Here is a 56,425-nt window from a genome sequence, read left to right as displayed (position 1 = left end):
CGCACGCACGGCGTCCAGGATCTCGCGTCCCTGCCGGGGACCGCCGCCGGTGTCGATCACCATGGCCCGTTCGGTACCGACCACCAAGCCGGTATTGAGCAGGAATCCTTGAGTGGTCAGGACATAGTTGTCCGGGCCGACCTCGAGCCATCGTGACATTAAATCTCCGTGTTCCGGCACTTTCACGCCGTCGTTGGTGCGATGTTCTGCCCACGATTCTACCCACCTGGGCTGGCCGGGAGCTGGACCGCGACTCTTCGCGCTCAAAGGCCCAAAGATAAGGCTCGGCTCGGGCTCAGAGGTCGGCCAGCACGGAGCCCGGGTTCTCGATCGCATCGGCCACGAAGCGCAGGAAACCGCCTGCGGTGCCGCCGTCGCAGACGCGGTGGTCGAAGGTGAGAGTCAGCTCGGTGACCTTGCGGACGGCCAGTTCGCCGTTCACCACCCAGGGCTTGTCGATGATCCGCCCGACGCCGAGGATCCCCGCCTCCGGGTGGTTGATGATCGCGGCAGAGCCATCCACCCCGAAGACGCCGTAGTTGTTCAGCGTGAAGGTGCCGCTGCCCAGTTCGGCGGGGCTCGCCTTGCCATCGCGGACGACGGCGGTGAGCCGGCGGATCTCGGCGTCCAGCTCGCGGGCGCTGAGTTTGTCAGCGTTGCGCACGGAGGGGACCATGAGGCCGCGGTCCGTCTGCGCCGCGAAGCCGAGGTTGACGCCGTCGAAGGCCACGATCTCCTGCGTCGCCCCGCCGGTGGTGTCCTCGGTGGTGACGATCCGGGTGTTCAGCTCCGGGAACTTCTTCAGCCCGGCAGTCACGAAACGGGCGATGAAAGCGAGCAGCCCCGGCGTCTGGTCCGGGTCGGTCTTCTTCAGCGCGGCACGCAATTCCACCAGGGCTGTGGCGTCCACGTCCACCCACACGGTCGCCTCCGGGATTTCCGAGCGGCTGCGCGTCATGTTCGCGGCAACGGCCTTGCGCACGCCCCGGACCGGGGTACGCCCGGCAATGCCAAGCCCTGTTCGGGCATCGGTATCATCGGTGGCCGCAACTGGAGCTGGCGGAGAAGTTTGAACCGCTTCAGCAGCCGGACGCTCAACCACCGGAGCCGGCTTAATCACTGCCTCGACATCGCGGCGCATAATGAGTCCGCTGGCCCCGGACCCCTGCAGCTCCCCCAAATCGACCCCGTGGTCCCGCGCCAGCCGCCGGACCAGCGGAGAAATAACAGCCCCCAGCTTCCCGGGAACCCGGGTCCGCAGGAGCACCAGATCATCGGCAGCCTTCTCAGCGGCAGCGACCTGGACCGACCCCCGCTTAGGCGCCCGGGTCCGCCGGGCAACCCCATGTCCACCAGGAGTCCCATACCCAATCAGGACATTCCCGGACCCAGCCTTCTCCTCCTCGCGGTAGGTCTCAGCAGCAACAGCGGCAGCGGCAGGCGAGTCAGAAGCAGACCCCGCGGGCGCAGGCAATGCCGCCCCGGGAGTGGCATCGGGCCTGTCGGAGCCGGCAGCATCGTCCGCAGGACGAATGCTGTCCGGCGAAGGGGCGGGGGCGGCATTGCCTGTGGCGGCGCCAACGGCGCCACCCGCAACCGAGACACCAACCGGAGTAACCGAAATCAACGGCTTCCCGACGTCGAGCGTCTGCCCGGGCTCGCCATGCAGCACAGCCACGGTCCCGGCGTAAGGAGAGGGCACCTCCACCATGGACTTTGCGGTCTCCACCTCGGCGATCGGCTGGTCGACGCGGATCTCGTCGCCAACGGCAACAAGCCAGCTGACGAGCTCGGCTTCGGTGAGGCCCTCGCCGAGGTCCGGGAGGAGGAATACTTTCGGTTCGCTCATGGTCAGTTCTCCCACTGGAGGTCGTCAACGGCGTCGAGGATGCGGTCCACGCCGGGCAGGTAGTAGTGCTCGAGCTTGGGCGCCGGGTACGGCACGTCGAAGCCCGTGACGCGGCGGATCGGCGCGGCGAGGTAGTGGAAGCAGCGCTCCTGGACCCGGGCGACGATCTCGGAGGAGACGGACGCAAAGCCGTGCGCCTCGGCGATGACGACGGCCCGGCCGGTCTTGCGGACCGAGGCGCAGACCGTTTCGTCGTCGAACGGCACGATCGAGCGGACGTCGATCACTTCCAGCGAGCGGCCTTCCTCGGCGGCCGCCGCGGCGGCGGCGAGCGCGGTCGGGACGGACGGCCCGTAGGCGATCAGGGTCGCGTCAGTGCCCGGGCGGGCGACGGCGGCCCGGCCTTCGGAGGACGTGCCGCGCTCGGTGTTCGCGGCGTGATCGGCGCGCAGTGCGCCCAGGTCCACCTGGTCCTTGGACCAGTAGAGCTTCTTGGGCTCCATGAACATGACCGGATCATCGGAATCGATAGCCTCGCGGAGCATCCGGTAGCCGTCGGCGACGGTGGCCGGGGTGAAGACCTTGAGCCCGGCGGTGTGCGCGTAGTAGGCCTCGGAGGAGTCGCAGTGGTGCTCCACTCCCCCGATGCCGCCGGCGTACGGGACGCGGATGACCATCGGCAGTTTCACGGCGCCCTTGGTGCGGTTGTGCATCTTGGCCACGTGGCTGACGATCTGCTCGAAGGCTGGGTAGGCGAAGGCGTCGAACTGCATCTCGATGACCGGGCGCATGCCGTTCATCGCCATGCCGACGGCCATGCCGACGATGCCGGACTCGGCGAGCGGGGTGTCGAAGCAGCGGCTCTTCCCAAAGGTCCTGGTGAGCCCGTCCGTAATCCGGAAGACGCCGCCGAGCATGCCGACATCCTCGCCGAAGACCAGGACTGAGGGGTCCGCGTGCATGGCGTCGGCCATGGCGGTGTTCAGGGCCTTGGCCAGGGTAATGGTTTGCGCCCCCGTCTGCGCCGCCTTCTGCTCGGCGGCGGCAGCAGCCGTGGCGGCCGCACGGGCGGTGGCCGCGCTGACGTTGCCGTTGGCCTCGGACGAGGTGGTGATGGTGGGGCTCATTTCGCGGCCTCTTCCCGGGCGAGTTCGTCGGCGAGCATGGCGGACTGTTCCTTCAGCTGCGCAGTAGGGGTGGAGAAGACGTATTTGAAGAGGTCCTGCGGATCGACGGGGACGTCCTCGCTCAGACCGTCGCGCAGCTGTGCGGCCACGGCCTCGGCTTTTTCGGCAATCGCGGCGGCGCGGCCGTCGTCGAGCAGTCCGCGGCCCGCCAGGTAGGTGTTCATCCGGCTCAGCGGGTCCTTGGCCACCCATTCGGCGACCTCGCTGTCCTGGCGGTAGCGGGTGGCGTCGTCGGCGTTGGTGTGGGCCTGCATCCGGTACGTGTGCGCCTCCACGAGCAGAGGCCCGGAGCCTTCGCGGGCCAGCTTAACGGCACGTCCCAGCACGGCGAGCAGGGCGACGACGTCGTTGCCGTCCACGCGCTCGCCGGCCATCCCGTAGCCGACAGCCTTGTGGGCGAGCGATGGCGCCACGGACTGGTGCGCCAGGGGGACCGAGATCGCGTACTGGTTGTTCTGGACGAAGAAGACCACGGGCAGGTGAAAGACGGCGGCGAAGTTCAGGGCCTCGTGGAAGTCGCCTTCGCTCGTGGCGCCGTCGCCGCACATGGCCAGGACGACGGTGTCCTCGCCGCGCAGCTTGGCGGCATGGGCGACGCCGACGCCGTGCAGGAGCTGGGTGGTCAGCGGGGTGCACTGGATGCCGACTTTATGCTCGGCCGGGTTGTAGCCGCCGTGCCAGTCGCCGCGGAACAGCGTCATGGTCTGGACAGGATCCACACCGCGGGCCATTACGGCTACGGAGTCGCGGTAGGTGGGGAACATCCAGTCGCCCTGGGACAGGCAGAGCGCGGCGGCAACCTGGCAGGCCTCCTGGCCGTGGCTGGAGGGGTAGACGGCCATCCGGCCCTGCCGGACCAGGGCGGAGTTCTGGTCGTTGACGCGGCGTCCGATGACGAGCTGCTCGTAGGCGGCCACCAGGTCCTCGTCGCCGGGGAGCGTGTATTCGTGGCCGGGCTGGGCGCCCTGTTCGGTGTGGGGGTTCAGGGTGCCGTCCGGGCCCACTATCTGGATCTGGTGGCGGGCCGGCAACATGTAGTCCTCTACCGTGATGCCGAATTTACGCACGGCCTCGCTGGCGGCGTCTTCTGTCGAATGGCTCTGCGTTGGCGCGCCCGACGCCGGGTCATTCGTTGCCGGGTCCTGCGCAGTGTGGTCTGCGGAGATCGTCATTGGTCCGTCCTTCTGTAGCCACTATTCACCCCAAGTATGGTCCCGGACGATGTTTCGTATCCACCCCTTGCGAAAATCTTGGAGAAGTCCAGAATTCTGGCCTATTCTAGAAGACAAAACGTAAGTGTGAGCTGGATTACCGGCGGGGGGCGTGGACAAATGGCAGAAACCGAAGCGGACCAGACGGCGGTTCCCCTGGATGATGTGGACCGGAACATCATTGCCGAGCTGACGCGGGACGGCCGGATGTCCGTCACCCAGGTTGCGGAAAACGTCCACATCTCCCGCGCACACGCCTATACCCGCATTGCCCGCCTGACCGGCGAGGGCGTCCTGACCAAGTTCACGGCGCTTGTGGACCCCATCAAGGCCGGCCTCAAGTCCTCGGCCTATGTGACCCTCAAGGTGCGTCAGCATTCCTGGCGGGAGCTGCGGGAACTGCTGCGCGCCATTCCGGAGGTGCATCACGTCGCCCTGGTCGGCGGGGACTTCGACGTCATCCTGCTGGTCCGCGCCGTGGACAACGTGGATCTGCGGCGGGTGATCTTCGACCAGCTGCAGTCCATGCCCGGCGTGCTGGACACCCAGACGTTCCTCGTTTTTGAGGACGTGGATACCCGCTAGCACTTGGAATGGAGCGGCCTAACCACTTGGATTCCCGCCCCGCAACTACTGTGGACGCGGGTGGTCCTGTCCCCTAGGCTGGCGCTAAGGCGGCAACGGCTCAAGCAGGGGGGCCACTCCGGCCGCCAGCCTCGCCGATGCCCGCGGACCGTGATTCCCGGTCTGGTCAAACGGCGGCGGCGGCGCGAGCGGCAGCATGGTTGAGGGGGATCGGCATGTCAGTAGACGATGCGCCGCGCAAGGTGAAACTTCAGTGGGTCGATTTCTCCAAGGGCCTCTGCATGGTACTGGTGGTGCTCTTCCACTCGGCGCTCTTCATGGAAACCCAGGTCAACGATGACTACGAAGGCTTCTGGTGGCCGTTCAGCGAGGCCTTGAGTCCGCTCCGTATGCCGCTGTTTTTCTTCATCTCCGGTCTCCTGAGTGTCAGCGCCCTGGGCAAGGGCCTGGGCGCCTCCAAGCGACGGACGATCGGGCTTTACTACGTCTACGCCATCTGGACGTTTCTCTTCCTGATCAGGTTATGGTTGCCGCTCTCGCGCAACGGAGCGCCGGCCCCGACGGCCGGAGAGGTGGTCCTGAGCCTGGTGCTGCCGACGTCGTTCTGGTATCTCTATGCCCTGCCGGTCTTCTTCCTGGCGACCTGGGTGATGATCAGGGTCCTGGGCCGCTACAGTGTCTATGCCCTGATCCCGCTGGGGATCCTCAGCGCGCTCTCCCCGGTGCTGCGCGAGAGTGCGGCCACCCTGCTGACGGCACCAATGGACAACGCCAAGTTCGCCTCGCTGGCGGCCAACTTTGTCTGGTTCTACCTGGGCGTGCATGGCCGCGGCCTGTGGGACCGGACCATGGCCTCGGCGTCGTACTCGAAGCTGGCGCTGGCGGGAGCCGCGTACGTCATGGTGTGCCTGCCGATGATGATGTTCGATCTGGAAATTGAGCTGAAGGTGCTGTTGTCCTGCCTGGCGCTCTACGCGATGGCGCAGCTTGTGGGCTTGGTCCGGATGGAGGGGACCGTTCCCCGCATGCTGCAGCGGCTGGGCAGCCAGACACTGCCCGTCTACATCTTCCACATTTTCCTGATTTCCTTGCTCAGCGCGGTGGTCAAGATCAGTGGATTAATGCCCATCCTGCACGCCAACCTGGATCTCTCCAACGCGCTGCTCCCTCCCCTGGTGACGTTGCCCATTGTGGTGGCCACCGTGTGGCTGGGCGCGCGGATCCGCTCGGGTCCGTTCCACTGGCTGCTGGAGGCACCTGGGGCATTGGTGGGAACGCGGATCCGTAAGGCCCCGAAGGAAATCCCGGAAGCGGTCCGCTGACGCCGGGTCAGGGAAGACTGTTTAGCTGACGAAGGCCTTCATCCAGGCCTTGAGCTCTTCGCCGAACTCCACCCGTTCGGAGGCTATCGAGATGACCGCCTTGAGGTAGCTCAGCTTGTCGCCGGTGTCGTACCGGCGGCCCTTGAACACCACTCCGTAGACACCGCCGCCCTCACAATCGGAGGAGGCGAGGGTCTGCAGCGCATCGGTGAGCTGGATCTCCCCGCCCCGGCCGGGCCGGGTTTCTTCCAGCACGTCGAAGACCGCCGGGTGCAGGACGTACCGTCCGATGACGGCCAGGTTGGAGGGTGCGTCGGCGATAGAAGGTTTTTCCACGAGGCAGTTGACCCGCACGTGGTCCTGACCCTCGACGGGGGAAACGTCGGCACAGCCGTAGGCGCTGATTTCAGTGGGATCCACCTCGATCAGGGCGATCACCGAGCCGCCGGTCCTGGCCTGTACTTCGATCATGGTGCTCAGGAGCTCGTCGCGTTCGTCAATGAGGTCATCCCCCAGCAGGACGGCGAAGGGTTCGTCGCCAACGTGCTGGCGGGCGCATAGCACCGCATGCCCAAGGCCCTTAGGATCGCCCTGCCGGACGTAGTGGAGCGGACCAAGTCTGGAAGCGTGACGGACTGCGTCCAGGCGATCCAGATCGCCCTTGAGCTCCAGGGTGCGCTCCAGATGCGGTTCACGGTCGAAGTGGTCCTCCAACGCCCGCTTCTGGCGTCCGGTGATCATCAGTAGATCGGTCAGGCCGGCCCTGACGGCTTCTTCCACGACGTACTGGATGGCTGGCCGGTCCACTACCGGGAGCATTTCCTTGGGCATCGCCTTGGTGGCTGGCAGGAACCGTGTTCCCAGCCCGGCCGCAGGAATGACAGCCTTAGTTACTGGTTTCCCCAAAGTCATATCCGAACCCTACAAGTGCCCATTCGAAATGAGAATGGCTTTCCCAAAAGTCGAGTACCCGGACAACTCGGTCTCAGGTGCCCGCTCGGCGGCGCCCTCAGCCCTTGAAAACCGGCGTGCGCTTCTCCTGGAACGCGCGGAATCCTTCGGTGTAATCCTCGCTTTTGCACAGGCGTGCCTGCTCGGCGTTTTCCTCTTCCATTGCTTCCCACAGGCCCAGGCGGTGGTCCCGGATATGGGCGACGAGTTCCTTGCTGGCGTTGAACGCCCCGGTGGCGCCGGTGGCCACGTTGGCAACGATCGCCCTGGTGGCCTCCAGCAGCCCGGCCGCCGGCATGGCCCGGCTGAAGAGCCCCCGGGCCACGGCCTCGGCGCCGCTCATGAGCTCCGCGGTGTAGATCAGGTCCAGGGTCCGGTGCATCCCGAGCCGTTCGGTGAAGTACCAGTGCCCGCCTGAATCCAGGGTGGCGCCGAGCTTGGCGAACGGGGAGCCGAATTTGGCGTTCTCCGCCACGTAGACGACGTCGGTGGCCAGCAGCAGGCCGAGCCCCACCCCGAGGCAGGCGCCCTGGGCCGCCGCGAAAGTCGGCGCCGGGAAGGCGCTCATTTTCTTGAGCAGCGGCTGGACCAGCCCGCCCAGGTACGCGAGCGCGTCGTCGCTTTCCGGTGTGACCCCGGCGATGTCCCGGCCGGCGCAGAAGGCGCGCCCCTCCCCGCGGAGCAGCAGCGCCCGTACCTCGCCGCGCGCGGCGGCGTCGGCGGCGTCGTCGTACGCCTGTGCCAAATCCTTCAGGGCCTGCTCGTCCAGCGCGTTGAGCTTGTACGGGGCGTCAAGGGCGATCTCGGCGATGTCGCCGGCGATGCTGAGGGAAATCATGGGGCTCCTGGGGTCGGGGCGGAATCGCGGGATCGGGGCACGGGCTACACGTCGAAGTCGACGGTGACTTCCGGCGTCGTGGGGTGGGACTGGCAGGTCAGCACGTAGCCCTTGTCCAGTTCATCCTGCTCCAGCGCGTAGTTCTCGTCCATGGTGACGGCGCCGGTGACAACTTTGGCACGGCACGTGCCGCAGACGCCGCCGGCACAGGCGAAGGGCACATCGGGACGAACCCGCAGGGCCGCGTTGAGGATCGATTCGCGGGCGTGGGTGGGGCTGGCAACCTCGCCCTGGAGGCCGTCGAGCTTGAAGGTGATCTTGTACGTGTCCTTCGACTCGTCCGCGATCACAGGCCGGCCGATGTTGCCCTCGGGACGGTCCGGCTTGCCCGAGGTGAACAGCTCGAAGCGAACGTGCTCGGGCTTGACGCCGCGCGCGGCCAGGGTATCGCGGCACAACTGCACGAGCTCGAACGGCCCGCAAAGGAACCATTCGTCGACGTCGTCGGCGTGGATGGCGGTGCCGAGCAGCGCCTGCAGCTTCTCGCCGTCGATCCGGCCGCTGAGCAGCGGCGCGATCCGCTGTTCGCGCGAGAGCACGTGGTGCAGCGCTAGCCGGGCCGGGTACTTGTCTTTGAGGTCCGCGAGTTCCTCGAGGAACATGACATCCATCGCTGCCTTGTTGGCGTAGACCAGGTCGAAGCGGGTCTCCGGATGCGCGGCGAGCAGGGTGCGGGCAATGGCGATCACCGGGGTGATGCCGGATCCGGCGGCGATCGCCACGAAGGAGCCCGGCTCCCCCGCAAGGGCCTGCGGATCGTTCATGGAAGTCATGAGGTTTTGCTCTTTGCCGTCGCGGCCGTGCTTGGAGACGAACGCTCCCATCGGGCTCATGACGTCCAGGACGTCCCCGGCCTTGAGCTCGGCGTTGGCCCAGGTCGAGAACAGCCCGCCAAGGTCCTTCTTGATGGCAACGCGGACCTCGCTGCTGCCGTCCGCGAAGCTGCGCGGCTCGGCGCAGATCGAGTAGCTGCGCCGGATTTCCTTCGGCTCGCCGGACTCATCCGGGAGCGTGGTGCGCAGCGCGACGTACTGGCCGGGAAGGTAATCGAACTGCCCGGCGAGCTCAGCCGGCACGCCGAACGTCACCTCGATCGCGTCATCGGTGAGCCGGCGGACCTCATCCACCGTCAGGGTGTGGAAGGACGCGCGACGCCGGCCGGTGGCTGCCGCCGTTTCAGCGGCGGTCTGGCGGACAACAGTCATGGTGCACCTGTTCCTTACAAAACTTTGAAGTAGTCGAACGGTTCCTTGCAGTCCTGGCAGACGTACAGCGCTTTGCAGGAAGTAGAGCCGAAGCGGGTGAGTTCCTTGGTGTTCAACGATGAACACTGCGGGCACTTGACGGCGAGGGACAAGCGCACCGGCCCGGCATGCCGGACGGCTTTTCCATCGACGGCAGTGTGGCCGCTGGGCGGGGCGATGCCGTATTCCTGCAGCTTGGCTTTGCCGGCCTCGCTCATCCAGTCCGTGGTCCACGCCGGGGAGAGGACCATGTCAACGCTTACGCTCGGGTAGCCCTCGCGTTTAAAGGCCGCCTTGAGGTCGTCGCGGATGGCGTCCATCGCGGGACAGCCCGAGTACGTCGGGGTGATGGTGATATGAACTGTCGGCACCATACCGCCGTCGGCTGCGTTCGGTTCCTTCGTCACCTGGACGTTGCGCAGGATCCCCAGATCCTCGATCGTGAGCACCGGGATTTCCGGATCGCAGACCGTGGCGGCGAGGTCCCAGGCCTTCTGCTCGGGAGCCTTCACCGCCGCAGGGCGGCCCTCGGCGGCCGTCGGGTGGCTGACATACATGTCCATGGTGGCTACCAGCTCGCTCCGGGGTACTCGCGGGCGAGCACCTGCATTTCGGCGAGGAGGTAGCCCAAGTGCTCGGAATGCAGACCCTTGCGTCCGCCGCCGGGGGCCGGCTGGACCCTCGGGACCTCAAGTTCCGCTTCGGCGAGGACCTCGCCGGTGAGCCGGTCGAAGTCGGCGCGCAGGCTGGAGGGCTCGACGGCGGCACCGGACCCGCTGAGGCGTCCGGTGAGCTCGTCGTCGCGGAACAGCTCATCGACGTAGGGCCAGATGACCTTGAAACCGTGGATCATCTTCTCGCGGGACTCGTCCGTGCCCTGGGCCAGGCGCAGCACCCACTGCGCGCTGTGGTCGCGGTGGTAATCCACTTCCTTGACGGCCTTGGCGGCGATGCCGGCCAGGGTGGCGTCGGTGGACTGCGCCAGCCGGCGGTAGAGCTCGAACTGGTAGTAGCTGACGACGAACTGGCGGGCGATGGTGACGGCAAAGTCGCCATTGGGGAGTTCGAAGATCTCGACGGAACGGAACTCCGGCTCGCGCCGGAAGTAGGCGAGGTCATCCTCGCTCCGGCCGTCGAATCCGCCGGCGTAGCTGAGGAAGGACCGGGCGTGGCCCAGCTGGTCCAGGGCGATGTTGCCGAGGGCGATGTCTTCCTCGAGCTCCGGCGCGCGGGAAATCCAGTGACCCAGGCGCTGCGCCAGGACCAGGGCGTCATCGCCCAAGCGCAGGGCGAACTCGGCCACGTCCTCGCCCGGCTTGGCGGTGCCGCGGCTCACGGCCAGGGCGATGTCCTCCGGACGGAGGGCGTTGCCGGGCGTGATGCGGGTGGCGCTTGCCGTGGCCTCGCCGCTGTTCGCGGAGCCCTTGACGCCGACGGAGATGTCCCCGTGGCCGGCTGTTTCTTCGGCGGGCACGGCGGTTTCAGGAGAGGTGCTCACAGGTGCTTCACGCCCTCGCTCTTGGTGTAATACGTCGCGTGCCGGTAGTCCTTGCCCTGCGGCGACTCGAAGAACGCGCCCTTCGCGTCAGGATCGCTCGAGGCGATGGCGTCCGCCGGAACAACCCAGATGGACACGCCCTCGTTGCGGCGGGTGTAGAGGTCGCGGGCGTTGCGCAGGGCCATGGCGGCGTCCGGCGCGTGCAGGGAGCCGGCGTGGACATGGGAAAGGCCGCGGCTGGAGCGGACGAACACTTCCCAGATGGGCCAGACGTTGCCTGCGTGCGGTTCGGGGGTTGTCATGCTGCGACTTCCTTCTCTGCTTGCTTCTTGGCCTGCTTCGCCGCGTACTGTGCGGCGGCTTCGCGCACCCAGGTGCCGTCGTCATGTGCTTCGCGGCGCCGTTCCAGGCGCTGGGCGTTGCAGGGGCCGCGGCCGGCCAGGACCTCGTGGAATTCGGCCCAGTCCAGCGGACCGTGCTCCCACTTCTTGGTTTCTTCGTTGAAACGGATGTCCTTGTCCGGGAGGGTAAGCTCCAGGACCCTGACCTGCTCCATCATCATGCCGACGAAGCGGTTGCGGAGCTCGTCGTTGCTGAAGCGCTTGATGTTCCAGGCCATGGACTGCTTGGAGTTGGGTGAATCGTCATCCGGCGGGCCGAACATCATCAGGGCCGGGGCGTACCAGCGGTTGACCGCTTCCTGGGCCATCTGCTTCTGCTCCGGGGTGCCGTGGGAGAGTTCCAGCAGGATCTCGAAGCCCTGGCGCTGGTGGAAGGACTCTTCCTTGCACACGCGGACCATGGCGCGGCCGTAGGGGCCAAAGGAGGCGCGGCAGAGCGGCACCTGGTTGGCGATAGCGGCGCCGTCGACCATCCAGCCAATGGCGCCCATGTCCGCCCAGGTGCGGGCGGGGTAATTGAAGATGGAGGAGTACTTGGCCTTGCCATCCATCAGGTCCTGCATCATCGCATCCCGCGGCTGGCCGAGGGTTTCGGCGGCGGAGTACAGGTACAGGCCGTGGCCGGCCTCGTCCTGGACCTTGGCCATGAGGATGGCCTTGCGCTTGAGGCTGGGGGCGCGGGAGATCCAGTTGGCTTCCGGCTGCATGCCGATGATCTCCGAATGTGCGTGCTGCGAGATCTGCCGCAGCAGCGTCTTGCGGTACGCCGGGGGCATCCAGTCCCGCGGCTCGATCCGCGAATCATCCGCCATGACTTTGTCGAAGTAGGCCTGGCCGTCAGCCTCACGCCGGGCCAACTCTTCGAGGCTCAGTTCGTGCTGCGCCGCCGTTGGCTCTCCGGGCACTGACTGCAGGGTCTGCGATGCCATGGTTGCTCCTATGCATTTCCGATAAATAATTACCGACCGTTCGTTCAGGATATGCGGAAGGTTCGAGATGCGTCAAGCACCGGGGCACGAAAGCTCCGGGGAAAAGCCTAAGAGTTGTCGGCCCCATGGTGGTATGGTCTGCTTCATGCCGCCGACTGCAGCGAGCTCCATTCCGGCGTCGGCGCCGGATGCTGCACCGACCTTCAAGGAACTGCATGTCGAATCGATTCGAAGTAGACCGCGAACCTGCAGCGGAGCACGGGACCGCCAAGGCGCCTGCTCAGCTGGATACTGGAGTCACCCCGCGACGCAAGGCGCGGACCCGGCGGGCGCTGATGGTGTGCCTGCTGGTCATGATCCTGCTGGTTCCGGGGTCCGTCGGGGCGTACTTCTTCTCGCTGGCAAACATCTACGATTCCCAGACCACCAAGATCGAGGACGCGTTTCCGGCCGAGGCAAGGCGGGTCCAGGCCCCGCCAACCCCCGCGGGGAAACCCGCGCCGATGAACATCCTCGTGCTGGGCAGCGACAGCCGCGATAAGGCCGAGGGTTCCGCGTCCGCCAAGGCCGCGGCCGGGTCCGCGTCGAACCAGCGCGCAGACACCCTGATGCTGCTGCACATCCCCTCGGACCGCGAGCACATCTACAGCGTCTCGCTGATGCGGGACCTGTGGGTGGACATTCCGGACCGCGGGCAGGCCAAGATCAACGCGGCCCTCGCCTTCGGCGGCGTTCCCCTCATGGTCCAGACGGTGGAGTCCCTGCTCCAGCAACGGATCGACCACGTGGTCAGCCTCGATTTCGCCGGTTTCAAGGGACTGACCGATGCCCTGGGCGGGGTGGAAGTGGACATTAAGGTCCCGTTCACCACAGTCCGCGGCGGTAAGACCTACGATTTCCGTCCAGGACTGAATACGCTCAACGGGGCCCAGGGCCTGGCGTTTGTCCGTGAGCGCTACGCCTTCCCGGACGGGGACTACCAGCGGGTCCGCAACCAGCAGACCTACCTCCGGGCGGTCCTGGCCAAGACGTTCGACGGCGGCACGCTCGGGAACCCGATCACCCTCGCCAAGGTCCTCAGCGCCGTCTCCCCCTACCTCAGCGTCGCACCGAAACTCGACTCCACTGAGGTGGGCCGCCTCGCCTTCAGCCTGCGCGATATCCGCAGCCGCGACACGGTCTTCTTCACCCTGCCCACGGCCGGCGTCGGGAGGTCGGCGGACGGCCAGTCCATCGTCCTGCCGGACACGGGCGCCATCGAGGAGCTCAAAGCCGCATTCACCGCCGACAAACTCGCTGACTTCGTGGCCGCCAAAAACCTCGGCAAGGGCAACTAGGAAGCCACAGATGGAGCCAGCAGGACCAAGTGCGACGTCAACCCCGGGCCCCGCCGCCGGTGCCAACGGACCGGCCAGGCGCCGCCGTCGGACTGTCATTGCCGCACTCGCCGCCGCCCTGCTGCTGATCGCCGTCGCCGTCGCCTATGTGCTGAACCGCCCGCAGGCCGAGACCGCAGCTCCCGTCGAGACGTCGGCCCCGGCAACCGCGCCGGCAGCCACGCCAACTCCGACGCCCACACCGACCCCGACGCCGGAGCCGCCCGCCGTCGCCCTGAACATCCTGCTGGTGGGCAGCGACAGCCGCGTCAACGCCCGGGCGGAGGCAGCCGCCGGCGCCGCGTCCGACCAGCGTGGCGACGCCCTCGTCTTCATCCACCTCCAGGCGGACCGGCAAGGCGTCTACGGCATCTCCATCATGCGCGACCTGTGGGTGGACGTCCCCGGGTACGGGGCGGCGAAGGTCAACGCCGGACTCGAACTCGGCGGGATCCCGCTGCAGACCCGCACCGTGGAGGCCCTGCTCGGTACGCACATCGACCACACGGTCATGGTCGACTTCGAGGGCTTTGCCGCCCTGACGGACGCAGTCGGCGGCATCGACGTCAACGTGACGGCGCCGTTCACCGGGACGATCGAATCCCAGCACTACTACCCGCCGGGCGTGAACCGGCTCAACGGCGCCCTTGCCCTCGACTTCGTCCGCGAGCGCAAAGCCTTCGCCGACGGCGACTACCAGCGGGTCCGTGACCAGCAGACGTTCCTGAAGGCCGTGCTGGCGAAGGTGGCCGGCGAGGGCGTCCTCGCGGACCGCGCCACGGCCCGGCTGCTGGTCACCACCGTGCTGCCGCACGTCACGGTGACGCCGGGACTCACCCTCGATTCCCTGGAGCGGCTCGCCTTCAGCCTGCGCGGAACCGGTCCCGGCGGCGGCGTGTTCTTCACCCTGCCGACGGCCGGCACCGGGACCAGCAGCGACGGCCAGTCGATCGTCCTGCAGGACTATGCGGCCACCGCGGCGGTGTCCGCCGCGCTCGGCTCGGGGACGCTGGGGGACTATGTGGCGGCGAACAATCTGCAGAACGGAAACTGAGTACCGGCCACAGCCTCGGGCTTTGCCAGCGCACCTGACGGTAGATTGGGTCCATGACCCAGACTCCTGCGCAGCCGTCCCTGCAGCCTCCCGTCGCCAGGAAGGTTCCCACCGTCCGCACCCGCCACGGCGACTCCTTCGAGGATAACTACGAGTGGCTTCGCGACAAGGAATCGGCGGAGGTAGTTGACCTGCTGACGGCCGAAAACGCCTACCAGGAGGCCGTGACCGCCCACCAGGAGCCGCTGCGTGAGGCCATCTTCCAGGAAATCAAAGGCAGGACGCAGGAGACGGATCTCTCCGTCCCCAACCGCAAGGACGGCTGGTGGTACTACACCCGCTCAGTGGAGGGCAAGGAATACGGCATCCAGTGCCGGGTCCTGGCCCAGGACACCGGGGACCGCGTGTCGGACTGGACACCCCCGGCCGTGGAGGTCGGCGTCGACATTCCGGGCGAGGAGATCCTGCTCGACGGCAACATCGAAGCCGAAGGCAAGCCGTTTTTCTCCATCGGCGGCGCCGCCGTGACCATCGACGGGACCCTGTACGCCTACGCCGTGGACAACGCCGGCGACGAGCGGTTCACGCTGCGCATCAAGGACCTGCGGACCGGGGAACTCCTCCCGGACGTGATCGAGAACATTTTCTACGGCATCTCCTTCTCCCCCGACGGCAGCCGGATCTTCTACACCGTGGTGGATGATTCCTGGCGCCCGTACCAGGTGAAGTCCCACGTGCTCGGCACGCCCGTCACCCAGGACGAGGTCATCTACCAGGAGGACGACGTCGCCATGTGGCTCGGCTTCGAGCTCTCCGCCGACCGGCGCCACCTTGTCCTTGGCATCGGCTGCTCCGAATTCAGCGAAACCCGGCTGCTGCGCTTCGATGACCCCGACGCCGGACTCCGCACCGTCATCCCCCGCGATGAACACATCCTGTACGAGGCCGAGCCGTTCCTGCTGGCCGACGCCTCCGGGACCCCCACCGAAACCATCCTGCTGACCCACAACATGGACGCGATCAACTCCATGGTCTCGCTGGTGGACCTGGCCGAACTCGACAAGCCGCTCGCCGAGCAGCACTGGACCACCGTCGTCGAACACTCAGACGAGGTCCGGATCAACGGCGCCGGCGTCACCTCGACCCACCTTGTGGTCTCGGTCCGCAAGGACACGATCGAGCGCGTGCAGGTCCTGCCGCTGGCCGGGCTCGGCACTGCGCAGCAGGGCGCCCCCGTGGAACCGGCCTTCGAGGAGGAGCTGTACACCGCCGGCGTCGCAGGGTCCGATTACGAGGCCCCCGTGATCCGGATGGGCTACACGTCCTACTTCACGCCATCCCGGGTCTACGACTTCGTGCTCCCGACGGCGGAGCTTCCGGCGGGCGACCTGCTGCTGCGCAAGGAAAGCCCGGTCCTGGGCGGCTACTCGCCGGCCGACTACGTCGCCAGCCGGGAGTGGGCCGTGGCCTCCGACGGGACCAGGATCCCGCTGTCCGTGCTGCGCCACGCCTCCGTGGCGAGCGACTCCACGGCGGCAGGGCTGGTCTACGGTTACGGCTCCTACGAGCTGAGCATGGATCCGGGCTTCGGCATCCCGCGGTTGTCCCTGCTGGACCGCGGCATCGTCTTCGTGATCGCCCACATCCGCGGCGGCGGCGAGCTCGGCCGGCACTGGTATGACACCGGCAAGAAGCTGCACAAAAAGAACACCTTCACGGACTTCATCGCGGCCACCGACTGGCTGGCGCAGTCCGGCTGGGTGGACCCGGCCCGGATCGCGGCCATGGGCGGTTCCGCCGGCGGCCTGCTGATGGGCGCCGTCGCCAACCTGGCCCCGGAAAAGTACGCGGCGATCGTCGCCGCCGTGCCGTTCGTGGACGCCCTGACCACCATCCTGGACCCCGAACTGCCGCTCTCGGCGCTGGAGTGGGAGGAATGGGGTAACCCCATCACCGACCCGGCCGTTTACGCTTACATGAAGTCGTACACGCCCTACGAGAACGTCCGTGCGGTGGACTATCCGAAGATCGCGGCGGTCACCTCGTTCAATGACACGCGGGTCCTCTACGTGGAGCCCGCCAAATGGGTGCAGCGGCTGCGCGAAGTGAACACCGGCAGCGAACCGATTGTGATGAAGATCGAGATGGAGGGCGGCCACGGCGGCGCGTCCGGGCGCTACGTGCAGTGGAAAGAGCGGGCCTGGGACTACGCGTTCGTCGCGGATTCCCTCGGCGCCACGGAACTCCTGCCGGGGGCCGGGCTGAAGTAGCGCGGGGGCGCCGGGATCGTCCGCCCCGGGCCGCTCACTTGGCCCAGCCCTGCGCACCGATCCAGCGAAGGGCGGTCAGCGACGGCATGAACATGTACTCCCCGCCCGCCATCCGGTTGAAGGTGGTCACCCCTCTGAGCTTCCTGCGGGCGGGTTCGGCGGGGATCGTGAAGGAGTTGTTGGTGTCGTCGTGCAGTCCGACGATCGGGTCCGACTCGATCCCGAGGTCGACGAAATTGCCGCCGTTGATCCACTCCTGCTGCATGAATTCGATCGTGTCGAAGGCGCGTGCGCTGATGAAGATGAAATACAGCCCGCGGTCCTCTTGCGCATCATCGGCGGCGGTCACCTCCGGCGTCCACTTTGGGCCGTAGGTCGAGGATCTGCGGATGATCCGGTGAATGTTGACATCGGTCAAGATGGTCAGCGGACTGTCCCGCGGGTTGAGGCGGCGCATGTGACTCGCATGGGGACACATCAGCCCCTTCGGGTCCTGTTTGAAGTCGAAGTTGTTGTTCCGCTGCGGATCTGCGCCCAGCTCCTCGTCGTCGTGATCGGGCGAGAGCACCAGCGGCGCGCCGCTGCGCCAGCGGCCGAACATCTTGGCCCCGAGCTGATGCTGGCCTTCGGCGTCATCGGCCTGAGACCTGAGGTAGTCGTTGAAAGCACCGACCCGGCTGACGAACTTACGCAGCACCACATAGGAACCGTTGTCGCCCAACTCTGACGGTTGGGGAGTGCCTAGCGGAACACCCGTTTCGCTGTTCTCGCCAAGGATGAACTCGCCCGCGGCGATCGCCCGCTCCTGCCCCGGCTGCGCGTCCACTCCGCTGCCGGCAACGGTCGGCTGCGAGATCGAGTCGCGGAAACCGAAGGGGTTCTTTGCGTCCTCGTCCGCCCCGAACGGATGGACCCCAATCAGCGTCACGCCGGCTGAGCGCTTCAGTTCGCTCATTGCGAGGTCCAGCGCCGTGTCCAGGGCATTCTGGTCCTGCGCGTAGATGCTCAGTGCGATGTGGCAGGTGCCGGGGCTGAATGCCTTGTCCCAGTTCTCGGGCGCGTCGATGCCGTAGTCGTGGAGTTGCTCTGCGCGGGCGGCCATGCCCTGCTGAAACGGCAAGGGGAAGCTGGCGAGGGATCCGCCGGGCACACCCAACGCCTGCAGACCGTCGTAGCTGATCGCCACACCGGTCCAGGCGCTGCGGTCCTCAGCCCAGTCCCTGGCCGACGGGATGTGCTCTGCCAGCCTGGCGATCAGGTCGCGGCCGCCCGCGGCGTCATCGATGTGCACCATCGCGTGGGCGCCGACATACGGCTCCGGCCGCGACCGCAGGATCATCGCCTGGATGTCGCCCAGGTCCAGGCGCACGCGCTCGCGCCGGAATCGTGCCTTAAATCTAGCCAGTCCGGACATCTCAGTAATCCACCGCCTCCGGTGTCGAAATCGCGTCGGTCAGCGTCTTCATCGCTGCCGCGGTCTTGGGGTCGAGATCGTCACGTCCGGTCATAGCGTCGAAGAACGTGTCAAGGGCGTGTTCGGTGCGCTGCATCCGGCGGACATCGACCACCGTTACCTGGGGGTTGGCGACGAACCAGCCGGCGGCGTTGATCTGGTGTTCGGCGATGAAATCCTTGACGGTCGGGCTGGAGATGCCCGGCCAGCCCTCGACGTTCTGGAACAGCAGGTCCATAAGTTCCGGGATCTTGGTAGCGAAATCACTGATGTAGCTGTCCCAGTCCCCGTCGTAGGCGGTCGCGAACAGGATGCGGGTGTTGTGGTCGATGAAGACGAAACGCATGTCGTGCAGCGTCGAGACCCGCTGCGCGCCGTCCATGTTGCCCTTGGTCAAATCGAAGATCCTTTGAAGCCGCTGGGCGCCACCGGGCTTCAGGTCGACGATGACCGTCAGTTCCGAGACCTTGCCCGATCGCATGCCCACCCGGCCCGCAGAGTCGGCGGTGCCCTTCAGGTCCGGATTGTGCTTGCGGACCATGGCTTCGAGCGCGATCCTGGCCAGCGGCGGCGCGTCTTTCGCGACTTCCGCGACGCGGCGCCGGATCTCATCGAACTTCCCCTCGTCCTGCAGACGTGGATCTTCGTGGTCGGCCATGATGGGGCTCCCTTGTCTTAGTGGCGGGTTCAATCAGGGATTTGTGCCAGGGAATCGGGCTCGAGCCGGCCGAGCGCGTTCTGGTGGTGCCGGAACGCGCTCGAGCGTTCGTAGGCCGGTTTGCGGATCCGCATGATCGACCCGAGCGGTTGGTGTGCCTGCACGCCGTTCCACGGATTGAAGGACAGGATGTCGTCGCCGTAGTTGCGACGCGCGGGAGTGTGGCCGTCCTGCGGTTCGATGCGCAGCGTGGCAACCACTTGCTGCGGCGATGCGTTCTCGTCCCATGGCACCGACGCGTCTTCCACCGGCATGGCCTCCAGGTCCGTGCACAACTGAACCCGCACTTCATAGTCGGCGCCCTCCTGGCGGAAGTGCTCGACCACAGCGTTACGGAATGACGAGAACTCATGGACCTTCACCGGCCGGCCGGTGAGCGCGCGGACGTTCGCGGACTTCGGCGCAAACGACAGCTTCGCGATGTACTCGCCATAGCGCACTGCCGCTTGGGTGTGAAAAGTCTCTCCCAGCATGTTGTTGTTGTCCCTGGCCATGCCCTGCAGTGTCGCGTGCGGGGTGGCCCCGACCGCCTGCACGGCTCCCTCGGCGAGGCGGGCGGTTCCGGCCACGATCCGCTGGAAGAAGTCCGGGGCCGCGGCGTTTTTCTCCAGCAGCCTCAGCATCTGCAGGTACTTGCCGATCGTCCCGAAGGCCAGCACCGGAAAATTGACCATGAGGAAGTCCTGGTTGTGGCCGCCCAGGGCCGGCAGCAGCCGTTCGCCCGGCACGCCGATCACCTTCGTCGCGAACCCGCGCGGTGCGGGTACCCGATCCGCGTGGATGTCGCCCGGCGACGACGACAAGCGGACCACCGCCGGGAACGAACCGGGATTCGCGAAGATCCCCTGGGCGAGTTCCGGTGCCAACTCCTCGTGCACCGTCAGGTTTGCCTTCAGAATCGCGTGGCTCTTCGCGTGCGCATCGCGAATCGCGTGGCGGTGCTTGTCGGAGTTCGCCGCTTGTGAGGCCGCCATCCGCGCGAGGATCTCCCGGGTCAAGTCGGCTTCCCGTTCAGCCTCGATCTCGATCGAGGGCGAAAATCGCACGGCCTTCATACAAACGGACGCTAGCAGAAATGCCCCCCGCGCTCTATCAAAGGACTGCACGAACCCTCGCGCAGGGTTCACGCGAAGGTGGCCGCCCGAGCGCGTCTTAGACAAACGAAAGGCGCTTCTGAGCTGGGAGAACAATGGTGGCGACACACAGTTTCGCCGGCCTAAAGAAGCACCTTGCCGAGATCCCAAAAGACCGAAGTTTTCCCTCTGTTACTGTCTCGCTTGTGGACCCTCCTGAGAGCGGTCACGGGGCTGAGGGCGGGCCCGGCGCAAAATATCGGGAGCCGCCTACCGGATAGATGCTAACCATGCTTACTATTGACTCGCATGAGGCACATCGGTCTGGAAACTGCTCACTGGGGGCAGCAGGAACCGTGCCGGAACTGGAGTGAAGCGTGAGCACTGAACAGGAACTGACCCCGCTGAGCGAGGACGAACTGATGGCGCAGGCAGGCACCGCCCTTCCGGACAAGGAAGTAGCCTCCGTGCTGGACCTGAATGCGGACCTGGATCTTGGCATCAGCGCCTCGGCACCGATCGACCTCGCCGTCGCCGCCAACGCCAACGTCGCAGCCCCGATCGACGCCGCAGCCTCGGCAAACATCCTGTCCTTCGGCTCGGAATCCCAGGCCCTCGCGGACCAGGGCGTCATCATCAACCAGGGCATCACGGCCGACGCCACCGCCGAATCCGCCCAGGACAGCACCATCGACCAGGCCGCCGCCCCTGAGACGACGGCTGCCGGCGCGGCTGGCACCGGCGCTGCCGACGCCGGCACATCCGTCGACGCCGGCGGCGTGCTGCCCGGCGGCACCGTTCCCGACGTCGGCGCCCTGCCCGGCGATGCCCTTCCCACCGACGCCCTGCCCACCGACGCCGCCGCAGCCGCGGGGGCCGTCAACGGCAACTTGCTGAACGTGAACGTGGACCTGGACGCCAACGCCGGCATCGCGGCTCCCATCAACGGGGCCGTCGCCGCCAACGCCAACGTCGCCGCCCCGATCGATGCTGCCGTGGCCGCCAACATCGGCTCGATCGACAGCAACGCCTTCGCGGTGGCCCAGCAGGACGCGATCATCACCCAGAACATCACTGGCGAAGCAACGGCCAACGCCGCCCAGCAGTCCGATCTCCGGCAGTAGCTCCCGGATGAGCACTCCGAACGGCGGGCCGTCCCCCTCGGACGGCCCGCCGGCCTCTTCCGCGCCGGATTCCCGGCCTGTCGGGCCCCAGGCCGGCACCCTGACCGGCACTCTCCGGGTGCCGGTCCGGGCAGACGGTATCCAGCTCATCGGCGAGACCAAGGGCTCCGGTTACCGGGAGGCGCCGTCCCTCGTCCGGCGCGCCGACGGCCAGACCCTGCAACTCACGCGGCTGCTTTACGTCGTCCTCGACGCGATCGACGGCGCCCGCGGCCTCGAGGAAATCGCTGAACACGCCAGCGCCGGATTCGGCAGGCTGGTCAGTGCCGGCAACGTACAGACTTTAATCGACTCCCAGCTGCTTCCCCTGGGGCTGCTGCAACTGGCCGACGGCTCGCAGCCGGAGGTGCGCAGGGCCGATCCCCTGCTCGGGATGAAGTTCCGCTTCACCGTGACGGACCCGGAACGCACCCGCCGGATCACGGCCCCGTTCGCCGCGCTCTTCAACCCGCTCATCGTGGTGGCCGTGACCGCCGTCTTCCTCGCGACCTGCTGGTGGGTCCTGATGGTCAAGGGCCTTGCCTCGGCCACCCACGAGGCCTTCGCCAACCCGGGACTCGTGCTGCTGATCCTCGCGGTCACCGTGCTCTCCGCCGGCTTCCACGAGTTCGGCCACGCCGCTGCGGCACGCCGGGGCGGCGCCACCCCGGGCGCCATGGGAACCGGCCTGTATCTCATCTGGCCCGCGTTTTACACCGATGTCACCGATTCCTACCGGCTGGGCCGCGCCGGCCGCATCCGGACGGACCTTGGCGGGCTGTACTTCAACGCGATCGTCGCCGTCGGGATCATGGGCATCTGGTGGGCCACCGGATACGACGCACTGCTGCTGGTCGTCGTGACGCAGCTCCTGCAGATGGTGCGGCAGCTCATGCCGCTGGTCCGCTTCGACGGCTACCACATCCTTGCCGACGCCACCGGCGTCCCGGACCTGTTCCAGCGGATCAAGCCCACCCTGCTCAGCCTCCTGCCGTGGCGTCCCAAGGACCCCGCGGCGCAGCTCCTGAAACCGTGGGCCCGCGCCGTCGTGACTGCCTGGGTGCTGATCACCGTGCCACTGCTCATCTTCAGTCTGGTCATGATGGTCCTGTCCCTGCCGCGCCTGCTGGGCACGGCGTGGGCTAGCAGCCAGAAACAGTACGCCATGCTCTCCAGCAGCCTCGGAAGCGGGGATATCCTTGACGCCTCCGTTCGCCTCCTGGCGATCGCCTGCGTGGCACTGCCGGTGCTGGGGATCTTCTACATCCTGCTGCGTCTGGGCCGGCAGCTCGCCACCGGGCTGTGGCAGAAAACGCACGGCAATGCCCTGCGCCGCGGAACCGCCCTCGCCGTAATCGCGGCCGTCGTGGCCGGCGTGGCCTGGGCCTGGTGGCCCGGCGCCGAGAGCTACCGGCCCGTCCAGCCCTACGAGCGCGGCACATTGGCCGACGCGACCACAGCGATTTTCCCGGCAGGTTCCACCACCGGCATGCGGGAAGGCCGGGCCGGCCGGACCGTCGCGCTCTGGCCAGCCGGCGCGAAGAAGCCCACCCGGGAGGAACCGCAGCTCAGCATGGTTCTCGTGCCGCGGCAGTCCGGCGGATCCGGCCAGTCCGGCGCGTCCGGCGCGTCCGGCCCGGACGGCAAGACGACGACGGCGGCACCGTCCTGGGTGTTCCCTTTCGACCAGCCGGCCGGCCCCGACGGGGACGGCAACCAGTCACTCGCCGTCAACACCACGGACGGATCGGTGACCTACGACGTCGCCTTCGCGCTGGTCTGGGCCGACGACGGCACGGACGTCACCACCCGCAACGAGGCCTACGCATTCGCCAGCTGCGCGGACTGCGCCGCCGTCGCGGTCGGCTTCCAGGTGGTGCTGATCGTGGGCCAGACCGACGTGATCGTCCCCGAAAACCTCTCGGCGGCCGCCAACTACAACTGCCTGCGGTGCCTGACCTACGCACTGGCGAGCCAGCTGGTCCTCACCCTGGACGGCCCGCTGAGCACCGATGGCATGGCCCGGCTGAACGCCCTCTGGCAGCAGATCGCGGACTACGGACGGAATCTGCAGAATGTGCCGCTCTCGGAGATCCAGGGAAAGCTGAGCGCCTTCAAGGAGCAAATCGTGGAGGTCATCAAGGCCGACCCCAGCGCGACGCCGGGAACTCCCGGCGGCACGGCTCCTGCCACGACCCCGAGCTCGCCGGGAGCCAGCCAGACTGCGGCCCCCGGCACCACTCCCGGAGCGAGTCCCGGAGCGACTTTCCCTGCGCCGCAGCCCGGCGGGACGGCTCCCGCGGCGACCGCTCCCCCGGCAACCGCTCCCGCGGCAACCGCTCCGGCTGCCACATCCACCGCGAGCTCGGAACCGCAGCCCACGGAATCCGCCGGGCCGGCCACCGCACCGGCTCAGGGCCCGGCGTCGCCGGTTCCAACAGCCACGGCCCCGCCGGCACGTTAGGCTACGTCGGCCGGGCTGGGCTACCAAGGTCCGGGCGCCGGGCGCACTGGCTAAACTCGCCCGTTTGCCACAGATGGCCGCTATGGAACACCCCATTGCGGCCATCTGTGGCGAATCGTTGGGTTCGTGGCTCAGCCGAGGCGCTCCAGCCCGGTTACCCCCGGCGCCGGAACCCGGACCGGGCACGGGGATCCGCGGGGATCCGCGGGGATCCGCGGGTTTCCGGGGGTTGCCGCGGGTCCAGGGTGGTGCTGGCGGGAGGAACTGGGCGGGAGCGTCCGGCCGAGTCCGAACGGGGGACGCGCTCCGGGACCTGGCCGACGTCTCCGCCCCTGGTCACGACCGCCTCGGCACAGCTGTCCGTTTGCCGAAAATGGCCGCTATGGAACACCCATAGCGGCCATTTTCGTCAGTCCGTGGAATCCTTTGCCTGCACCCGGGCCCGCCATTCGCCGGCGAGGATGGCGTAGACCACCTCCGTGGCCCACTGGCCCTTGTAGTGCCATTTGTCCACCTGCGTGGATTCGTGCCGCATGCCGAGGCGTTCGCACAGGGCCGCGGACGCGGTGTTCAGGGCGTCAAGCTTGGCGTCGATCCGGTGGAAGCCCAGTTCCTCGAAGCCAAGCTTCAGCAGCGCCGCGGCGGCCTCCGCCGCGTACCCTTTCCCGCGAGCCTCCGGCGCCAGGCTCCAGCCGATCTCGGCCTGCCCGCGGCCCGGCAGCCACTTCAGCACTACCTCGCCGAGCAGCCCGGGGACGTCCGCAGCCTCGATGGCCAGGCAGATCCAGTCGCCCTCGCGTTCGAACACGAAGTTCGCGTACTTGCCCACGGACTCCATGGATTTGGTGTAGCTCTTCGCCTCCCCCGGCAGGAACCGGGCCGTTTCGGGGAGCGACTGGTAGGCGTGGAAGGCGTTCAGGTCCGCGGCTTCGAAGCGCCGCAGCACCAGCCGTTCCGTGCGGAGAGGGAGCTTGATGTCAGGCACTGGCGCGGCTCCCCACGACGGCGGCCGTCGCCTCCGCGATCGCGCGTTCCTCGTCCGTGGGCACCACCAGCACGGGGATGGCCGACGACGGCGTGGACACCACCCGGGGTTCCTTGGACATCGCCCGGTTCAGCCCGGCGTCGAGCAACACGCCGAGGGCGCCGAGCCGCTCGGCCACGAGGGACCTGAACTGATGCGAGTTCTCGCCGATCCCGGCCGTGAACACGAGCGCCTTCGCCCCGCCGACGGCCACGTGGTACCCGCCGATGTACTTCGCGAGCCGGTAGGAGGCGACGGCCAGGGCCATGGCCGCCTTGGCATCCCCGGCCTCCGCGGCCTCCACCACCGAGCGCATGTCGTTGTTGCCGGCCAGTCCCTTGAGCCCGGACTGGCGGTTGAGCATGGAATCAAGGTCCTCCGGGGACCAGCCGGCCCGGCCGAGGAACACCAGGATGGACGGGTCCAGATCGCCGGACCGGGTGCCCATCACGAGGCCCTCCAGCGGCGTGAAGCCCATGGAAGTGTCCACGGACTCACCGCCGCGGATCGCCGTAACGGAGGCGCCGTTCCCGAGGTGGGCGATGACGGCGTCGAACTCCTCCACCGGGACGTCCAGGAGCGCCGCAGCACGGTGCGCGACGTACTCGTGCGAGGTGCCGTGGAAGCCGTAGCGGCGGATCCCGTGGTTGGTGTAGAGCTCCTCCGGGACGGCATAGCGCCACGCGTGCTCCGGAAGGGTGCGGTGGAACGCAGTGTCAAACACGGCCACCTGCGGCAGCTGCGGCCACTTCTTCGCGATGGCGCGGAGGCCGAGCACGGCGGCCGGGTTGTGGAGCGGGGCCAGCGGATTCAGCCGTTCGATGGCGCGGATGATCTCGCTGGTGACGAGCACCGGCTCGGCAAACCGCTCCCCGCCGTGCACCACCCTGTGCCCGACGGCGGCCAGGGCGCGGTCCCCCAACGCCGCGTGAATCTGCGCGTCCACCAGTTCCAGCGCCTCCGCGTGGTCCCGCGGGCCCTCGATCTGGCCGTCGCCCTCACCGCCGGTACCCATCCCGATCTTCTCGACGAGCCCTGCGGCGAGGACACTTCCGGCCTCCACATCGCGGACCTGGTACTTCAGCGAGGACGAACCGGAATTAATCACGAGCACGAGCACGGGGGCCTCCTGAGCCTTGGCTTCTGCGCTTACCCCGGAGGGTGCGTCGGGACTGGAATCACGCCGGAGCCTGGCGGAGCGCTCCATGGGATCCACTATAAATTGCCGGACCGGCCAGGGCCCTCATCCGTTGCGAAAGCCGCTGAAGGCGCCTAGAGTCGGCGGACCAACTGGACAACTCCTGAAGGGATTTCCATGACTGAAGATGCAACCCGGCCGGCCAGCGGTTCCGGCGAGCCGGACCCGACCGGCGTCGAAGGCGCGAACCCGGCGCTGGATGACACAGGGACCTCAAAGGCCACCGAGGTCGGGGAAGCCCCGGACGCCCCCGAGAATCTGGCGGACCTGGATCTCACGCCTGCGGGCCTGGCCGATGAGCCCGCCGGGCAGGAAGATCCCGACAGCGTGGTGGAGCCGGAAAACAGCTGACTACTGGGCGGCCGATCAGGCCTGGATAGCCGCGGGAGCCGGCCCGGCGGACTGCGCCTGGATGGCGGTAATCGCAACGGTGTTCACGATGTCCTCCACGGTGCAGCCCCGGGAGAGATCGTTCACGGGCTTGCGCAGCCCCTGCAGGACGGGTCCGACGGCGACTGCCCCGGAAGACTGCTGGACCGCCTTGTAGGTGTTGTTGCCCGTGTTGAGGTCCGGGAAGATGAACACGGTCGCCTGGCCGGCCACGGAGGAGCCCGGCATCTTGGATTCGGCGATCGCGGCGTCGACGGCGGCGTCGTACTGGATGGGACCTGCCACGGGGAGGTCCGGACGGCGCTCGCGCACGAGCTCGGTGGCCTGCCGGACTTTGTCCACGGCCTCCCCGGTTCCGGACCCACCGGTGGAGTAGGACAGCATGGCGACCCGCGGTTCCACGCCGAACTGGGCCGCGGTTCCGGCGGACGCCAGGGCGATGTCCGCGAGCTGCTCGGCGTTCGGGTCCGGATTCACTGCGCAGTCGCCGTACACAAGAACACGGTCCGGCATCAGCATCAGGAACACCGAGGAGACGATCTTGACGCCGTCGCGGGTCTTCACGAACTCCAGTGCCGGCCGGATGGTGTGCGCCGTCGTGTGGGCCGCTCCGGAAACCATGCCGTCCACTACGCCCAGCTGGACCATCATGGTGCCGAAATAGCTGCCGTCCAGCATGACTTCCTGCGCCTTGGCCAGGTCCATGCCCTTGTGCGCCCGCAGCTCGGCGTATTTCCGCGCGAACTCCCCGCGCAGCTCGGAGGTGGCCGGATCCACGATGGTGATGCCGGCAAGGTCGATCCCCTGCGTGGAGGCCAGTTCCCGGATGTCCGTCTCGCGGCCAAGCACGGTGAGCTCGCAGACGTCCCGGCGCTGCAGGATTTCGGCGGCGCGCAGGATGCGCACATCATTCCCCTCGGGGAGCACGATGTGCCGGCGCTCGGACCGGGCCCGCTCGATGAGGTCGTGCAGGAACCGCAGCGGTGTCATCCGTTCCGGCCGCGGCAGGTGCAGCCGTTCCAGCAGCTCCGTTTCGTCCACCCGCTTGGCCCACAGGCCCAGGGCGGAGGCCACCTTGCGGCGGTGCCCGGACCAGATCTCGCTGCGCACCTCGGAGACCCGCTTGGCGGTCACGTAGGTGTCGTCCGGGGCGGCGAAGATCGGGAACGGGGCCTGCGCCAGCAGCGAGTAGATCGTGGGATCGGGCGCCAGTCCGCCGGTCAGGATGAGTGCGGACGGGACCGGGAACTCGGGCGAGAACGAGGACGCCAGGCACGCGACCAGCACGTCGGCCCGGTCACCGGGAACGATCACCAGGGCGCCGTCGTCGAGCACATGCAGGAAGTTGGCGACGTTCATGGCCGCCACCTTGACCGAATGCACGTCCCGTTCCAGGTCCGGCAGCCCGGCCACCTGGCCAATACCGAGGGCTGAGGCGACCTCGCCGGTGGTCGGCCGGGCGATCGCCTCCAGCTCAGGCAGGACGTACACAGGCCGGCCCGAGGCGCCGGGACGGACGGCCGCGGCAATGGCGTCCAGGTCCTCCGGGTCGGCCCGGTTCACCATGATCGCCAGGAGCGAGCAGCGTTCGGCGAGGAGTTCCTTCCGGGCCACCTCGACGGCGTCGGCCGCCTCGGCGACGTTCCGCCCCTTAGCACCCACCACGGCCACGACGGAGGCGGCCAGGTTGTTCGCGAGGCGCGCGTTGAGGTCGAATTCGACGGCGGCGTCCTGGCCAGTGAGGTCCGTTCCCTCCACAATCACCACGTCGCAGTGGCGCGACATCTCGGCGAAGATCTCCACGCAGCGGGCGTCGATCTCCGCCCTGTTTCCCTCGGCCAGGAGCCCGCGGACCTCGGCAAACGTCAGGCCGCCGCGGCAGCGCCGGTCGTCAAGGCCGAACCGGGCCTTCATCAGCGCCACCATCGGATCCAAGGCGGCGTCGGGGCCGTTGACCACCGGCTTGAAGAAGCCGATCCGGTCCGCGTGCCGGTGCAGGGTGTCTGCCAAGCCCAAGGCGATGAGCGACTTGCCGGAACCCGGCGTCGTCGCGCTGACGTATATTCCTTTGGCCATGGCCGCCCTTTGCTGTGCAGTGCCTCCGCGTGTGGTGAAGCTTGTCCCAGCATACGTTCAGCCCTTGACAGCGGGCCCCACAATGGGATTACCTAATGAACATTCGGTAAATAAAGCTGGAGGCAATGGCGCATGGCTGGACTGATGATTTCCGGTGACACCCACCCCATCCTTAAAGACGACTACGCCTCGGAGTGGATGGGTATCGAAGTTTTGGCACTGGACGACGGACATGCCACGATCCGCATGACGCTCCGGCAGGAAATGCTCAATGGATTCGGCATGGCCCACGGCGGAATGATCTTCGCCTTCGGCGACACAGCCTTCGCGCTGGCCTGCAACCCGGCCAGCCCGAAACCAGGTGAAGCCGGAATCGACACCGGCACCATCACCGTGGCCTCCGGCGTCGACATCAACTTCCTCAGGCCGGCCTTCCGCGGCCAGGTCCTGACCGCCGTCGCCAACCGCCGCGCCAGCACCGGGCGCAGCGGCCTCTACGACATCCAGATCTACGCCGCCGATCCCGGCACGGGCACGCCGACGGCGGCGCAGCCGGCAGCCGCCGGCCCGGCTCCGGCCGCCGCAGTCCCGGGCGAACTCCCCACCGATGCCCCTGCGGGGGAACTCGTCGCCGAGTTCCGAGGCCGCAGCCGCACCATCTCCAAGAAATAGAAGCAGGGAACCCCAGATGACCCAAGAAACCGTCGCCGCCACCAGTGATGCCGTCCTGGACCGCGAAGAAACCATCTCCCGGGACGAGCTCGAGGTGCTGCAGCTCAGCCGCCTTCAGCACACGGTGGCCTACGCCTACGACCGCGTTCCCTTGTACAAGCGCAAATTCGACGAGCACGGCGTCCACCCGACGGACCTCCGCGAGCTCTCCGACCTGGCCAAGTTCCCCTTCACCACAAAGGAGGACCTCAGGCTGGAGTACCCCTTCGGCATGTTCGCCGTGCCGCAGCACGAGGTGGCCCGCATCCACGCCAGCTCCGGCACCACCGGCCGCGCCACCGTGGTGGGCTACACCAAGAAGGACCTCGCGGACTGGGCAAAGCTCGTGGCCCGCTCGCTGCGCGCCTCCGGCGTCCGGCCCGGCATGAAGGTCCACAACGCCTACGGCTACGGCCTGTTCACCGGCGGCATGGGCGCCCACGCCGGGGCCGAGGCCCTGGGCTGCACGGTCATCCCGATCTCCGGCGGCCAGACCGAACGCCAGATCACCCTCATCCAGGACTTCAAGCCCGACGCGATCCTGGCCACCCCGACCTACCTGCTGACCATTGCGGACGCGATGATGAAGCAGGGAATCGACCCGGCCTCCACCTCGCTCAAGTACGCCGTGCTCGGCGCCGAGCCGTGGACCGAGGAAATGCGCCACGAGCTCGAAGTGACCATGAACCTGAAGGCCTGTGACATCTACGGCCTCTCCGAGGTCATGGGCCCCGGCGTCGCCGGCGAGGCCGTGGAAACCCAGGACGGCAGCCACATCTGGGAGGACCACTTCCGCCCCGAGATCATCGACGCCTTCGACCCCTCTGTGGTCCTGGGCGACGGCGAACACGGCGAGCTGGTCTTCACCTCGCTCACCAAGGAAGCGCTGCCGATCATCCGGTACCGCACCAAGGACCTCACGCGGCTGCTGCCCGGCACGGCCCGCCCGGCACACCGCCGGATGGGCCGGATCACCGGGCGCAGCGACGACATGATCATCCTGCGCGGGGTGAACCTGTTCCCGTCGCAGATCGAGGAGATCGCGCTGCGCATTCCGGAGCTGAGCCCGCACTTCCAGCTCGAGCTCACCCGTCCCGCGGGCCAGCGGATGGACCAGCTGACCGTCAAGATCGAACGCCGCGAGTCCGTCACGGTCGAGGGTGTCGCCTCGGCTGCCAAGGTCCTGCAGCAGCAGATCAAGATCCACGTCGGCTCCTCCTGTGCCGTCGACGTCGTCGAGCCCGGTTCCCTGGAGCGGTCCAACGGCAAGCTCCGCCGGATCTACGACCTGCGCCCCAAGGCCTAGCAAACCGTCCAGCCCGGCCGGCCGCGGCGGGCCGGGATGGACGGCCACCGGATCGTGAGAAACTAGCGAGTATGCCCACCACAACAACCAGCACCAAACGCGGCCGCCCCGGCTATGACCAGCAGTCGGTGCTGGTGATTGCCGTCGACGTCTTCAACCGCCACGGCTACGACGCCACCTCCATGGGCATCCTTGCTGAAAACCTGGGCATCTCAAAGTCGGCCATTTACCACCATGTCCCGTCCAAAGGCGACCTCCTGAAGCTCGCGCTGGACCACGCCCTCGGCGGCCTCGAAGCCATCCTGGACCAGCCGCAGGCCCAGACCGGCACCGCCGAAGCCCGGCTGGAGTTCGTCCTCCGCGAGACCATCGCCGTCCTCGTGGAGCGGCTTCCCTTCGTCACCCTGCTGCTGCGCCTCCGCGGGAACACCGAGATCGAACGTGACGCGTTGGAACGCCGCCGCACGTTCGACCACAAGGTGGCGGCCCTGGTTTCGGCGGCCCGCGATGAGGGCTCGCTCCGCCAGGACATCGACCCCCGCACCGTGACCCGGCTGCTCTTCGGCACGATCAACTCCATTGTCGAGTGGTACAAGCCCGGCGGCTCCCTGTCCCCCGAGAAGCTGGCCGACGACGTCATCACCATGGCGTTCAACGGTCTCCACATCCCCCGCTGAGGCAGCGCTGCCGGGTTCCCGGCCCTGAACCGTTGACGCGGTTGACCCCGGCGTCCACGCTGGGAACATGGCCACGAGACTATCCACCGTATTTTTCTCGACCTTCGCCCAGCTGCGCTACCAACCCACCGCCAAACGGGTCCGCGCGAGCCTGGGCGGGAACACCGTCGTAGACACCCTGCACGCCTACCTCATCTGGGAGCCGAACCGGATCACCCCGATCTTCGCCGTGCCGGAGGCGGAACTGCAGGCCGGGTTGGCCGCTCCGCAACTACCCAAGGCACCCCTTGAGGAGCATCCATTCACACTCGGGCAGGGCGCTCCCCCGTCGAACTTCGACCCCAGCACAGGCTTCGGAATGCACACCTCACCCGGCGAGGAACTCGACGTCGTCACGGCCACCGCTACAGCCTCACGGGCCGCCTTCCGCCCCGAAGACCCGGACCTGGCCGGGTATGTGGTGCTGGATTTCGCGGCTTTCGACTGGCTCGAGGACGACGAGGAAATCATCGGCCACCCGAGGGACCCGTTCCACCGGATTGATATCCGCGCATCGTCCGTGGAAGTGCAGGTAGCGCTCGACGGCGTCACGCTGGCCCGCACCAACGGCGCGCAACTTCTCTACGAGACGATGCTCCCGGTCCGCTACTACATTCCGCCGGGGGACGTGCGTTTGGACCTCATGGAGGCGACCCCGAAGCTGACCGTCTGCCCGTACAAAGGGCAAGCCCGCTACTGGAGCTATCCGGGCGTGGAAAGCGGCCGGAACATCGCCTGGAGCTACGACACGCGCTTCCAGGATGCCGCCCAGATCCACGGCTTGATCAGTTTCTTCAACGAGCGGGTGGACCTGACCGTGGCAGGTGTCCTGCAGCCCCGGCCCGTCTCGCCCTGGTCCCGCCCGGACCGGTGACCACTGACCCGGGACCCGGGACCAACCGCAACAACAGCGCCCCGGTAGGCCGGGGCGCTGTTGACGACGCAGGTGTCAGGAACTTCCGCTCAGAGCTGGTAGTCAGCCACCGCGGTGATGTTCTCGTGCACGCAGAGAATATTGTGCTCGGAATCCATGAACCAGGCGCACTTCTCGGAATTAGTCGTACAAATGTGGTTCTCGGTCTTGAGATCCGGGAGGTCGTAGTCCTGGAACTGGACCCCTTTCGACTCCATCTCCCGGACCGTCTTTTCGATCTCGCTGACTTCGAAACTCAGGGTGGTGTGCTCTGAATGCTTTCCATCCTCGACGTGCATCAGCTGCAGCATCGGGCCGCCGGCTGAGCCAAACAATTCGCTTCCGTCATCTGCCACGCCCCGGTGCGGGAGCCCCAACGTGTCCGCGTAGAAATGCCGGGCACGCTCTTGGTCATCCACGGGCAAGACGGTTGTGGCTTTGTTCAATACTAGGGTCATTTCGCCACCTCCTACGTTGAGAATTCTACGCCGGAGCGGGACGGAAAGAGCCTGCCAATCTGCGCTCCGGGAGGCGGCGAGCGTCCGTTACTTGGCTACGAGCGTGAGGACGTCGTAGGTGGCCACGAGGTCATCGTTCTGGTTGCTCAGGACGGCGTCCCAGGCCACCTCGCCGTACTCGTCGGTCTCGCGCGGGGTGATCTTCTTGGCGGTCAGCGTGACCCGGATGGAGTCGCCCGCGGCCACCGGGGTGATGAAGCGCAGGCTTTCCAGGCCGTAGTTCGCCAGGACGGGACCCGGCGCGGGCTCCACGAACAGCCCGGCGCCCCACGCGAGCAGGAGGTAGCCGTGCGCCACGATGCCCGGGAAGAACGGGTTGGCCGCGGCGGCCGCCTGGTTGGTGTGGGCGTAGAAGGTGTCGCCGGTGGAGTTGGCGAACTTGGTGATCTCGTCCAGGGTCACTTCGCGCAGCCCGGAGCGGATGGCGTCGCCGATGTGGAGCGTGGCCAGGGATTTCCGGAACGGGTGCTGGCCTTCGGTCTCGAGCGTGAAATTGCGGTCCGCGCCGGTGTGCCAGACGCCCGTGACGGCGGTCAGCATGTTGGGCGAGCCCTGGATGGCGGTGCGCTGCATGTGGTGGAGGACGGAGCGGATGCCACCGAGCTCTTCCCCGCCGCCGGCCCGGCCCGGGCCGCCGTGGACCAGGTGCGGGACCGGGGAGCCGTGGCCGGTGGAGCTGCGGGCGTCCTCGCGGTTGAGCATGTGCACGCGGCCGTGGTGGGCAGCGATGCCGGTGACGAGTTCGCGGGCAACGGCCGGATCGTTGGTGCAGACCGAGGCGACGAGTGAGCCGCCGCCGCGGGCGGCGAGGCGGACGGCGTCGGCCAGGTCCGTGTAGCCGATCACCGACGATACCGGGCCGAAGGCCTCGAGCGAGTGGACCTCCTCGGCGTCCGGATCGGCCCAGCTGAGGAGAACCGGGGACATAAACGCGCCGTCGTCGACGACGCCGACGGTACCGTCTGCGCTGGTGACCTTGGGCGAATCGAGCGTGCCGTAGGCGAGTTCGCCGCCGGCGTCGAGCATGGCCTGGACTGCTGCGCGCACGTCGGCGAGCTGCTCCAGGGAAGCCAGGGCGCCCATGGTGACGCCGTCGGCGCGCGGGTCTCCGATGACAACACGCTCCCGGATCCGCTCGCCCACGGCGGCAATAACATCCTGCACCAGCTCCTGCGGGACGATGGCCCGGCGGATCGAGGTGCACTTCTGGCCGGCCTTGGCGGTCATCTCGGTGACGAGGGACTTGATGTAGGCGTCGAATTCCGGGGTGCCCCTGACGGCGTCCGGGCCCAGGATCGAGGCGTTCAGGGAGTCGGTTTCCGAGGTGAAGCGGACCCCGCCCTTGACCACGTTGGCGTGGGACTTGAGCGTGTTGGCGGTGGAGGCTGAGCCGGTGAAGGCCACGATGTCGCGGTAGTCGAGGTGGTCCAGCATGGTGCGGACCGAGCCGGAAATCAGCTGCAGCGAACCCTTGGGCAGGATCCCGGATTCGATGATCGCCTTAACCACAGCGGCGGTGACGTAGCCGGTGGGGGTGGCGGGCTTGACGATCGTGGGCACGCCGGCGATGAAGGCGGGGGCCAGCTTCTCGAGCATGCCCCAGACCGGGAAGTTGAAGGCGTTGATCTGCACGGCGACACCCGGAATGCGGGTGTAGATGTGCTCGCCGGCGAAGGAACCGTCCTTGGACAGCACCTCCATGGGGCCGTCCACGATCACCTGGGAGTTGGGGAGTTCACGCCGGCCCTTGGAGCCGAACGTGAAGAGCACGCCGATGCCGCCGTCGATGTCGACCATCGAGTCGATTTTAGTGGCGCCGGTCTGCGCCGACAGTGCGTAGAACTCCTCGCGCCGGCCGTTGAGGTACTGCGCAAGCTCCTTGAGCTTGAGCGCGCGCTGGTGGAAGGTCAGCTTTCCGAGTTCCGCCTGGCCGGTGGTGCGTCCGTAGTCCACGACGGCGGCAAGGTCCAGTCCCTCGGTGCTCACCCTGGCGAGGAGTTCACCCGTGCTCGCGTCCAGGACGGACGCGGCGCCGGCTGCGGAGCCGGCGTCGGGGGTCCACCAGAAATCCCTGATGAAGCTGGGAACGATCCCGGCAGTGTCTACTGTGGGTTCCGGAGCAGTTGCAGTGGTGGTCATCGTTGACGGGTCCTTCCAACAGGGGCAAGATCAACACGGCCAGCATTACTGACCGTCCGTTCGGTAATATGACTACAGTACATGAATGAGGCCTGCCGCACACTAGCTGCGGCAGCACAGACAGGCCCGGGCCCACGGCTTTCCGGCCACAGAGGAGACGCTATGACGCCCGAGCCGCGCAATACCGAGCTGTGGAAGATCACCCTCGGCGAGCTGGACCAGAAGATGGGCGTGAAGATCGTCGAGGAATCGGTGGAACGCGTGGTGGCGACCATGCCGGTGGAGGGCAACCGCCAGTCTTTCGGGCTGCTGCACGGGGGCGCCTCGCTGGCGGTCGGCGAGGCGGTGGGCTCCTGGGCCGCGGTCATCCACGCCAGCACCCTGGGCAAGACGGCGGTGGGCGTGGACGTTTCCGCCACGCACCACAAGTCCGCCCGCCAGGGGCTCATCACCATCACGGCCACGCCCATCCACCTCGGCGGCACCGTGACCACCCACGAGGTGCTGATCACCAACGAGGCCGGCGAGCGGCTGTGCACGCTGCGGATCACCAACCTGTTGTTGGACCGAAAGAACTAATCCGGCTGCATCCAAAGGGCCCTCACGTCCGGTAGTAACGGTGTAAGCACATCACCGCCCACCACCACGGGCAACTTAACGAGGAGTCTGAAATGCGCAAAACCGTTTATGCAGGCGCGGCCCTGACCATGCTGGCCGCGCTAGTTTTCGCCGCCCCGGCCCAGGCCAGTGACAGGCACGACGACGGCGACGACGACGCACTGCTGTCCGTCCTCCACGGCGTTCCCGGCCTCACGGTGGACGTGTGGGTGAATGGCAAGCTCACCCTGGACGACTTCGCCCCGGGCACCCTCGCCGGACCGCTGAAGCTCGATGACGGCAGCTACAAGATCGCCATCACGGCCGCAGACGCCACGAGCGCCGAAAACCCGGTGATCGGACCGGTCGAGGTCAAGCTCAAGGAAGGGCGCAACTACACCGCTGTAGCCCACCTGGACGCCTCCGGGGCGCCTACCGCAACCCTCTTCAAAAACAACACCTCCGCCAGCCCCAAGGGTCAAGGCAAGCTCACCGTCCGGCACGTAGCCGCCGCGCCCGCCGTCGATATCCTGGCCGGCGGAACCCCGGTGATCAAGGGGCTCGAAAATCCCGGGCAGAAGGTGCTAACGCTTAACGCCGGAACGGTTTCCGCTTCCGTCGCGGCCGCCGGAACCACCGAGCCACTGATCGGCCCGGCTGATGTACCGGTCACCAAGGGCAAGAACACGATCGTCTACGCCTGGGGCAGCCTGGCGGACAACAACCTGGGTGTCGCAGTACAGGTGGTCGATTCCGCCAAGTGGCGGGGAGACAGCGACGACGACTGAGGCAACCGGATAGTTGCTCTGAGGGATGAAGGGCTCCTGGCGGGATTTCCCGGCTGGAGCCCTTCGTTGTCCCGCCGAAGGAGGTCTAACCCAGCGGCACGGCTTTGGGGGCCCGGCGCCGCCCCAGCACCAGCAGGGCACCGCCGAGCAGGAGCGATGCGCCCGCCAGGCCCGCTGCCGGCAGGACCGAGCCCGCACCGGTGTTGGGCAGCTGCCCGGAGCCCACAGGAAGGACCCTGGCCTGCTCAGGCTGGCTGGAGGAGGCCGCCGGCAGGACCACCCGCGCATCGATGGAGAAGCTCAGCAGCAGCGGGGCCGAGGCGATTCCGTCGACGGACTGGGCTACGGCAAGGGTGTGGGTGCCCACTGCGAGGCCTGAGGGGAACGGAACACTCCAGCGTCCGCCCGCCACCAGGACCTGCGGAAGCATGGAGCGGACCACCGCGCGTGCCCCGGCGCCGGCACCACCGGCCCCGGCCTGGGCAGCACCCACCGGCGCCCCGTCGACCGAAACGCTCACGTCGGCGCCGTCGACTCCGGTTCCGGAGATCGTCTCGGGCAGGGCGTCCTGGCTGAGGTGGACGCCGTCGACGATCGAGGCGACGGCAGGAGCAGCCGGGGTGACAGTGAAGTTCCGGGTCATGGAGGGGCTGTCCAGGTGCGACGGAGCGGTCTGCACTGCGTGCACTGCGATCTGGCCATAGACGGGCGCGGTGACTGGGATGCTCCAGCGGCCGTCCGGCGTAACGACGGCAGATCCCGTGATGTCGCCCGTCAGTTTTACCGTCAGCCCGGGGGTTCCCGTGCCGTCGACGCGGGTGACGGCTTTCAGGGCTGCCGAATCCGCCGGCATGGTGATTACCGGCGCGTCGAGGTCAGAGACCTGGACGGCGAAGGAAGCTGCGCCCGACCGGCTGAAGCCGTTCACGGTCTCCGCGCTGAAGTTCACCCGGCCGGCGGTTCCCTGTGCAGGGAGCGCCCAGTTTCCGGCACCGTCAACCGGTACCTCCACCGGCGCCTGCCCCTCTACTGTGATGAGCACCTTCGAGTTGGCTGCGACGGCCGACGCCGGGGCAGCCGGGACTCGGCCGGGGATGTCCTGCCCCGCCCTGAAAGTCCGGTTCTCCGGCGCCACGAGCTCGGGCTTGTTCAGGAACAGCTGGAGCTCGAAGCCCGGGACCTGCGCCAGCGCATCCTCCAGGGTTGAGGCGATGGCACGAAGCTGCGAGGTGTCCGCTTTTTCGGCTCCGGTGTGCGTACCGACGGCGAAGTTCCCGCTGATCCAGGGGCCGCCGGAGTCGCCCCCGCTTGACTTAACTGAGGTCGAATCGAAGGCATGGACCGCCCGGAGGTCGTTGTCGTAGCGGGGAGGTAGGCTCTTCGGCCCCGGGATTACCCAGATGCCGACCGAGTCGACGGTGCCGCACTTCCAGCCAGTAGTGCGCCCCGACCGGCATACGGACTGGCCCTGGAATGGCGCGGTCTTTCCAATGATCTTAACGGCGGAAAAATCCGGGTTGGCGACGTTGTCCCACTTCGAGGCGGCAGGCCGCACGTTGACGCCCGGCGCAAGTCCCTCGATGACTGCTATGTCGGTCCCGACGTTGCCGGGGCTGTCCTGCGTGCCGGTGATGACTGAGTTGCCGGGGCCACCGAACTGGCTGAACCCGAAGGTTCCAAGCGCGGCGAGCGGGCGCGTCAGGGCCGTCGTCGAGCCTCCAGCCGTCGACGAACTTGCGGGCTCAACTTCCGTGGCTCGGCTGACGCCGTCTTCGGCGCAGTGGCCGGCCGTCAGGATAGTCGGCTCGCCCGTCGTGCGCTCGAATGCGCCAAAGCCTGCGGAACAGATTGTGTTGACGTCCGTGACGTAACCTTGCCCGCCGAAGATGTCCGATGTGACCGGGGCTTCCGTGATGATCGCGGCGCCCTTTTCCAGCTGGACGTTGGCGTAGCGGGCCACGAAGTCGGCCGCGGACATCTTGCCGGGCGCCGCGGTGTCCGTCGCCAGCGCGGTTCGCTGGTCCGGGGCCGGGGACCGGACTGATTCTGCTGTATTTGTGCCACCGGTGCGGATGATGAAGCTACCCCCGGAGTAGGCCACCGCCTGCAGCCCGGCCGGCCCCACCTCGCGGAGGTAGGCCTGGAAGAGCTGCTCGGTGCTGGACGCCACCAGATCGGCAGCCGAGGGAGCAGCGGTCGGAGTGGGGGTCGGAGCAGCGGTCGGAGCCTCTAACGGAGTAGTCGCGGGTGCGGCTGCCGGAGGCAGGAGCGTGAACACGGCTGTTCCGGCCCCGTTCAGCTCATCCACCCGGGCCTGCAGTTCAGGGCCATTGCCTTCGACGAGTATTTTGCCGTCCCGCAGGCTCATGCCCAGGTAGCCGGGCAGCTCCCGCAGGGAGGGCACAGCGTCCGCGGCGGTCCTGCCCAGCTGGCCGGCGGCGTTGAATTCCTCGAGTGTCATGCCCAGGTCGCGCTGGACGGCCTCGGCGAGTCCGGCGTCGCTGATTCCCGGCACTGTCTGAGCCGTCCCTCCCGGAGCGACTGCCGTGCCGGCCGTCGTCGGAGCCTGCTCCGGTGCCGCCGCAGCCGGGCTGGAGGTCGCCGACGGCGAGGCCGACGGCCCGGGTTCGGTCCCCCCGGCCTCGGCCAGGGCAGGAACGGAGTAGAACGATCCCGCGAGCGCGATGGCGGCAGCCGCGACCGCTCGCACTGTCAGCTGATACGTCGGAGTCTTCACCCGGTTACTCTAGCGCCCCAATTTGGCCAGAATGGCAGTCAGCTCCCGGTCCGTTATGCCATTGTGGCGCAGAAAATCCCTCGTCTTTACGTGGCGAACGAACCGCCGGAGGCTTTCCAGCCGCATTTCCAGCAGCGGTGCGAGAACGTCCTCCGGCAGATAACGCTCGTGCGGGTGCGGGACCGTCGACACCCGGTGGTGTTCGTTGATGCCCCGCACAGCGCGTTCGTACCCCCGCACAATGGCCTCCTCACCCGCTCCGGCGAGGTCCTGGAGCATGGCCGCAATCATTCCGCTGCGGTCCCGGCCGGCGGAACAATGGATCACGACGCCGCCGCGCCCCGCGGCCACGGCCTTGAAGACTCCGGCCAGCCTGTCCGGGAAAATCCGGGCATTGTCCGCATAGTGCGCCGGATCGTTGAGGTACGGGACGCACAACTTGCGGAACTCGCTGTCATGGGGGTCCTCGGTGGGTGAAAGCACGACGTCGAACGCGGCCATCGTCTCGGCGCTCACGGAAGGATCGCTGTCCCGGCGCCGCCGCTCCTCCGGGTTGCGGAGGTCCACCACCGTGCGGACGCCGCCGTCGTACGCCTGCTGCCAGCCCGCCTCGGTGAGCCACTCGCGCCGGCCCATGCGGAAGACACTGCCGGCGATGTGCCAGGCGTTGACCGCTCCGTCCCATTCCATCGGCTGCAAGGACTCTTCCACCCTGCCAGCTAACCACGGGGACCGGGCAGGCGACAGCCTCGTGCTGTCGGGTACGCCGGCGTCGCGCCCGGCGGCTACCGCTGCTTCGCGAGCCGGAATTCAAGCCCATTGCGGACCATCGGCCACTCGTGCTGGAGAATCGAGAACACCGCGGTGTCCCGGAGCGCACCGTCGACGCTCCGGGTGTGGCTGCGCAGGATCCCGTCCTGTTTGGCGCCCAGCCGGGCAATAGCCTCGCGGGACTGGTGGTTGAGCCAATGTGTGCGGAACTCGACCGCGGAGCAGCCGAGAGTATCGAAGGCGTGTGCCAGCAACAGCAGCTTGGACTCCGGGTTGCTGCCGCTGCCGTGCGAGGACGCGGCGTTCCAGGTGGAGCCGATCTCCACGCGGGGAGTTTCCGTATCAATGTTCATGTACGTGGTCATGCCGATCACCCGGCCCGGGCCGCCCGTGGCGGAATCGACCAGACGGGCCGTGAACGGCAGCATCGAGCCTTGCGCCTGGAGCGCCAACCGCCGGTCAATCTCGGCTGCCATCGCGTCGGGCGCCGGGACGGACGTATACCAGAGCCTCCAGAGTTCGCCGTCGAGCACCGCCTCGACCAGGCCGGCATGGTGGTCCGGGCTCAGCGGCTCCAGGACGACGCGTGCACCCCGGAGGGTGATTGGTTCGAAGAACGTCACGGCATAATCCTAGGGTGCCCCGCGGGGAGTCGGGTCCGACGCCCCTGTGATAACCCGCAGCGTACTGACTAGGCTGTTGCCATGATCACCATCGAACGCTCGCTCCGTTCCTCCCTTGAGGCCACGAAGGCCCTCGCCTACCTCTCGGCATTCGAACACACCCCGGAATGGGATCCGGGAACCCCCGTGGTGCGGAAACTTTCGGACGGCCCGGTTGCAGTAGGCCACGAATATCATGCCGAAGCCGAGTTCCGCGGCAAGCGCCAAACGCTGATCTACAAGGTGCTGGAACTGACTGCCCGGCACGTTAAGCTGCGCGGCGAAAACACGTCCGTCGTGTCGGTGGACACGATCGAGGTGACGCCGTCGGGCACCGGTTGTGAAGTCAAGTACACGGCAGAGTTCACGCTCAAGGGATGGCGCAAAATCGCCGAACCGTTCGCGAAACCGGCCTTCCAGTCACTCGCCGACCCGGCCATGGCCGGAATGAAGAAAGCCCTCGACTCACAGGCGTCGCAGTAGCGGCCCGAGCTGTAACAGGAGCACATTGTGACTTCCCAGAATCCGGACCCCCTGGAGAACAACCTCACCGGCCTGGAGCCGGGCGGCGGCGTGCCGCCCGGTGAGACACCGCCCGGGGAGGGGACCTCCGTGGGACCGCAGGGGCCGCGCATCCGCGAGGACCGTGGCTTCGGCCAATACCTCTGGATCCTCATGATCGCAGTCGTGGTGATCTTCGTGCTGCTCTTCTTTGTCGGCTACATCGTCGGGATCCTCAGCTAGCCTCTCCGCTCACTCGGGCCAGTCGAAGAAGCCCTTGCCGCTCTTGCGGCCGAGTTCTCCACGGGCGACTTTGTCCCGCAGGATCTGCGGCGGGGCGAAGCGCTCGCCCAGTGTCGAGGCAAGGTACTCGGCGATGCCCAGCCGGACGTCCAGGCCCACGATGTCAGTAGTTCGGAGCGGACCGGTGGGGTGCTTGTAGCCCAGGACCATGGCATTGTCGATGTCCGCGGCGGAGGCCACACCCTCTTCCACCATGCGCATCGCTTCGAGGGCAATCGCTACGCCGAGCCGTGAGGACGCGAAACCGGGGGCGTCATTGACGACGACGGCGGTCTTGCCGAGTGCCTCGACCCAGCCGCGGGCTGCCCGTGCCAGCTGCGCGGAGGTGTGCTCGCCGAGCACCACCTCGATCAGGGCGGATGCCGGAACCGGGTTGAAGAAATGCAGTCCCAGGAAGTTCAGCGGCCGTTTCAGCTCGCGGGCAAGTCCGTTGACGGAGAGCGAGGACGTGTTGGAGGCAAGGTAGGCGTCGGCAGAGAGCCGGTCTTCGATCCCCTGCAGGGAGGCGACTTTCAGGTCCCAGTCCTCTGGAACCGCTTCGATGACCAGCTGGCGGTCCTTGAAATCGTCATAGTCCACCGATACCGAAAGCCTGGAGACCATCTCGTCAAGGTTGGCGTCGGTGGCGCCGAGTTCGATGCTCTTCGCGGCTGCCGACTCAACCCGTTCGCGGGCGGCCTCGGCGGATTCCTCGTCACGCTCGACGACGAGGACGTTGGCGCCGTTGACCAGGAAGGCATGGGCGATACCGGCACCCATCCGTCCGCCGCCGAGTACACCGACGAACTCGGGAAGGGCAGTGGCAGGCAGGTTCGCGGGGAGGGAGTTGCTCATGATGGCTGCTTCCGGTCTGGGGCCTGGTCGGCGTTATTAGCGGACGTCGTGGCCGATGTCGTGTCGGATTTCGTGTCGGATTTCTTGTCGAGGAAAGCCTGCATCCGGTCGAACTTGGCCTGGGATTCGAAGAGGATGCCCTGTGCCAGCTGGTCGATGAGGGGGTGTGACTCGGCCGGGGCGTGGAACACCGACTTGGTGATCCGCACCGCCAGGGGGTCCTGTTTGCCGACGCGGTCCGCCAGTGCATGGGCCGCCTCCATGAGCTCGGGCGCCTCGTGGATTTCGGTGATGAGGTGGATTGCCAGGGCCTCATCGGCGCGGAGCACGTGCCCGGCGAGCAGTATTTCCTTAGCTTTGGGCTCCCCCACGAGCTCCTTGAGGCGCCAGCTGGCGCCGGCCGCGGCGAGGATGCCCAGGCCCGCCTCCGGGTTGCCGATCCGCACGCTCGGCGTGCCGATCCGGAAGTCCGCTGCGTACGCCAGTTCGGCGCCGCCGCCCAGGCAGAAGCCGTCCAGGGCAGCGATGACCGGCATCGGCAGTTTGGCGATCCGGGCGAAGATGGCGGAGTTGATGCCCTGCAGGGCGTCGTCGCGGCGGCGTCCGTGCAGCTGGGCGATGTCGGCACCGGAAGCAAAGACACCCCCGGTCCCTGCGATGATGAGCACCCTGGGGTCCCGCTCGAGGGCGGCGCAGACTTGATGGAGTTCGTCCACCATCTGCTGGTCGATCGCGTTGCGGACCTCGGGGCGGTTGAGCAGCACCACCACCCGGTCCCGGCGCTCCTCGATCTTGAGCGTGCGGAAGTCCGCTGGGTTGAGCGCCGTCCCCGCGGCCGCCACTAGACGCGCTCCAGGAGCATCGCGGTGCCCTGGCCCACGCCGATGCACATGGTGGCGAGGCCGATGGAGGCATCCTCGCGTTCCATCCGGCCCAGCAGGGTGATCGCGATCCGGGAGCCGGACGAACCCAGCGGGTGCCCCAGGGAGATCGCACCGCCGTCGCGGTTCACGATTTCCGGATCCAGGCCCAGACGGCGCATGGTGGCCAGGGACTGGGTCGCAAAGGCCTCATTGAGTTCGACGGCGCCGAGGTCGCCGACGCTGAGTCCGGTCCGGGCCAGCACCTTCCGGGTGGCCGGGACCGGTCCGATGCCCATGATTTCGGGTTCGCAGCCTGCGGAGGCGCCGTCGATGATCCGGGCGCGGGGGGTGAGGCCGAGGCGCTCGATGGCGGCCTCGGAGGCCACGATGATGGCGGAGGCGCCGTCGTTGAGGGTGGAGGAGTTTCCGGCCGTCACCACCGAACCGCCGGCGACGACGGGCCGGAGCGCGGCCAGGACGTCCATGGTGGTGCCGGCCCGGGGGCCCTCGTCGGTGTCGACGACCGTCTCGCCCTTGCGGGTCTTGACGGTCACGGGGACAATTTCCTCCGCGAAGCGGCCGGCGGCGATGGCGGCGAGGGCGCGTTCGTGGGAGCGGACGGCGAATTCATCGGCGTCCTCGCGGCTGATGCCGTCCAGCCGGGCAACTTCCTCGGCCGTTTCCGGCATGGAGAACGTCATCTTGCCGTCCCGGGACAGCTCGCCCTTCTTGAACAGCGGGTTGGCGAAGCGCCAGCCGATGGAGGTGTCAAAGATGTCGCCGGGCTTCGCGAAGGCGGTCCGCGGCTTTTCCTGCACCCAGGGGGCCCGGCTCATGGATTCGACGCCGCCGGCTATCACGATGTCCGCGGCGCCGGACTTGATCATGTGGCTGGCCATGATGATGGCACTCAGGCCGGACGCGCACAGACGGTTCACCGTGATGCCGGGGATGTGCAACGGCAGGCCGGCAAGGAGGGTGGCCATCCGGGCGACGTTGCGGTTTTCCTCGCCGGCGCCGTTGGCATTGCCCAGGATTACCTCGTCAATGGACTCCGGGTCCAAGCCGGCGCGGACCACGGCCTCCCGGACCACGAGGGCGGCCAGGTCATCGGGGCGCACCGCGGAAAGGGCGCCGCCGTACCGGCCGACCGCAGTCCGGGCGCCCCCTACGAGAAATGCCTGTGGTCCTGCAACTGCTGATGCCATGGGTACACCCTTCACGCGATAAACGTCACTGTCATCCGCGGCGGCAACTATCGTCGACTAAGCAGCGCTAATTTACCGACCGTTCGTTCTATAAAGATTACATGGCGGCGCAAGGGGGTCAACCAGACTCCGCCGCATTACGCGACGACGACGCCGAGGTGGCTGGCAAGCAGCGGGGCCAGCAGTGTCAGCTGGTAGTCGTCGATCACCAGACCGGAAAGATTGCCCAGGCCGCTGATCACGCGGAAGTCCGTGCCGCGGAGATCGAAGTCCTTCAGTTTGGCGCCGCCCAAGTCCAGGGTTCCGATGGTGCAGTTCTTGAGCGCGACCCTGGTTGCGGCGCAGGAACCGAGGTCCAGTTCGTTGATGATGCAGTCACTGATCTGAACGTCGGTGAGTTTGGCGCCGCGCAGATTCACGTAGTCGAGCTTTCCGCTGTCGATCCGCACCGACTGCCAGCCGCTCTCAAAGAGCTCCGCTGAGCCCCAGCGCGGGTTGACGATCTCGACGTCCCTGAGGGTGCTCCGCGCCGCCGTGAACACGGGGGCGTACATGTCCGCCAGGACGCAGTCGCGGAAGGTGGCGCCGCGCAGCTGGGTCTCGTTGAAGGACACGCCCTCGAAATGGCACTCGGCGAAGTCGGCGCCGCTGAGCTCCAGATCGTCGGCGGAAACCCGGCTGTACCGCACGCCGTCGTACCGTTGCCCGCGCTGGAAATCCGGGGCGGGATCGAACCGGAGTTCCTCGAGGCGGACCGGGGTGAGCCGCGGAACCGTAATCTTGGGATTCCTGGCAGCCGCCGCCATCAGTGCGACCCGGCTTTGGCCGCGATTTCCGCGGGGTCCTTGTGCGCCGCGGCGCCGATGCGCCCGATCAGGTTTGCTGTGTGAACCATGGCTTCGAGCCTAGTCCGGCGGGCGGGGATTTTTCACGCCACAAGTACCGGCACCGAGCCCCAGCAGAAACAATCCGCGGCCCCCCTGAATTAGTAAGCATGCTTTGTGTTATGGTGGATTTACGTAGAATTTCAACCGGAAACGAAAGGTGGCCTACACCATGGGTATCGGAGACAAGATTCAGAACGAAGCGGAGCACCTCGGCGGCAAGGCCAAGGAAACTACCGGAAACGCCACTAACAATGACCAGTTGCGCGCCGAGGGCCAGAAGGACCAGGTCGTCGCAGACGCCAAGAAGGTCGGCGAAAACGTCAAGGATGCTTTCAAGAAGGATTAGTCCTTAAGAAAAGCAGCGGCGGCGGACATTCCTTTGGGGGATGTCCGCCGCCGCTTTCGTGTGCCCGCGTTTCATGCCTCTGCCCGGGCGCTGGTCTGCCAGTATGTCCTCACCGACCATGATGGGACCAGCCGTGACCGTACCCGATTTGAGCAATGTTGACCTCACCGCAGCCAGCCGGAGCGCCGGGGCTTCCCGGACGCTCCGGGGATATCTGGCCGAACCGGACGGGGCCGGGCCTTTCCCGGCGGTCCTGATGATCCATGAGGCCTTCGGCCTGGACCACTCCACGGTGCGCCACGCGGACAGGCTGGCCGCCGCCGGCTACCTGACGCTGGCCGTGGATCTGTTCAGCGACGGCGGGGCCCGCCGCTGCCTCGTCGCCACGATGCGGTCCCTCGCCGCCGGGGAGGGCAGGGCGTTCACGGACCTCTCCGCCGCCCGGGACTGGCTGCTGGACTCCGGCCGCTCGACGGGCAAGGTGGGGGTGATCGGCTTCTGCATGGGCGGCGGGTTCGCCCTGCTGCTGGCCAACGACCACTTCGACGCGGCGGCGGTCAACTACGGACGGACCCCGAAGGACCCGGACACCGAGCTCGCCGGAGCGTGCCCGATCGTGGCCAACTTCGGTGCGAAGGACCGCTCCCTGCCCGGCGCAGCCGCGAACCTGGGAGCGGTGCTGGACCGGCTGGGCGTGGAACACGACATCAAGGAGTTCGCGACCGCAGGGCACGGCTTCCTGAACGATGCGGAGAGCGGCCCCCGGTTGCTGCGCCCGCTGTTCCGGGTCATGGGCGTGGGGCCGGACCCCCGGTCCGCGCCGGAGGCCTGGCAGCGGATCGAGGACCACTTCGCCAAGCATCTGAAGGGCTAAGCGTTAACGAGCCGCGGCGGCCACCCGGTGAAGGTGACCGCCGCCGTCGTCAGTCCAGAAGCTAGCTGAACAGCTCGCTCTTGGGCTCGTTGTTCTTGACCTTCTGCCAGCCAAACCACAGCAGCAGGGCAAAGAAGGGGACCGTCGCGAGGGTCCACAGTCCCAGGTGGAAGACCTCGCCGGCCTTGCTGGTCATCGTGTCGAAGCCGATCAGCACGGTGATGGCCAGCAGCGCGATCAGGCCCGCCCAGCTGGTCCAAGGCGATCCCGGCATCGGAAGGCTGGAGACACGGCCCTTCTGGTGCCGGAGCGCGATCTGGCTGGCAAAGATGGCGCCCCACGTGAAGATCACGCCGATGGAGGCGGTGTTGAGCGCGAGGTCGAAGGCGTGCGAACCGCCCAGCCAGATGTTCAGCAGGATGCCCACGAGGTAGAACGCTGCGATGGCCAGGATCGCGGCGTACGGCACGTGCCGCGAGGACATCTTGGTCAGCCACTGCGGGGCGTGGCCGTTGTTGGCCATGGTGCGGAAGACGCGGCCGATCGAGTAGAGACCGGAGTTGCAGGAGGAGAGCGCGGCGGTAATGACGATCATGTTCATGACGTCGCCCACCCAGCCGAGACCCATCTGGCCGAACACGGTGACGAACGGCGATACGCCGGCCTTGTACTGGTCCGAGGGCAGCAGCATGGCCAGGAGCAGGACGGAACCGACGTAGAAGACCACGATGCGGAGCACGACGGCGCGGATCGCCTTGGGCACTTCACGCTTGGCATTCTGCATCTCACCGGCGGTAATGCCGACGAGTTCGATGCCGTTGTAGGCGAAAATGACGGCGTTCAGGACGAGCACCATGACGAGGGCGCCCTTGGGGAACATGCCGCCGTCTTCGTGGAACAGGTTTGCCACGGAGGCGTGGCCGTTGCCCACCTGGGCGTTTGTGACCACCATGAAGGTGCCGACGGTGAGGAAGATCAGGATGGCGCCGACCTTGAGGCAGGAGGCCCAGAACTCAAACTCGCCGAACGCCTTGACGCTGAGCAGGTTGACGGCGACGAGGAGTGCGAGCGCTGCAATAGCGGACGCTTCGACCGGCACGTTGGGGAAGAAGAATTGGAAGTACAGGCCGATGGCGATCAATTCCGCGATGCCGGTCATGCCCCAGTTGATGAAGTACATCCAGCCGGACAGGAAGGCGCCCTTCTTCCCGAACATCTCGCCCGCGTAGCTGACGAAGGAACCCGAGGTCTGGCGGTACATGATGAGCTCGCCGAGGGCCCGCATCAGCAGGTAGGCGATGACGCCGGCAATGGCGTAGGAGAAGATCAGCGCCGGGCCGGTCGAGGCCAGGCGTCCGCCGGCTCCCATGAAGAGGCCGACACCGATGGCGCCGCCCATCGAAATCATGGTCACGTGGCGGCCGCTGAGGGTCTTTTTGTAGCCCTCGGCGCTGAGGGACGAGTCGACGACCGTGGATTGCTCCGGCGCGCTCTTAAGTTCAGTGGGGGTAAGTGATGGCACAGCTGTTCCTTGTGGGTCGGGGATGGCCGGAAAGGACCGTGGGTTCGGGTAAAAACAAGTCGGGTCGAGCCCCTGCGGGCCAGCACCCAGTACCGAACCTCACAAAGGTCGAAGCTCGCGCGGCTCATCCATCGTACTGGAATCCCCGGCAGGACCGTGACGCGGACAACATCAGACGGGTGATATCCCTCATTAATGGTGCTAATTCGGTCCCGAGACCGAACAATGTTCTGTCTGACTGACCGAATCCCGGCTTTTTGCGTCCCTTATGCCAGGGAGCCGTCGCGCATGGCAAACCGCAGCCACTTCCCGGCCTCTGTTCCGGTCTCGGCTCCCTGGCCGGTTCCGCGTCCCCCGGTTCCGCTGCGCCGGGTTCCGCTGCGCCGGGCGCAGGCGTCGAACCAGTCCCCCAGGGCCCGGTCGTGGCTGACCATAACCAGCGTCCCGGCAAAATCCGAAAGGGCGGCTTCCAACTGTTCCACCAGGACCGGCGCCAGGTGGTTGGTCGGCTCATCCACCAGCATCGTCCCGAAGCCACCCAGCAGGAGCCTGGCCAGCGCCAGCCTCCTTTGCTGGCCCGCGGACAGGCTGCCCACCGGAACGTGGAATTCGCTGGTCCGGAAGAGCCCCAGCCGCAGCAGCGCCTCGGCGTGCTCATCGATGTTTCCGCCCAGGCCCTCGGCAAAAGCAGGCAAAAGACGCAGCGCCGGGCGCCGCGGGAGTTCCAACTCCTGTTGCAGGGAGCCGATCCGGCCGTGCCTGACCACACTGCCCTCGGTTGCTTCCAGCGTGCCCGCGAGGACGGACAGCAGCGTGGACTTGCCTGCGCCATTGGGGCCCGTGATCAGGATCTTCTGCCCGGCTTCCACCCGGAAATCCGTTCGCTCCAGGCGGCCGGGCACGGTCACTCCCCTGGCTTCAAGTGCGGGTCCCGCAGCAACCTCCGTCACCAGATCCGTTGCCAGCTTCAGGGGCACCGGCGGGCGGTCAACGGGGTGTGCCTCCAGCCGGCGGAGACGCTCCTGGGCGTTGCGGGCCTTACTGGTGGCTGCCTTTTGCCACGTGCCGGCCTTGAAGTCGAACCCCATTTTGTCCCCGTCGCGCTGGCGGGCGTAACCCATTCTCCCCGCGACCGTGTCCGCCTGGAGCTGTTCGGCAGCCATCGCCGCCAGCCACCCGTGGTACTGCTGCACCCAGCGCTGGCGTTCGGCAGCCTTCTCCCGCAGGTAGCCCTCATAGCCGTTCCCATACCGGTTGACCGTCCGGCGTTCGGCATCCACTTCAACCACGGTTGAGGCCACTTTGCGCAACAGGACGCGGTCGTGGGACACCACCACCACGGTTCCGCGGTGCGCGGCCAGCCGGGCCTCCAGCCAGGCCGTGCCGCTGGCGTCCAGGTGGTTCGTGGGTTCGTCCAGGAGCAGGATGTCCGCGGGATCTGCAAGTACACAGGCCAGGGCCACACGCTCCTGTTCCCCGCCGGAGAGCGAACCCAAGGTCCGCCCCCGGTCCAGTCCGCCCAGGCCAAGCCTGCCCAGCGCAGCGTCCACCCGGGATTCCGCGGCGTACCCCTCCCTGAGTTGGTACTGCGTCTGCAGGTTTCCGTAGCGCTCCAGTTCGTCCGCTTCCGCCCCGGCCAGCCCGTGCTCCAGATTGTCCAGCTCGGCCTCCATGGCGCGCAGCGACTCCAGGGCGGCGTCGATCGCGTTACGCACGGTCAACGAATCAGGCAGGCCAAGGGTCTGGGCAAGGTAGCCCACCCGGCCCTGGCTGACGGCGGCGCCCTCGTCCGGCGCCTCAAGCCCGCCCAGAATCCTGAGCAGCGTGGACTTGCCAGCACCGTTTTCGCCGACAATTGCCACGTGTTCACCGGCGGTGATGGATACGTCGACGCCGGCAAACAGCTGGCGGTCCCCGTAACCATGGGAGACGCCCGAAAGTCGGAGATGTTCGCTCAAGGATTCCTCGCAAGTAGGTGCCAAGCCTGCCCGGCGGCGGCGTGCGTGCTCAAGTATGACACCGGAGACCCGTAACGGCGCCGGGCCGCCGTCGGGTGGGGCCTGAACAGATCAACAAATCGATGGCGGCCCGCGCGTCCTTTCCCGGCGCTAGGCTGGAGGCATGGGAACCGCTCTCCGCATACCTCCAGCGCCGCGGCCGGACTTGTACCGGTTCTCGCGGCTTGATCTCACCACCGCCGGTCTCTATGTGGCCGTGGCAACGCTTTTTGCCGTGGCCGGCAATCTGATCGCCCCGCTGATGCTGCAGTTATCACCCAACCCTGCCGTGGCCTCCTACGCGGTGAACCTGATCTTCTACGGGACCATCGGCGCCCTCGCCTTGGCCGCCGCCCGGCAGGTCGTCGCGCGGGATCTGCGGGTCCTCGCCACCAGACCATGGTTCACGCTGCTCATGGTTCCCCTGGCCCTCCTGGCCATGATGATCCTTACGGCGGTCCTGGTGGCAAGCAGCGGGCCGGTGCAGACGTCCGTGAACCAGGCCGGCCTGCAGGCCCTCATGCAGCAGGTGCCGGCCTGGCTGATGGTGCCGCTGCTGGTGATCGTGGGCCCCTTCGTGGAGGAGTACATTTTCCGCCACCTGCTGATCGGCAAGCTCAGCCGGCGGGTGAACATCTGGATCTGCTGCCTACTGTCCACGGTGCTGTTCGCCGCCCTGCACATCGTCGGCCAGGAGGACCTGACACTGCCGGCGCTGACGCCGTATCTTGCGATGGGCGCCGTCCTGGTTTTTGTCTATGTGTGGACCGGCAAGAACGTGATGTTTTCCTACTTCGTCCATGCCTCGAAGAACCTGCTGGCGGTCATCTTCATCTATGCGATCCCGCCGGATGTCCTCGAACAGCTCCAGAATGTCCAGGGCTAGCCGAAGCAACGCGGGGTCACTTAGCGCCCGTCCCGGGCCCTTGGACCGGCGCTACGTGACCCCGCGTTGTGTGGAGGCGGCGGTAACTTCCGCGGGTACCTTCCGGCGCGGGCCCCGACGTCGTAGGTTCTTTCCATGACACTGAACATCCAGATCGCCGTGGACTGCGCGAATCCGCACGAGCTTGCCGACTGGTGGGCCGAAACCCTGGACTGGGCCGTGGAGCCGCAGGACGAGGACTTCATCCGCTCCATGATCGGGCAGGGCTTCGCGACGGAGGAGGAGACCACCCTGCACCACGGGAAACTGGTCTGGCGGGCCGGCGCCGCCATCCGGCCACCCCATGAACTCGACGCCGCGTCCCCGGAACGACGCATTCTGTTCCAGACTGTCCCGGAAGAAAAAACGGTCAAGAACCGGGTCCACTGGGACGTGCGGCTCGCGGGCGCAGACAAGGACGCGGTCCGCAAGGCCCTCGAGGCGCGCGGCGCAAGTTTCCTCTGGACCGCCAGCCAGGGACCGCATTCCTGGCACACCATGGCGGACCCGGAAGGCAACGAGTTCTGCATCAGCTGAGCCGATTACTAGACTCGGACTGTGAGCAACGAAATCCCCGCCAAGGTATCCGACGTCTTTGACCCCGCCCGGTGGCGCAGCGTGTCCGGCTTCGACGACTTCCAGGACATGACCTACCACCGGCAGGTGGAGCGCTCCGCCGACGGAGCCGTGGTCCGGGACCTGCCCACCGTGCGCATCGCCTTCAACCGCCCCGAGGTCCGTAACGCCTTCCGCCCCGGCACCGTGGACGAGCTCTACCGCGCCATGGACCACGCCCGGATGACCCCGGACGTTGCCACGGTCCTGCTCACCGGCAACGGCCCCTCCGCCAAGGACGGCGGCCACTCGTTCTGCTCCGGCGGGGACCAGCGGATCCGCGGCCGGGACGGGTACCGGTATGCAGACGGCGAAACGACCGAAACCATCGATCCGGCCCGCGCCGGCCGGCTCCACATCCTCGAGGTCCAGCGGCTCATGCGCACCATGCCGAAGGTGGTCATCGCCGTCGTGAACGGCTGGGCAGCCGGCGGCGGGCACTCCCTGCATGTGGTCTCGGACCTCACCATCGCCTCCCGCCAGCACGGAAAGTTCAAGCAGACGGACGCCACCGTGGGCAGTTTCGACGCCGGCTACGGCTCCGCGCTGCTGGCCCGCCAGATCGGCCAGAAGGCCGCCCGCGAGATCTTCTTCCTGGCCCGCGAATATTCCGCCGAGGACATGGTCCGGATGGGCGCCGTCAACGAGGCCGTGGACCATGCGCGCCTCGAGGACGTCGCCCTGGAATACGCCGCGGACATCGCCCGGCAGTCCCCGCAGGCCCTCCGCATGCTCAAGTTCGCGTTCAACCTCGCCGACGACGGCCTGGCCGGCCAGCAGGTCTTCGCCGGCGAAGCGACCCGCTTGGCGTACATGACCGACGAGGCCGTCGAGGGCAAGGAAGCCTTCCTCGAAAAGCGCGACCCCGACTGGTCCAACTTCCCTTACTACTTCTAAGGCGCGCCGTGACTTCCGCAGCCATGAACATCGAGCCCGCGCTCAAGGCGCTGGCTGCCGCCCTCCACGGCGAGGGGCCCGCCGTCGAACTCTCTGCCGGGCCGGACGGCTCACCGGTGCTGGCGTTCCCCGAAACGCCCGGCATCGAGGACGCAGCCGTCGTGGTGCGGACTTCCGGGTCCACCGGCGCGCCGAAGGCAACCGTCCTCACCGTTGATGCCCTGGCGGCCTCGTCCGTGGCCACGGCCTTTGCGCTCAAGGGCGAGGGCCAGTGGCTGCTGGCCCTCCCCGTGCAGTACGTGGCCGGCGTCCAGGTGCTGGTCCGCTCGCTCTTCGCCGGCACCCGCCCGTGGGCCATGGATCTGTCCGGCGGCTTTACCCCGGAAGCCTTCACGGCCGCGGCACTGGAGCTTACGGACAAGATCCGGTTCACCTCCCTGGTGCCCACCCAGCTGCAGCGGCTGCTGGACTCGCCGTCGGCCGAAACGCTGGCCGTGCTGCGCCGCTTCAACGCCATCCTGCTCGGCGGCGGCCCCGCGTCCGCGGAGCTTCTTGCGGCCGCCCGGGACGCGGGGGTGCGGGTGGTGACCACCTACGGGTCGGCCGAGACCTGCGGCGGCTGCGTGTATGACGGCTTCCCGCTCGAAGACGTCCTGGTCCGCGTGGCGGACGGCAACCGCATCCTGCTCGGCGGGGCCACCATCGCGGCCGGGTACCTGGACGCCCCGGAGCTCACAGCGGAAACGTTCGTCGAGGACGACGGTGTCCGCTGGTACCGGACCAGCGACCTCGGCGAACTGGACAACGACGGCCGGCTCACCGTGCTGGGCCGGGCCGACGACGTCGTCATCACCGGCGGCGTCAAAGTCTCGGCCGCGCACGTCCAGGCTGAGCTGGAGAAGCTCGACGGCGTGCTGGCGGCCTTCGTGGCCGGCGTCCCCTCCGCCGAGTGGGGACAGGCCCTGGCAGCCTACGTCTCGGTCGCGGACAGCTCACCGGCGGGCCTCGCGGGCTTCCGCCGGCGCGCAGCCTGGGGTCCGGTACTGGGTCAGCTCGCGCCCAAGACGGTGCTGGCAGCCGGGGAACTCCTGCGGCTGCCCAACGGGAAACCGGACCGGCTGGGCATGACTGTCCGTCTCATCGACTTGCATCAGGGAAAATAGATAGTCCGGGCACTCCCGGTTTCGCCGAACCAACACGAGGTACTGACCGTGGCCACAGCCGCACAATGGATCCAAGGCGCCCGTCTGCGCACCCTGCCCGCCGCGATCGCGCCGGTGCTGATCGGCACCGCGGCGGCGTATGAGATGTATTCGTTCATCCTCCTGAACGCCGTGCTCGCCGCGCTCGTGGCCCTGCTCCTGCAGATCGGCGTCAACTACGCCAACGACTACTCGGACGGCATCCGCGGCACCGACGAGGACCGGGTGGGCCCGCTGCGGCTGGTCGGGTCCGGCGCGGCGAAGGCTGACCAGGTCAAGTACGCCGCGTTCGCTGCGTTCGGGCTCGCCATGGTGTTCGGCCTGACGCTGGTGGTCATCACGCAGACGTGGTGGCTGATCCTGGTGGGCATCGGCTGCGTGCTCGCGGCGTGGGGGTACACCGGAGGCAAGAATCCGTACGGTTATCTTGGCCTGGGGGACATCTTTGTCTTTGTGTTCTTCGGGCTTGTGGCCACGCTAGGCACCACGTACACCCAGGCCGGGCAGCTGAGTCTCGCTGCCATCATCGGTGCGATCGGCACCGGCCTCATCGCCTGCGCCCTGCTGATGGCCAACAACGTCCGCGACATCCCCACCGACCGGAAGGCCGGGAAGAAGACCCTGGCAGTGCGGCTCGGAGACAGGCACGCCCGGGAAAGCTACGTGCTGATGCTCGCCGTCGCAATCCTGCTGCCCATTGTGTTGGCCCCGGCGCGGCCCTGGATGCTCATTGTGCTGCTGCTGATCCCGGCCTGCCTCATGCCGGCCTGGCTCATGATCGCAGGCCGGCGCCGTAAGAGCCTGATCCCGGTGCTCAAGCAGACCGGGCTCATCAACCTGGGCTATGCCGTGTTGTTCTCGCTGGGTCTGGTCCTGAGCCGCGGCTTCTAGGAGGCCCGCGGGTCCTCGGAGTCCCGCGGGTTCCCGGAGTCCTTCGGCCCGGAGGCCTTGGGCCGGCTGTCCTTGTGAACGGTGATGTCCGGGTGGGCGTCGACGAGGCGGTCCTCGGCGTCGGCGTCGGCCACTTCACCGGCGCTGCGCAGCGGCCTGGCCTTGCCCGAGAGGCGATAGTGGAGCGCTGCCGCCGCCGCGTCGCGCTGCTTCTGGAAGAAGAGGTAACTGATGGCGAAGGCCATCATGCCCGCGCAGAGGACGGCCAGGAACCAGCCCAGCTGCACGTAGAGGAACAGCGCGAACAAGGGCGCGAAAAGCGCCAGCCGGATGAGGGAGTATTTCAGGAAAGCCACACCCCCAGTTTAGCGGTCCTGCCCGGGGGCGCGGCCCACCGGGTCCGCCGCCGGCTGCCCTGTCCCGGGCCGGACGCCCGGGAGGACGCCGGACACTGCCCGTGAGACTCGGCCGGAGGCTAGACTGAATACATGCTCCGTGTAGTGGTCGCCGTCGCCGTTCTCGTCGTATTTGTCTACGGACTGATCGACGTGAGCCGCACTGATTCAAGCCAGACCAGGGGCATCTCCAAGCCGGCATGGATCGTCGTGCAGATTGCCATTCCGGTGATCGGCGCGGTCCTGTGGTTCCTGATCGGCCGGCCCCGCAGTACCGGCCCGGCTGCTGTCACGTACAGCCACCCTCTCGCCCCGGATGACGATCCGGACTTCCTTCGCAACCTCGAGATCCGCCGCCGCAACCAGGCCGCGGACGACCGGCTCAAGAAGCTCAAGGATGAGTTTGACGCCAAGGAACGCAAGATCGACGGCGGCACAGACTCATCCGGCCCCGGTTCCGGCACGGCTGACCCCCACGGGTCCGGCGACGCCGGCGCACAGGGCACCGACGAGGTCAAATAAGCGCCTTGCTTGCCGGGACGCACCGTCCCGACGCACCCGCCGATGCCTTGGCCGATGCCTTGGCCGCGCGCATCCCACACCCGCGGGCCGCACAACGCATCCCGCACCGCGCTCCGCCCGCGGTCCCCTGGCCCACCCGGGGGCCCACCACCGCTCATTTGCCACATCCGGCCGGATTCCGAGCCAACGTAGCGGCCGTCTTCGGCAAACCGACGCCGGCGCGGACCGAGGCAGCGGTCGCCGTTGGTCGCAGCCCGGTACTCCCGAGGTCCTCCCGCGGTCCCCTGGCACCGCGGCGGGCCGACTACCGCCCATTTGCCACATACGGCCGGATTCCGAGCCAACGTAGCGGCCGTCTTCGGCAAACCGACGCCGGCGCGGACCGAGACCCGAGGACCCCACTAGTCCCCCACAGTGGCCCCGGTCTGTGGATAACCGCCGCGGCCGCGGCATACGGCAGCACAATGCTTTTATGCGCCGCCCAAGCGAGCTTCCGCAGCAACTCCTGAACCAGCCCTTCACCGTCGCCCAGGCGCGCGGCGCCGGCCTGAGCCGACGTCGGACCCGCGCCGGGGATCTGGTCAGCCCATGTCACGGAGTGCGGGCCGCGGCCGGTGCCGGCGCCCGGGCCAGTGCCGGCGCCGGCGACGGCCTGCTGCAGCGGGCCCGGGCCCTGACCGCCGTCACCGGCGCCGTCGTCAGCCACACCTCTGCGGCCGCGCTGTGGGGATTTCCGCTGCCCTCGTCCCTGGCCCACCCGACAGTCATCCATCTGACGGGTCAGCCGGGGCAGCGCGCGGTCCGGCGCCAGGGCGTCGTCGGCCACCAGCAGGTCCTCGAGCCCAAGGAAATCACCGTTGGCCGATCGGTGACCTGCACCTCGCCGCTGCGGACATGGTTCGATCTTGCCGGCATCCTGAGCCTCGAAGAGCTCGTGATCGCCGGGGACTTCCTGCTGCGGCGGAAGAACCCGCTGATCACAGTCCGGCAGTTGGTTCCCTACGTTGCCGGCAAGCAGGGCCGCCCTGGTTACCGCCGGGCTGCGCAGGCGTTAGCCCAAATCCGGGCGGATACCGACTCTCCCAAGGAAACGGAGCTCCGTCTGCTTCTGATCCGCCATGGCCTGCCGGAGCCTGGTATCAACACCCCGATTTTCGACGGTACCGGCGGCTGGGTCCAGGACCCGGATTTGTCCTATGACAAGGAAAAAGTGGCAATCCAGTACGACGGCGGGCATCACGCCAGCCCGGCCCAACGTCGCAGCGACATTTTCCGCGACGAGAATGCCAGGGATGCCGGCTGGCGAGTCGTGGTCCTGACCCAGTGGGATCTGACCCCTTTTGCGCCAGGGATGGAACCCAGCGCCGTGACCCGCGTCCGGGGAGCCCTGAGCGAGCGCGGCTGGACCCCCGCGGAGGGCCGAAGCCACGGCCCGGCACCGCCTCAGCTAC

Annotated in this window: 54 protein-coding genes (1 of these 54 cut by a window edge); 25 read left to right on the top strand and 29 right to left on the bottom strand. The window is 67.4% G+C overall.

The genetic code is table 11. The features are described from left to right. From BJG92_RS00715 to pdhA, 4 genes are all read right to left on the bottom strand, one after another. Window positions 1-159, bottom strand: partial view of an MBL fold metallo-hydrolase gene (locus BJG92_RS00715; RefSeq protein ID WP_232082097.1) — the 5' portion only. It extends 657 nt beyond the left edge of the window; only the first 159 of its 816 coding nucleotides appear in the window; it begins with the start codon at window positions 157-159; the stop codon falls past the left edge of the window. A 136-nt stretch (window positions 160-295) separates the two neighbouring features. Further along, entirely contained in the window at window positions 296-1,849 is a 1,554-nt protein-coding gene (locus BJG92_RS00710; RefSeq protein ID WP_232082096.1) for a dihydrolipoamide acetyltransferase family protein, read from the bottom strand. A gap of 2 nt (window positions 1,850-1,851) precedes the next feature. After that, a complete protein-coding gene (locus tag BJG92_RS00705; RefSeq protein WP_232082095.1) occupies window positions 1,852-2,976 on the bottom strand; it encodes an alpha-ketoacid dehydrogenase subunit beta in 1,125 nt (374 codons plus the stop codon). Continuing rightward, window positions 2,973-4,208, bottom strand: a complete 1,236-nt coding sequence (gene pdhA / locus BJG92_RS00700; RefSeq protein WP_232082094.1) for a pyruvate dehydrogenase (acetyl-transferring) E1 component subunit alpha — start codon at window positions 4,206-4,208, stop codon at window positions 2,973-2,975. Before pdhA ends, BJG92_RS00705 begins: the two co-directional genes overlap by 4 nt. Before the next feature lie 159 nt (window positions 4,209-4,367). Here pdhA and BJG92_RS00695 point away from each other — a divergent pair, with 159 nt between their 5' ends. Both BJG92_RS00695 and BJG92_RS00690 read left to right on the top strand, forming a co-directional pair. Continuing rightward, a complete protein-coding gene (locus BJG92_RS00695; RefSeq protein ID WP_232082093.1) occupies window positions 4,368-4,832 on the top strand; it encodes an Lrp/AsnC family transcriptional regulator in 465 nt (154 codons plus the stop codon). Window positions 4,833-5,047: 215 nt separating this feature from the next. After that, window positions 5,048-6,154 (top strand): acyltransferase family protein, encoded by a 1,107-nt coding sequence (locus BJG92_RS00690; RefSeq protein WP_232082092.1) that lies wholly within the window; start codon window positions 5,048-5,050, stop codon window positions 6,152-6,154. 21 nt (window positions 6,155-6,175) lie between these two features. Here BJG92_RS00690 and galU read toward each other — a convergent pair whose 3' ends face one another. The 7 genes from galU to paaA form a co-directional block, all read right to left on the bottom strand. Next, window positions 6,176-7,066, bottom strand: a complete 891-nt coding sequence (gene galU / locus BJG92_RS00685) for a UTP--glucose-1-phosphate uridylyltransferase GalU (RefSeq protein WP_232082091.1) — start codon at window positions 7,064-7,066, stop codon at window positions 6,176-6,178. Window positions 7,067-7,163: 97 nt separating this feature from the next. Further along, the gene (locus BJG92_RS00680) at window positions 7,164-7,943 is read right to left on the bottom strand and encodes an enoyl-CoA hydratase/isomerase family protein (RefSeq protein WP_232082090.1); all 780 of its coding nucleotides are present in this window, start codon (window positions 7,941-7,943) and stop codon (window positions 7,164-7,166) included. Between the two features lie 44 nt (window positions 7,944-7,987). Beyond that, complete coding sequence (gene paaE, locus BJG92_RS00675; protein ID WP_232082089.1) at window positions 7,988-9,208, bottom strand: 1,2-phenylacetyl-CoA epoxidase subunit PaaE; 1,221 nt, start codon at window positions 9,206-9,208, stop codon at window positions 7,988-7,990. A gap of 14 nt (window positions 9,209-9,222) precedes the next feature. Next, window positions 9,223-9,804, bottom strand: a complete 582-nt coding sequence (gene paaD, locus BJG92_RS00670) for a 1,2-phenylacetyl-CoA epoxidase subunit PaaD (protein ID WP_232082132.1) — start codon at window positions 9,802-9,804, stop codon at window positions 9,223-9,225. An 11-nt stretch (window positions 9,805-9,815) separates the two neighbouring features. Beyond that, a complete protein-coding gene (paaC, locus tag BJG92_RS00665) occupies window positions 9,816-10,745 on the bottom strand; it encodes a 1,2-phenylacetyl-CoA epoxidase subunit PaaC (RefSeq protein ID WP_232082088.1) in 930 nt (309 codons plus the stop codon). Continuing rightward, complete coding sequence (paaB, locus tag BJG92_RS00660; RefSeq protein WP_091251167.1) at window positions 10,742-11,047, bottom strand: 1,2-phenylacetyl-CoA epoxidase subunit PaaB; 306 nt, start codon at window positions 11,045-11,047, stop codon at window positions 10,742-10,744. Before paaB ends, paaC begins: the two co-directional genes overlap by 4 nt. Beyond that, window positions 11,044-12,075 (bottom strand): 1,2-phenylacetyl-CoA epoxidase subunit PaaA, encoded by a 1,032-nt coding sequence (paaA, locus tag BJG92_RS00655; protein ID WP_232082087.1) that lies wholly within the window; start codon window positions 12,073-12,075, stop codon window positions 11,044-11,046. The genes paaB and paaA overlap by 4 nt, the downstream gene beginning before the upstream one ends. A 215-nt stretch (window positions 12,076-12,290) precedes the next feature. Between paaA and BJG92_RS00650 the strand changes: the two genes are divergently transcribed. The 3 genes from BJG92_RS00650 to BJG92_RS00640 are packed head-to-tail and all read left to right on the top strand — an operon-like array spanning window position 12,291 to window position 16,775. Next, the gene (locus tag BJG92_RS00650) at window positions 12,291-13,412 is read left to right on the top strand and encodes an LCP family protein (protein WP_232082086.1); all 1,122 of its coding nucleotides are present in this window, start codon (window positions 12,291-12,293) and stop codon (window positions 13,410-13,412) included. Window positions 13,413-13,422: 10 nt separating this feature from the next. Next, window positions 13,423-14,505: an LCP family protein gene (locus BJG92_RS00645; RefSeq protein WP_232082085.1), complete on the top strand. Its 1,083-nt coding sequence runs from the start codon at window positions 13,423-13,425 to the stop codon at window positions 14,503-14,505. 53 nt (window positions 14,506-14,558) lie between these two features. Then, window positions 14,559-16,775, top strand: a complete 2,217-nt coding sequence (locus BJG92_RS00640; protein ID WP_232082084.1) for a S9 family peptidase — start codon at window positions 14,559-14,561, stop codon at window positions 16,773-16,775. Window positions 16,776-16,809: 34 nt separating this feature from the next. Here BJG92_RS00640 and BJG92_RS00635 read toward each other — a convergent pair whose 3' ends face one another. Genes BJG92_RS00635 through BJG92_RS00625 form a run of 3 tightly spaced genes read right to left on the bottom strand, consistent with a single transcriptional unit; the run spans window position 16,810 to window position 20,001 of the window. After that, on the bottom strand, window positions 16,810-18,189 hold the full coding sequence (locus BJG92_RS00635; protein WP_232082083.1) for a Dyp-type peroxidase: 1,380 nt from the start codon (window positions 18,187-18,189) through the stop codon (window positions 16,810-16,812). Between the two features lies 1 nt (window position 18,190). Beyond that, the gene (locus BJG92_RS00630; protein WP_232082082.1) at window positions 18,191-18,886 is read right to left on the bottom strand and encodes a hypothetical protein; all 696 of its coding nucleotides are present in this window, start codon (window positions 18,884-18,886) and stop codon (window positions 18,191-18,193) included. Window positions 18,887-18,915: 29 nt separating this feature from the next. After that, a complete protein-coding gene (locus tag BJG92_RS00625; protein WP_232082081.1) occupies window positions 18,916-20,001 on the bottom strand; it encodes a catalase family protein in 1,086 nt (361 codons plus the stop codon). Window positions 20,002-20,396: 395 nt separating this feature from the next. Between BJG92_RS00625 and BJG92_RS00620 the strand changes: the two genes are divergently transcribed. Continuing rightward, entirely contained in the window at window positions 20,397-21,143 is a 747-nt protein-coding gene (locus BJG92_RS00620) for a peptidoglycan-binding protein (RefSeq protein ID WP_232082080.1), read from the top strand. Between the two features lie 7 nt (window positions 21,144-21,150). Then, a complete protein-coding gene (locus BJG92_RS00615; protein ID WP_232082079.1) occupies window positions 21,151-23,646 on the top strand; it encodes a hypothetical protein in 2,496 nt (831 codons plus the stop codon). A gap of 409 nt (window positions 23,647-24,055) precedes the next feature. Here the strand turns inward: BJG92_RS00615 and BJG92_RS00610 are convergent, their stop codons facing one another. Together BJG92_RS00610 and BJG92_RS00605 are read right to left on the bottom strand one after the other, a co-directional pair. Further along, complete coding sequence (locus BJG92_RS00610) at window positions 24,056-24,631, bottom strand: GNAT family N-acetyltransferase (RefSeq protein ID WP_232082078.1); 576 nt, start codon at window positions 24,629-24,631, stop codon at window positions 24,056-24,058. Beyond that, on the bottom strand, window positions 24,624-25,790 hold the full coding sequence (locus BJG92_RS00605; protein WP_232082131.1) for an acetate kinase: 1,167 nt from the start codon (window positions 25,788-25,790) through the stop codon (window positions 24,624-24,626). Before BJG92_RS00605 ends, BJG92_RS00610 begins: the two co-directional genes overlap by 8 nt. Before the next feature lie 195 nt (window positions 25,791-25,985). Here BJG92_RS00605 and BJG92_RS00600 point away from each other — a divergent pair, with 195 nt between their 5' ends. Beyond that, window positions 25,986-26,219, top strand: a complete 234-nt coding sequence (locus BJG92_RS00600; RefSeq protein ID WP_232082077.1) for a hypothetical protein — start codon at window positions 25,986-25,988, stop codon at window positions 26,217-26,219. Window positions 26,220-26,234: 15 nt separating this feature from the next. Here the strand turns inward: BJG92_RS00600 and pta are convergent, their stop codons facing one another. Next, a complete protein-coding gene (gene pta / locus BJG92_RS00595; RefSeq protein WP_232082076.1) occupies window positions 26,235-28,334 on the bottom strand; it encodes a phosphate acetyltransferase in 2,100 nt (699 codons plus the stop codon). Between the two features lie 132 nt (window positions 28,335-28,466). Between pta and BJG92_RS00590 the strand changes: the two genes are divergently transcribed. From BJG92_RS00590 to BJG92_RS00575, 4 genes are all read left to right on the top strand, one after another. Then, complete coding sequence (locus tag BJG92_RS00590; RefSeq protein WP_232082075.1) at window positions 28,467-29,006, top strand: hotdog fold thioesterase; 540 nt, start codon at window positions 28,467-28,469, stop codon at window positions 29,004-29,006. Window positions 29,007-29,022: 16 nt separating this feature from the next. Then, entirely contained in the window at window positions 29,023-30,351 is a 1,329-nt protein-coding gene (paaK, locus tag BJG92_RS00585) for a phenylacetate--CoA ligase PaaK (RefSeq protein WP_232082074.1), read from the top strand. Window positions 30,352-30,422: 71 nt separating this feature from the next. Next, window positions 30,423-31,028 (top strand): TetR/AcrR family transcriptional regulator, encoded by a 606-nt coding sequence (locus tag BJG92_RS00580; RefSeq protein WP_232082073.1) that lies wholly within the window; start codon window positions 30,423-30,425, stop codon window positions 31,026-31,028. A 67-nt stretch (window positions 31,029-31,095) separates the two neighbouring features. Continuing rightward, window positions 31,096-31,941: a DUF427 domain-containing protein gene (locus BJG92_RS00575; RefSeq protein ID WP_232082072.1), complete on the top strand. Its 846-nt coding sequence runs from the start codon at window positions 31,096-31,098 to the stop codon at window positions 31,939-31,941. An 89-nt stretch (window positions 31,942-32,030) separates the two neighbouring features. Here BJG92_RS00575 and BJG92_RS00570 read toward each other — a convergent pair whose 3' ends face one another. Both BJG92_RS00570 and paaZ read right to left on the bottom strand, forming a co-directional pair. Beyond that, window positions 32,031-32,438, bottom strand: coding sequence for a VOC family protein (locus tag BJG92_RS00570; protein ID WP_232082071.1), 408 nt, complete (start codon window positions 32,436-32,438; stop codon window positions 32,031-32,033). 87 nt (window positions 32,439-32,525) lie between these two features. Beyond that, window positions 32,526-34,637: a phenylacetic acid degradation bifunctional protein PaaZ gene (gene paaZ, locus BJG92_RS00565; RefSeq protein ID WP_232082070.1), complete on the bottom strand. Its 2,112-nt coding sequence runs from the start codon at window positions 34,635-34,637 to the stop codon at window positions 32,526-32,528. A gap of 162 nt (window positions 34,638-34,799) precedes the next feature. Here paaZ and BJG92_RS00560 point away from each other — a divergent pair, with 162 nt between their 5' ends. Then, on the top strand, window positions 34,800-35,216 hold the full coding sequence (locus BJG92_RS00560) for a PaaI family thioesterase (RefSeq protein ID WP_232082069.1): 417 nt from the start codon (window positions 34,800-34,802) through the stop codon (window positions 35,214-35,216). 92 nt (window positions 35,217-35,308) lie between these two features. Then, window positions 35,309-36,022 carry a DUF4397 domain-containing protein gene (locus BJG92_RS00555; RefSeq protein WP_232082068.1) on the top strand — a complete coding sequence of 238 codons (714 nt, stop codon included), beginning with the start codon at window positions 35,309-35,311 and terminating at the stop codon, window positions 36,020-36,022. Window positions 36,023-36,107: 85 nt separating this feature from the next. On the opposite strand, the gene BJG92_RS00550 is transcribed toward BJG92_RS00555, so the two are convergent. From BJG92_RS00550 to BJG92_RS00540, 3 genes are all read right to left on the bottom strand, one after another. Continuing rightward, on the bottom strand, window positions 36,108-38,759 hold the full coding sequence (locus BJG92_RS00550) for a S1 family peptidase (RefSeq protein ID WP_232082067.1): 2,652 nt from the start codon (window positions 38,757-38,759) through the stop codon (window positions 36,108-36,110). 9 nt (window positions 38,760-38,768) lie between these two features. Continuing rightward, complete coding sequence (locus BJG92_RS00545) at window positions 38,769-39,449, bottom strand: tyrosine-protein phosphatase (protein WP_232082130.1); 681 nt, start codon at window positions 39,447-39,449, stop codon at window positions 38,769-38,771. A gap of 95 nt (window positions 39,450-39,544) precedes the next feature. Further along, entirely contained in the window at window positions 39,545-40,153 is a 609-nt protein-coding gene (locus BJG92_RS00540) for a GNAT family N-acetyltransferase (protein ID WP_232082066.1), read from the bottom strand. Window positions 40,154-40,234: 81 nt separating this feature from the next. Here BJG92_RS00540 and BJG92_RS00535 point away from each other — a divergent pair, with 81 nt between their 5' ends. Then, a complete protein-coding gene (locus tag BJG92_RS00535; RefSeq protein WP_232082065.1) occupies window positions 40,235-40,675 on the top strand; it encodes an SRPBCC family protein in 441 nt (146 codons plus the stop codon). Between the two features lie 27 nt (window positions 40,676-40,702). Further along, on the top strand, window positions 40,703-40,936 hold the full coding sequence (locus tag BJG92_RS00530) for a DUF6480 family protein (protein WP_232082064.1): 234 nt from the start codon (window positions 40,703-40,705) through the stop codon (window positions 40,934-40,936). A 9-nt stretch (window positions 40,937-40,945) separates the two neighbouring features. Here the strand turns inward: BJG92_RS00530 and BJG92_RS00525 are convergent, their stop codons facing one another. The 4 genes from BJG92_RS00525 to BJG92_RS00510 form a co-directional block, all read right to left on the bottom strand. Beyond that, entirely contained in the window at window positions 40,946-41,830 is an 885-nt protein-coding gene (locus tag BJG92_RS00525; protein ID WP_232082063.1) for a 3-hydroxyacyl-CoA dehydrogenase family protein, read from the bottom strand. Further along, complete coding sequence (locus BJG92_RS00520; RefSeq protein WP_232082062.1) at window positions 41,827-42,672, bottom strand: enoyl-CoA hydratase/isomerase family protein; 846 nt, start codon at window positions 42,670-42,672, stop codon at window positions 41,827-41,829. Before BJG92_RS00520 ends, BJG92_RS00525 begins: the two co-directional genes overlap by 4 nt. Then, window positions 42,672-43,901 (bottom strand): acetyl-CoA C-acyltransferase, encoded by a 1,230-nt coding sequence (locus BJG92_RS00515; RefSeq protein WP_232082061.1) that lies wholly within the window; start codon window positions 43,899-43,901, stop codon window positions 42,672-42,674. Before BJG92_RS00515 ends, BJG92_RS00520 begins: the two co-directional genes overlap by 1 nt. Before the next feature lie 137 nt (window positions 43,902-44,038). Continuing rightward, entirely contained in the window at window positions 44,039-44,707 is a 669-nt protein-coding gene (locus tag BJG92_RS00510; RefSeq protein WP_232082060.1) for a pentapeptide repeat-containing protein, read from the bottom strand. Between the two features lie 250 nt (window positions 44,708-44,957). Here BJG92_RS00510 and BJG92_RS00505 point away from each other — a divergent pair, with 250 nt between their 5' ends. Together BJG92_RS00505 and BJG92_RS00500 are read left to right on the top strand one after the other, a co-directional pair. Then, complete coding sequence (locus BJG92_RS00505; protein ID WP_232082059.1) at window positions 44,958-45,134, top strand: CsbD family protein; 177 nt, start codon at window positions 44,958-44,960, stop codon at window positions 45,132-45,134. A gap of 133 nt (window positions 45,135-45,267) precedes the next feature. After that, the gene (locus BJG92_RS00500) at window positions 45,268-46,008 is read left to right on the top strand and encodes a dienelactone hydrolase family protein (RefSeq protein WP_232082058.1); all 741 of its coding nucleotides are present in this window, start codon (window positions 45,268-45,270) and stop codon (window positions 46,006-46,008) included. Between the two features lie 61 nt (window positions 46,009-46,069). Here BJG92_RS00500 and BJG92_RS00495 read toward each other — a convergent pair whose 3' ends face one another. Together BJG92_RS00495 and BJG92_RS00490 are read right to left on the bottom strand one after the other, a co-directional pair. After that, on the bottom strand, window positions 46,070-47,530 hold the full coding sequence (locus tag BJG92_RS00495) for an amino acid permease (RefSeq protein WP_232082057.1): 1,461 nt from the start codon (window positions 47,528-47,530) through the stop codon (window positions 46,070-46,072). Between the two features lie 266 nt (window positions 47,531-47,796). After that, window positions 47,797-49,488 (bottom strand): ABC-F family ATP-binding cassette domain-containing protein, encoded by a 1,692-nt coding sequence (locus BJG92_RS00490; RefSeq protein ID WP_232082056.1) that lies wholly within the window; start codon window positions 49,486-49,488, stop codon window positions 47,797-47,799. Window positions 49,489-49,651: 163 nt separating this feature from the next. Between BJG92_RS00490 and BJG92_RS00485 the strand changes: the two genes are divergently transcribed. The 5 genes from BJG92_RS00485 (at window position 49,652) to BJG92_RS00465 (ending at window position 54,057) form a co-directional block, all read left to right on the top strand. Continuing rightward, window positions 49,652-50,413 (top strand): CPBP family intramembrane glutamic endopeptidase, encoded by a 762-nt coding sequence (locus tag BJG92_RS00485; RefSeq protein ID WP_232082055.1) that lies wholly within the window; start codon window positions 49,652-49,654, stop codon window positions 50,411-50,413. 135 nt (window positions 50,414-50,548) lie between these two features. Then, window positions 50,549-50,989, top strand: coding sequence for a VOC family protein (locus tag BJG92_RS00480; protein WP_232082054.1), 441 nt, complete (start codon window positions 50,549-50,551; stop codon window positions 50,987-50,989). Between the two features lie 21 nt (window positions 50,990-51,010). Continuing rightward, window positions 51,011-51,964 carry a 1,4-dihydroxy-2-naphthoyl-CoA synthase gene (locus tag BJG92_RS00475; RefSeq protein WP_232082053.1) on the top strand — a complete coding sequence of 318 codons (954 nt, stop codon included), beginning with the start codon at window positions 51,011-51,013 and terminating at the stop codon, window positions 51,962-51,964. 23 nt (window positions 51,965-51,987) lie between these two features. After that, window positions 51,988-53,127, top strand: coding sequence for an AMP-binding protein (locus BJG92_RS00470; RefSeq protein WP_232082129.1), 1,140 nt, complete (start codon window positions 51,988-51,990; stop codon window positions 53,125-53,127). Between the two features lie 48 nt (window positions 53,128-53,175). Beyond that, window positions 53,176-54,057, top strand: coding sequence for a 1,4-dihydroxy-2-naphthoate polyprenyltransferase (locus BJG92_RS00465; protein WP_232082052.1), 882 nt, complete (start codon window positions 53,176-53,178; stop codon window positions 54,055-54,057). On the opposite strand, the gene BJG92_RS00460 is transcribed toward BJG92_RS00465, so the two are convergent. Next, window positions 54,054-54,413, bottom strand: a complete 360-nt coding sequence (locus BJG92_RS00460) for a DUF4229 domain-containing protein (protein WP_232082051.1) — start codon at window positions 54,411-54,413, stop codon at window positions 54,054-54,056. The two genes, BJG92_RS00465 and BJG92_RS00460, sit on opposite strands and share 4 nt — an antisense overlap. Window positions 54,414-54,545: 132 nt before the next feature. On the opposite strand from BJG92_RS00460, the gene BJG92_RS00455 reads away from it, so the two are divergent. Further along, window positions 54,546-54,974, top strand: a complete 429-nt coding sequence (locus tag BJG92_RS00455) for a PLD nuclease N-terminal domain-containing protein (protein WP_232082050.1) — start codon at window positions 54,546-54,548, stop codon at window positions 54,972-54,974. A gap of 472 nt (window positions 54,975-55,446) precedes the next feature. Further along, on the top strand, window positions 55,447-56,425 hold a 979-nt coding region (locus tag BJG92_RS00450), incomplete at its 3' end, for a hypothetical protein (protein WP_232082049.1).

This window comes from Arthrobacter sp. SO5 (assembly GCF_020532805.1).
Classification (GTDB): domain Bacteria; phylum Actinomycetota; class Actinomycetes; order Actinomycetales; family Micrococcaceae; genus Arthrobacter.
The sequence above is the reverse complement of the archived record's forward strand: the minus strand, read 5'-3'. Positions and strand labels throughout refer to the sequence as shown.

What these genes read in the sequence shown, in the direction of transcription:
- BJG92_RS00710 (WP_232082096.1), bottom strand. Translation starts at nt 1,849, where the DNA reads ATGAGCGAACCGAAAGTATTCCTCCTCCCGGACCTCGGCGAGGGCCTC.
- BJG92_RS00705 (WP_232082095.1), bottom strand. Translation starts at nt 2,976, where the DNA reads ATGAGCCCCACCATCACCACCTCGTCCGAGGCCAACGGCAACGTCAGC.
- pdhA (WP_232082094.1), bottom strand. Translation starts at nt 4,208, where the DNA reads ATGACGATCTCCGCAGACCACACTGCGCAGGACCCGGCAACGAATGAC.
- BJG92_RS00695 (WP_232082093.1), top strand. Translation starts at nt 4,368, where the DNA reads ATGGCAGAAACCGAAGCGGACCAGACGGCGGTTCCCCTGGATGATGTG.
- BJG92_RS00690 (WP_232082092.1), top strand. Translation starts at nt 5,048, where the DNA reads ATGTCAGTAGACGATGCGCCGCGCAAGGTGAAACTTCAGTGGGTCGAT.
- galU (WP_232082091.1), bottom strand. Translation starts at nt 7,066, where the DNA reads ATGACTTTGGGGAAACCAGTAACTAAGGCTGTCATTCCTGCGGCCGGG.
- BJG92_RS00680 (WP_232082090.1), bottom strand. Translation starts at nt 7,943, where the DNA reads ATGATTTCCCTCAGCATCGCCGGCGACATCGCCGAGATCGCCCTTGAC.
- paaE (WP_232082089.1), bottom strand. Translation starts at nt 9,208, where the DNA reads ATGACTGTTGTCCGCCAGACCGCCGCTGAAACGGCGGCAGCCACCGGC.
- paaD (WP_232082132.1), bottom strand. Translation starts at nt 9,804, where the DNA reads ATGTATGTCAGCCACCCGACGGCCGCCGAGGGCCGCCCTGCGGCGGTG.
- paaB (WP_091251167.1), bottom strand. Translation starts at nt 11,047, where the DNA reads ATGACAACCCCCGAACCGCACGCAGGCAACGTCTGGCCCATCTGGGAA.
- paaA (WP_232082087.1), bottom strand. Translation starts at nt 12,075, where the DNA reads ATGGCATCGCAGACCCTGCAGTCAGTGCCCGGAGAGCCAACGGCGGCG.
- BJG92_RS00650 (WP_232082086.1), top strand. Translation starts at nt 12,291, where the DNA reads ATGTCGAATCGATTCGAAGTAGACCGCGAACCTGCAGCGGAGCACGGG.
- BJG92_RS00645 (WP_232082085.1), top strand. Translation starts at nt 13,423, where the DNA reads ATGGAGCCAGCAGGACCAAGTGCGACGTCAACCCCGGGCCCCGCCGCC.
- BJG92_RS00640 (WP_232082084.1), top strand. Translation starts at nt 14,559, where the DNA reads ATGACCCAGACTCCTGCGCAGCCGTCCCTGCAGCCTCCCGTCGCCAGG.
- BJG92_RS00635 (WP_232082083.1), bottom strand. Translation starts at nt 18,189, where the DNA reads ATGTCCGGACTGGCTAGATTTAAGGCACGATTCCGGCGCGAGCGCGTG.
- BJG92_RS00630 (WP_232082082.1), bottom strand. Translation starts at nt 18,886, where the DNA reads ATGGCCGACCACGAAGATCCACGTCTGCAGGACGAGGGGAAGTTCGAT.
- BJG92_RS00625 (WP_232082081.1), bottom strand. Translation starts at nt 20,001, where the DNA reads ATGAAGGCCGTGCGATTTTCGCCCTCGATCGAGATCGAGGCTGAACGG.
- BJG92_RS00615 (WP_232082079.1), top strand. Translation starts at nt 21,151, where the DNA reads ATGAGCACTCCGAACGGCGGGCCGTCCCCCTCGGACGGCCCGCCGGCC.
- BJG92_RS00600 (WP_232082077.1), top strand. Translation starts at nt 25,986, where the DNA reads ATGACTGAAGATGCAACCCGGCCGGCCAGCGGTTCCGGCGAGCCGGAC.
- pta (WP_232082076.1), bottom strand. Translation starts at nt 28,334, where the DNA reads ATGGCCAAAGGAATATACGTCAGCGCGACGACGCCGGGTTCCGGCAAG.
- BJG92_RS00590 (WP_232082075.1), top strand. Translation starts at nt 28,467, where the DNA reads ATGGCTGGACTGATGATTTCCGGTGACACCCACCCCATCCTTAAAGAC.
- paaK (WP_232082074.1), top strand. Translation starts at nt 29,023, where the DNA reads ATGACCCAAGAAACCGTCGCCGCCACCAGTGATGCCGTCCTGGACCGC.
- BJG92_RS00580 (WP_232082073.1), top strand. Translation starts at nt 30,423, where the DNA reads ATGCCCACCACAACAACCAGCACCAAACGCGGCCGCCCCGGCTATGAC.
- BJG92_RS00575 (WP_232082072.1), top strand. Translation starts at nt 31,096, where the DNA reads ATGGCCACGAGACTATCCACCGTATTTTTCTCGACCTTCGCCCAGCTG.
- BJG92_RS00570 (WP_232082071.1), bottom strand. Translation starts at nt 32,438, where the DNA reads ATGACCCTAGTATTGAACAAAGCCACAACCGTCTTGCCCGTGGATGAC.
- paaZ (WP_232082070.1), bottom strand. Translation starts at nt 34,637, where the DNA reads ATGACCACCACTGCAACTGCTCCGGAACCCACAGTAGACACTGCCGGG.
- BJG92_RS00560 (WP_232082069.1), top strand. Translation starts at nt 34,800, where the DNA reads ATGACGCCCGAGCCGCGCAATACCGAGCTGTGGAAGATCACCCTCGGC.
- BJG92_RS00555 (WP_232082068.1), top strand. Translation starts at nt 35,309, where the DNA reads ATGCGCAAAACCGTTTATGCAGGCGCGGCCCTGACCATGCTGGCCGCG.
- BJG92_RS00545 (WP_232082130.1), bottom strand. Translation starts at nt 39,449, where the DNA reads ATGGAATGGGACGGAGCGGTCAACGCCTGGCACATCGCCGGCAGTGTC.
- BJG92_RS00535 (WP_232082065.1), top strand. Translation starts at nt 40,235, where the DNA reads ATGATCACCATCGAACGCTCGCTCCGTTCCTCCCTTGAGGCCACGAAG.
- BJG92_RS00525 (WP_232082063.1), bottom strand. Translation starts at nt 41,830, where the DNA reads ATGAGCAACTCCCTCCCCGCGAACCTGCCTGCCACTGCCCTTCCCGAG.
- BJG92_RS00515 (WP_232082061.1), bottom strand. Translation starts at nt 43,901, where the DNA reads ATGGCATCAGCAGTTGCAGGACCACAGGCATTTCTCGTAGGGGGCGCC.
- BJG92_RS00510 (WP_232082060.1), bottom strand. Translation starts at nt 44,707, where the DNA reads ATGGCGGCGGCTGCCAGGAATCCCAAGATTACGGTTCCGCGGCTCACC.
- BJG92_RS00505 (WP_232082059.1), top strand. Translation starts at nt 44,958, where the DNA reads ATGGGTATCGGAGACAAGATTCAGAACGAAGCGGAGCACCTCGGCGGC.
- BJG92_RS00485 (WP_232082055.1), top strand. Translation starts at nt 49,652, where the DNA reads ATGGGAACCGCTCTCCGCATACCTCCAGCGCCGCGGCCGGACTTGTAC.
- BJG92_RS00480 (WP_232082054.1), top strand. Translation starts at nt 50,549, where the DNA reads ATGACACTGAACATCCAGATCGCCGTGGACTGCGCGAATCCGCACGAG.
- BJG92_RS00470 (WP_232082129.1), top strand. Translation starts at nt 51,988, where the DNA reads ATGAACATCGAGCCCGCGCTCAAGGCGCTGGCTGCCGCCCTCCACGGC.
- BJG92_RS00455 (WP_232082050.1), top strand. Translation starts at nt 54,546, where the DNA reads ATGCTCCGTGTAGTGGTCGCCGTCGCCGTTCTCGTCGTATTTGTCTAC.